The 41,115-nt window shown below is 53.3% G+C and carries 39 protein-coding genes and 1 pseudogene; 13 read left to right on the plus strand and 27 right to left on the minus strand.

Features of this window, described 5'->3' with window-relative positions; genetic code table 11:
• From NT140_10470 to kdpF, 5 genes and pseudogenes are all read right to left on the minus strand, one after another.
• Window positions 1-1,481 (minus strand): DUF4118 domain-containing protein (locus NT140_10470; GenBank protein MCX5832287.1); only part of this gene is annotated, 1,481 nt, incomplete at its 3' end.
• A 57-nt stretch (window positions 1,482-1,538) separates the two neighbouring features.
• A complete protein-coding gene (kdpC, locus tag NT140_10475) occupies window positions 1,539-2,111 on the minus strand; it encodes a potassium-transporting ATPase subunit KdpC (protein MCX5832288.1) in 573 nt (190 codons plus the stop codon).
• An 11-nt stretch (window positions 2,112-2,122) separates the two neighbouring features.
• A complete protein-coding gene (gene kdpB / locus NT140_10480) occupies window positions 2,123-4,189 on the minus strand; it encodes a potassium-transporting ATPase subunit KdpB (GenBank protein ID MCX5832289.1) in 2,067 nt (688 codons plus the stop codon).
• Window positions 4,190-4,208: 19 nt separating this feature from the next.
• Window positions 4,209-5,951, minus strand: a pseudogene (gene kdpA / locus NT140_10485) (potassium-transporting ATPase subunit KdpA).
• Window positions 5,948-6,040, minus strand: coding sequence for a K(+)-transporting ATPase subunit F (kdpF, locus tag NT140_10490; GenBank protein MCX5832290.1), 93 nt, complete (start codon window positions 6,038-6,040; stop codon window positions 5,948-5,950). Before kdpF ends, kdpA begins: the two are co-directional and overlap by 4 nt.
• Window positions 6,041-6,180: 140 nt before the next feature.
• Here kdpF and NT140_10495 point away from each other — a divergent pair, with 140 nt between their 5' ends.
• Complete coding sequence (locus tag NT140_10495) at window positions 6,181-6,357, plus strand: hypothetical protein (GenBank protein MCX5832291.1); 177 nt, start codon at window positions 6,181-6,183, stop codon at window positions 6,355-6,357.
• A 105-nt stretch (window positions 6,358-6,462) separates the two neighbouring features.
• Here NT140_10495 and NT140_10500 read toward each other — a convergent pair whose 3' ends face one another.
• The 5 genes from NT140_10500 to NT140_10520 form a co-directional block, all read right to left on the minus strand.
• On the minus strand, window positions 6,463-6,810 hold the full coding sequence (locus NT140_10500) for a helix-turn-helix transcriptional regulator (protein MCX5832292.1): 348 nt from the start codon (window positions 6,808-6,810) through the stop codon (window positions 6,463-6,465).
• 240 nt (window positions 6,811-7,050) lie between these two features.
• The gene (locus NT140_10505; protein ID MCX5832293.1) at window positions 7,051-7,746 is read right to left on the minus strand and encodes an amino acid ABC transporter permease; all 696 of its coding nucleotides are present in this window, start codon (window positions 7,744-7,746) and stop codon (window positions 7,051-7,053) included.
• A 1-nt stretch (window position 7,747) separates the two neighbouring features.
• Window positions 7,748-8,452: an amino acid ABC transporter permease gene (locus NT140_10510; protein ID MCX5832294.1), complete on the minus strand. Its 705-nt coding sequence runs from the start codon at window positions 8,450-8,452 to the stop codon at window positions 7,748-7,750.
• Window positions 8,453-8,575: 123 nt separating this feature from the next.
• Window positions 8,576-9,409, minus strand: a complete 834-nt coding sequence (locus tag NT140_10515; protein ID MCX5832295.1) for an ABC transporter substrate-binding protein — start codon at window positions 9,407-9,409, stop codon at window positions 8,576-8,578.
• 30 nt (window positions 9,410-9,439) lie between these two features.
• Entirely contained in the window at window positions 9,440-10,174 is a 735-nt protein-coding gene (locus NT140_10520) for an amino acid ABC transporter ATP-binding protein (protein MCX5832296.1), read from the minus strand.
• A 340-nt stretch (window positions 10,175-10,514) separates the two neighbouring features.
• On the opposite strand from NT140_10520, the gene NT140_10525 reads away from it, so the two are divergent.
• The 5 genes from NT140_10525 to glgP are packed head-to-tail and all read left to right on the plus strand — an operon-like array spanning window position 10,515 to window position 19,921.
• Window positions 10,515-11,588 carry a branched-chain amino acid aminotransferase gene (locus NT140_10525; GenBank protein MCX5832297.1) on the plus strand — a complete coding sequence of 358 codons (1,074 nt, stop codon included), beginning with the start codon at window positions 10,515-10,517 and terminating at the stop codon, window positions 11,586-11,588.
• 17 nt (window positions 11,589-11,605) lie between these two features.
• Window positions 11,606-12,292 carry an outer membrane lipoprotein carrier protein LolA gene (locus NT140_10530; GenBank protein ID MCX5832298.1) on the plus strand — a complete coding sequence of 229 codons (687 nt, stop codon included), beginning with the start codon at window positions 11,606-11,608 and terminating at the stop codon, window positions 12,290-12,292.
• 55 nt (window positions 12,293-12,347) lie between these two features.
• The gene (locus NT140_10535; GenBank protein ID MCX5832299.1) at window positions 12,348-14,348 is read left to right on the plus strand and encodes a glycogen debranching enzyme N-terminal domain-containing protein; all 2,001 of its coding nucleotides are present in this window, start codon (window positions 12,348-12,350) and stop codon (window positions 14,346-14,348) included.
• 11 nt (window positions 14,349-14,359) lie between these two features.
• Window positions 14,360-15,562 (plus strand): glycoside hydrolase family 57 protein, encoded by a 1,203-nt coding sequence (locus NT140_10540; GenBank protein MCX5832300.1) that lies wholly within the window; start codon window positions 14,360-14,362, stop codon window positions 15,560-15,562.
• A 15-nt stretch (window positions 15,563-15,577) separates the two neighbouring features.
• The gene (gene glgP, locus NT140_10545) at window positions 15,578-19,921 is read left to right on the plus strand and encodes an alpha-glucan family phosphorylase (protein ID MCX5832301.1); all 4,344 of its coding nucleotides are present in this window, start codon (window positions 15,578-15,580) and stop codon (window positions 19,919-19,921) included.
• A 16-nt stretch (window positions 19,922-19,937) separates the two neighbouring features.
• Here the strand turns inward: glgP and NT140_10550 are convergent, their stop codons facing one another.
• Complete coding sequence (locus tag NT140_10550; GenBank protein ID MCX5832302.1) at window positions 19,938-20,879, minus strand: radical SAM protein; 942 nt, start codon at window positions 20,877-20,879, stop codon at window positions 19,938-19,940.
• Window positions 20,880-21,950 (minus strand): hypothetical protein, encoded by a 1,071-nt coding sequence (locus NT140_10555; protein MCX5832303.1) that lies wholly within the window; start codon window positions 21,948-21,950, stop codon window positions 20,880-20,882.
• 188 nt (window positions 21,951-22,138) lie between these two features.
• Between NT140_10555 and NT140_10560 the strand changes: the two genes are divergently transcribed.
• A complete protein-coding gene (locus NT140_10560; GenBank protein ID MCX5832304.1) occupies window positions 22,139-23,395 on the plus strand; it encodes a glutamate-5-semialdehyde dehydrogenase in 1,257 nt (418 codons plus the stop codon).
• On the plus strand, window positions 23,392-24,036 hold the full coding sequence (gene nadD, locus NT140_10565; protein ID MCX5832305.1) for a nicotinate-nucleotide adenylyltransferase: 645 nt from the start codon (window positions 23,392-23,394) through the stop codon (window positions 24,034-24,036). The genes NT140_10560 and nadD overlap by 4 nt, the downstream gene beginning before the upstream one ends.
• A 13-nt stretch (window positions 24,037-24,049) precedes the next feature.
• On the opposite strand, the gene NT140_10570 is transcribed toward nadD, so the two are convergent.
• The 3 genes from NT140_10570 to NT140_10580 all read right to left on the minus strand — a co-directional run bounded on the left by NT140_10570 (window position 24,050) and on the right by NT140_10580 (window position 26,379).
• A complete protein-coding gene (locus NT140_10570) occupies window positions 24,050-24,946 on the minus strand; it encodes a DMT family transporter (protein ID MCX5832306.1) in 897 nt (298 codons plus the stop codon).
• A 22-nt stretch (window positions 24,947-24,968) separates the two neighbouring features.
• Entirely contained in the window at window positions 24,969-25,910 is a 942-nt protein-coding gene (locus NT140_10575; GenBank protein ID MCX5832307.1) for a fructose-1,6-bisphosphatase, read from the minus strand.
• A gap of 106 nt (window positions 25,911-26,016) precedes the next feature.
• Window positions 26,017-26,379: a hypothetical protein gene (locus NT140_10580; protein ID MCX5832308.1), complete on the minus strand. Its 363-nt coding sequence runs from the start codon at window positions 26,377-26,379 to the stop codon at window positions 26,017-26,019.
• A gap of 194 nt (window positions 26,380-26,573) precedes the next feature.
• On the opposite strand from NT140_10580, the gene queD reads away from it, so the two are divergent.
• The 5 genes from queD to NT140_10605 are packed head-to-tail and all read left to right on the plus strand — an operon-like array spanning window position 26,574 to window position 31,889.
• Window positions 26,574-26,951: a 6-carboxytetrahydropterin synthase QueD gene (gene queD / locus NT140_10585; GenBank protein ID MCX5832309.1), complete on the plus strand. Its 378-nt coding sequence runs from the start codon at window positions 26,574-26,576 to the stop codon at window positions 26,949-26,951.
• Window positions 26,948-27,721, plus strand: a complete 774-nt coding sequence (gene folE2, locus NT140_10590; GenBank protein ID MCX5832310.1) for a GTP cyclohydrolase FolE2 — start codon at window positions 26,948-26,950, stop codon at window positions 27,719-27,721. Before queD ends, folE2 begins: the two co-directional genes overlap by 4 nt.
• The gene (locus NT140_10595) at window positions 27,721-29,787 is read left to right on the plus strand and encodes an NAD(+) synthase (protein ID MCX5832311.1); all 2,067 of its coding nucleotides are present in this window, start codon (window positions 27,721-27,723) and stop codon (window positions 29,785-29,787) included. The genes folE2 and NT140_10595 overlap by 1 nt, the downstream gene beginning before the upstream one ends.
• 12 nt (window positions 29,788-29,799) lie before the next feature.
• Window positions 29,800-30,000 carry a cytoplasmic protein gene (locus NT140_10600; protein MCX5832312.1) on the plus strand — a complete coding sequence of 67 codons (201 nt, stop codon included), beginning with the start codon at window positions 29,800-29,802 and terminating at the stop codon, window positions 29,998-30,000.
• The gene (locus NT140_10605) at window positions 29,997-31,889 is read left to right on the plus strand and encodes a transglycosylase SLT domain-containing protein (GenBank protein MCX5832313.1); all 1,893 of its coding nucleotides are present in this window, start codon (window positions 29,997-29,999) and stop codon (window positions 31,887-31,889) included. Before NT140_10600 ends, NT140_10605 begins: the two co-directional genes overlap by 4 nt.
• Before the next feature lie 26 nt (window positions 31,890-31,915).
• On the opposite strand, the gene NT140_10610 is transcribed toward NT140_10605, so the two are convergent.
• The 12 genes from NT140_10610 to NT140_10665 form a co-directional block, all read right to left on the minus strand.
• Entirely contained in the window at window positions 31,916-32,296 is a 381-nt protein-coding gene (locus tag NT140_10610; GenBank protein ID MCX5832314.1) for a YajD family HNH nuclease, read from the minus strand.
• Window positions 32,297-32,385: 89 nt separating this feature from the next.
• On the minus strand, window positions 32,386-32,793 hold the full coding sequence (locus NT140_10615; protein ID MCX5832315.1) for a hypothetical protein: 408 nt from the start codon (window positions 32,791-32,793) through the stop codon (window positions 32,386-32,388).
• 37 nt (window positions 32,794-32,830) lie between these two features.
• Complete coding sequence (locus NT140_10620) at window positions 32,831-33,205, minus strand: YtxH domain-containing protein (protein ID MCX5832316.1); 375 nt, start codon at window positions 33,203-33,205, stop codon at window positions 32,831-32,833.
• Between the two features lie 30 nt (window positions 33,206-33,235).
• Complete coding sequence (gene metG / locus NT140_10625) at window positions 33,236-35,140, minus strand: methionine--tRNA ligase (protein MCX5832317.1); 1,905 nt, start codon at window positions 35,138-35,140, stop codon at window positions 33,236-33,238.
• A 32-nt stretch (window positions 35,141-35,172) separates the two neighbouring features.
• Complete coding sequence (locus NT140_10630; GenBank protein MCX5832318.1) at window positions 35,173-35,979, minus strand: stage 0 sporulation family protein; 807 nt, start codon at window positions 35,977-35,979, stop codon at window positions 35,173-35,175.
• Window positions 35,980-36,003: 24 nt separating this feature from the next.
• Window positions 36,004-36,975 (minus strand): DNA polymerase III subunit delta', encoded by a 972-nt coding sequence (gene holB / locus NT140_10635; protein MCX5832319.1) that lies wholly within the window; start codon window positions 36,973-36,975, stop codon window positions 36,004-36,006.
• A 30-nt stretch (window positions 36,976-37,005) separates the two neighbouring features.
• Window positions 37,006-37,647, minus strand: a complete 642-nt coding sequence (gene tmk, locus NT140_10640) for a dTMP kinase (GenBank protein ID MCX5832320.1) — start codon at window positions 37,645-37,647, stop codon at window positions 37,006-37,008.
• Window positions 37,648-37,738: 91 nt separating this feature from the next.
• Window positions 37,739-37,918, minus strand: a complete 180-nt coding sequence (locus tag NT140_10645) for a 4Fe-4S binding protein (protein MCX5832321.1) — start codon at window positions 37,916-37,918, stop codon at window positions 37,739-37,741.
• Between the two features lie 58 nt (window positions 37,919-37,976).
• Window positions 37,977-38,198, minus strand: a complete 222-nt coding sequence (locus NT140_10650) for a NifU family protein (GenBank protein ID MCX5832322.1) — start codon at window positions 38,196-38,198, stop codon at window positions 37,977-37,979.
• Window positions 38,199-38,238: 40 nt separating this feature from the next.
• A complete protein-coding gene (locus NT140_10655; protein ID MCX5832323.1) occupies window positions 38,239-38,832 on the minus strand; it encodes a hypothetical protein in 594 nt (197 codons plus the stop codon).
• A 27-nt stretch (window positions 38,833-38,859) separates the two neighbouring features.
• Window positions 38,860-40,593: a 4-hydroxy-3-methylbut-2-enyl diphosphate reductase gene (gene ispH, locus NT140_10660; protein ID MCX5832324.1), complete on the minus strand. Its 1,734-nt coding sequence runs from the start codon at window positions 40,591-40,593 to the stop codon at window positions 38,860-38,862.
• A 21-nt stretch (window positions 40,594-40,614) separates the two neighbouring features.
• A partial coding sequence (locus NT140_10665) for a GGDEF domain-containing protein (GenBank protein ID MCX5832325.1) occupies window positions 40,615-41,115 on the minus strand: 501 nt, incomplete at its 5' end.

Below are 41,115 nucleotides of genomic sequence, written 5' to 3' on the forward strand. Positions count from 1 at the left end.
GTCAGTCGTGAAATTACATAAGCAACAACAAACATGACGCCAAATGTTGCCAGAAAGCGGATATCACTTACGGCAAACGTAAAAAAGGGGGGCACAAAAAAGAAGTCGAAGGCGGCTACGCTCAGCAAGGTGGCAACTAGAGCGGGCCAGCGACTGGTACGCGTCGAGGTGACGACAATGCCCAGGAGATAGATCATTGCCACATCCGTCCTGTCTAGGTAGGGAAAGGTCAGACGCGCCACGACAGTGCTTAATGCAACGGCTCCAATACTCCAGTACCACTCTCGAGATTTGATTTTAGGCGATGAGGTCCTAGTATCCGGCTTAATGGAGTTTTCCGCTGCGTCTCCCGTGATCACATAGATATCTATGCTGCCGCTTCCCCTGATGATTTCGTCCAGCGGCGATCCAAAGAGCCTGTCCTTCCAGCGCGGGTGCATCGGCTTGCCAACAATGATCTTGGTGACATTACGCTGTCTGGCATAGCTAAGCAGCTCTTCGCTTACCTTTTGTCCCGTAAGCGTTGCGGTTTTCGCTCCCAGGTTTTCTGCCAGCCTCATATGGTCAGCCAGCAACTTAAGGTCGTGGTCCGACGGTTTGATCTGGGCAGGTGCTTCTACATGTACGGCAATCCACTCGGCTCGCAGGCCGGCGGCCATCCTGCGGGCCGCGCGAATGAGGCGAATTGAACGGGGGTTGGGGCTGATGCAGACGAGAATTCGCTCCGATGCCGGCCATATTTCTTGAACGCCTTTATCGCGCCGGTAGCATACCATCTGCTCTTCCACCCGCTCGGCGGTGCTCCTCAGGGCCAGCTCTCTCAAAGCGATCAGGTTGCCCTTGCGGAAAAAATTTTCGCTCGCCCTTTCCACCTGGTCGGGGATATAGACCTTGCCTTCTTTTAGACGTTGCAACAGATCCTCCGGCGGCAAGTCAATCAGCTCTATTTCGTCCGCCCGGTACAGGAAGGAGTCAGGGAATGTTTCCCGGACGACAACACCGGTAATTTGTTGTACAATGTCGTTAAGGCTCTCCAAGTGCTGCACATTGACTGTAGTGTAAACCGAAATACCCGTAGCAAGTAGCTCTTGGACATCCTGCCAGCGTTTCTTGTGCCTGGATCCGGGCACATTCGTGTGGGCTAATTCGTCAACGACAATCAGTGAGGGATTGCGGAGCAGGGCGGCATCGAGGTCAAACTCCCGAATTTCCCTGCCTCGATAGGAATGCATCCGACAAGGCAAGATTTCGAGACCCTCAAGAAAAGCCGCTGTCTCCTTTCTGCCATGGCTCTCCGCAATCCCGACAACGATATCAACGCCTTCTTCGCGTTGTTTCTGCGCGGCCGCCAACATCGCGTACGTCTTGCCCACTCCCGGTGCGGCGCCGAAGAATATCTTCAGTTTACCCTGGCTTAGACGCTCCTCCTCGGCCATCGCCTGGTCAAGGAGTTCGTCGGGATCGGGTCGTTTCGGTTCCATGTTGTCTCTATTCTGAAAGAATTACGTGTATATTGACCACGGTGCATTGTAACAAATTCAGCGCAGGGTATCCAGTGCCATATTTAACCGCAGAACATGCACCGTGGATTCACCTAATATTCCAAACTGTCTGTCCTCGATGTGTGCTCTGACAAGTGCTGCGACCTCCTTTTCACGGATACCACGTACCCTGGCCACGCGCGATACCTGGTATAGCGCGGCTGCCGGACTGATGTGCGGATCAAGTCCACTTCCGGAAGATGTTACGAGATCTGCCGGTATTGGCAGCAGATTATGGGGATCGGCAGCGCACAGAATAGCAATCCGTTTGAGCACGACCGTCTTCAGGTCAGGATTTGAAGGACCTAAATTCGAGCCTGTGGATGAAATCCCATTGTAAGGCACAGGCGTCGTTGCCGAAGGCCGTCCCCAGAAATACCTGAATTCCTCAAACGATTGACCGACAAGTTCCGAGGCGATTTTTTGTCCGTTCTTCTCAATAAGACTACCGTTTGCCTGACGTGAGAAGAGCACTTGCGCCACTCCCGTAACTGCAAGGGGATAAATGAGTCCCGTGAGCAGGCTTAGGACAAGAAGAAGTATAACCGCTGAGCGTATCTGTTGCCACATAGTCATTCCTTTTACGTCAAATGAAAAAATGCCAGGAGCATATCTATGGCCTTGATTCCGACAAAGGGGACGATCAGCCCGCCAACGCCATAGATAAGCAGATTGCGGCGGAGAATCCTGGCGGCACTCATCGGTCGGAACCTAACGCCGCGTAGAGCGAGGGGAATCAGGGCCACTATGATCAGGGCATTGAAGATGACCGCCGATAGGATAGCGCTTTGTGGTGTTGAAAGGGCCATGATATTCAGAACCGCCAAACCTGGATATATTCCCAAAAAGGCTGCCGGCAAGATGGCAAAGTATTTGGCCACGTCGTTGGCAATACTGAAGGTGGTGAGCGTACCCCGAGTCATGAGGAGTTGCTTGCCGATCTCAACGATCTCGATCAGTTTTGTGGGGTTGGAGTCAAGGTCAATGAGATTTCCGGCTTCCTTCGCCGCCTGCGTCCCCGTATTCATGGCTACGGCCACATCTGCCTGCGCCAACGCCGGCGCATCATTCGTTCCGTCGCCCGTCATCGCCACAAGATGTCCTTGAGCTTGATAGGTGCGTATCAGATTCAACTTCGCCTCCGGCAGCGCCTGGGCCAGGAAGTCGTCCACACCCGCTTCGGCGGCTACAGCGGCTGCCGTCAGCGGGTTATCACCGGTGATCATGACCGTGCGAATACCCATCCGGCGCAATTCCCCGAAGCGTTCGCGAATGCCGCCCTTCACCACATCGCTCAAGCGCACTACGCCCAAAACCTGCGAATCTTCCACAACAACAAGGGGGGTGCCGCCTCGTATCGCTATGTCTTCGACTATTGAGGTAACCTCATCAGGGTAATAGCCACCCCGATCTTTTAGGTAAGATTCTATCGCCTCGGCAGCTCCTTTGCGAATCTCCCGGTTGCCAAGATCGACACCGCTCATACGGCTCTTGGCCGTAAAGGGAATAAAATGAGCACCCAGTGTTTTAATATCCCGTTCGCGGATACCGTGGGATTTCTTGGATAGGATGACAATGCTGCGCCCCTCCGGTGTTTCATCGGCAAGCGAGGCAAGCTGGGCCGCATCAGCCAGTTTCTGAACGGATATTCCCGGCACTGGCAGAAATTCAGTTGCCTCGCGATTTCCTAATGTTATGGTGCCCGTTTTGTCGAGGAGCAGGACGTCTACATCGCCGGCTGCTTCTACGGCTTTACCGGACATGGCGATGACATTTGCCTGGATCATACGGTCCATTCCGGCGATGCCAATAGCAGAAAGAAGGCCACCGATGGTGGTAGGGATGAGGCATACCAGCAGGGCCACAATGACCGTCATGGTCGCCGGCGAACCCTGTCCTGTGGCCCTAACGCTGTAGATCGAGAAAGGGATCAGGGTTACCGTAGCAAGGAGAAAAATGAGTGTGAGACCGGCGAGTAGAATGCCGAGGGCGATTTCGTTGGGCGTTTTTTGACGTTTGGCCCCCTCCACCATGCTAATCATTTTATCGAGGAACGTTTCCCCAGGATTTGCCGTAATGCGGATGATCAGGGAGTCCGAAAGCACTCTTGTTCCACCCGTGACGGCACTTCTGTCTCCACCACTTTCCCTTATTACCGGAGCACTTTCACCCGTAATGGCGCTTTCGTCTACTGAGGCCACACCCACGACGACCTCTCCGTCTCCGGGAATGGTCTCACCCGCTTCAGCAAGCACCAGGTCCCCTTTTTTGAGCAGCGAACCAGGAACGATTTCTGCTTCAGCATGCCAATCAGCTCTGGAAAGACGCTTTGCCGTCACGTCGCGCCGCGAACCTTTCAGCGACCTGGCCTGTGCCTTCCCTCTTCCTTCTGCCATGGCTTCGGCAAAGTTGGCAAAAAGGACGGTAAACCATAACCAGAGGCTCACGCTGAGAATAAAGGACGCTCGTTCCTCTCCCTGTCCAAAGAGCGATAGAATGAAAAGAATTGTGGTAAAGATGCAGCCGATCTCCACAACGAACATTACTGGATTCTTGATAAGATGAAGGGGATTGAGTTTTAGAAAGGCATCGCAGATAGCCGGCCAGATAAACTTCTTGTCAAAGAGAGAAAATCCTTTTGTTTCCATGTTCCAAATCCTCTATTTTTTATGGAGTCCAGGAAAAATATTCGGCAATCGGTCCCAAAGCAAGGGCGGGAATAAACGTGAGTGCCCCAACAAGAATAATTACGACCAAGAGAAAGAAAACGAATAGCGGCGTATGGGTGGGCAAGGTGCCGGCGCCAACGGGTACATGTCTCTTACGGGCCAGTGATCCTGCTGTTGCCAGCACAGGTATGATAAGCCAGAATCGCCCGATGAGCATGACCATGCCAAGCGCTATATTATAAAAAAGTGTGTTGGCGTTCAATCCGGCAAAGGCGCTGCCGTTATTGTTTGCCGCAGAGGAAAAGGCGTAGAGCACCTCGGAGAATCCATGCGGGCCGGTGTTCGATATTCCGGACAAACCTACCTTTGTCACCACGGCAACGGCTGTACCGACAAGAATAAGGACCGCTGGAATGAGAATAACGAGGGATGCCATCTTTATCTCGTAAGCTTCAATCTTCTTGCCGAGATATTCCGGTGTCCGTCCCACCATAAGTCCCGCCACGAAAACGGTGATGATAACAAACATCAGCATCCCGTACAGGCCCGAGCCGACACCTCCGAAAATAATTTCACCAAGCTGTATTAGCCAGAGAGGAGCCAATCCACCCAGAGGCGTAAATGAATCGTGCATCCCATTGACAGATCCATTGGAGGCGGCCGTCGTGACGACCGCCCAGAGAGCGGAATTCACGATGCCGAATCGCACCTCCTTGCCTTACATGTTGCCGCCGGATTGCAGTTCCCCCGCATTCTGATCTATGTTCATACCGTACAGCGACACATTACCCGTCTGCTCACTGGATAGACAAAGGCCGAGAAGCGGCAAGAGAATTAATATCATAGTAGCCAGCAGCGCCCACCCTTGCTTCCTGTCCCCCACCATCTTGCCAAAGGTAAAACAAAGGGCCGCCGGGATTAGCAAAATTGCCAGCATCTCCAGAAAATTGGACAGCGGTGTCGGATTTTCCAGCGGATGCGATGAGTTAGCGTTAAAAAAGCCGCCGCCGTTAGTCCCCAGCTGCTTGATAGCCACCTGACTGGCGGCGGGCCCCAAGGCGATCCTCTGTTCAGTTACAATATTACTCTTTTCATCCCTTGTCTGTTCCATGAGCGGCACCCTGACGGAACCGTCCAACGTTTGCACGACGCCCTGCGATACGAGGATGAGAGCCATGAATAATGACAACGGCAGGAGGATATAGACCACTGATCTGGTCAAGTCCACCCAGATGTTTCCGATGGTCTGTGCAGAGGTTCTCTTAAGGCCACGGATGAGCGCGACAAGAACGGCCATGCCCGTTCCCGCGGAAACAAAATTTTGGGCGGTAAGGCCCATCATCTGCGTGAAAAAACTCATCGTTGCTTCGCCGCCATAAGCCTGCCAATTCGTATTGGTCACAAAACTTATGGCGGTATTGAAGGCGAGATCGGGAGCAACGGCAGACATGCCCTGCGGATTGAGTGGTAACATTCCCTGGAATCGCTGCAATAAATAAACGGCCAGGCATCCTGCCAGATTGAAAATGAGCAGGCCCCCGGCATAGGTCTTCCAGGACATTTCCCGGTCCGGATCAATGCCACAGCATCGGTAGATCAACCTTTCGAGTGGACCGGCAAATTTGGTTAGAAAAAAAGGTTCGCCTGAGTAGATCTTGGCCATGTAGTGCCCAAGTGGTATTGCCGCTGCAAGAAGGATGATAAAATACAGCGCAACTTGAAGAAATCCCTGGGCGTTCATGAGAATAACTCCGGTCTGAGCAGGGCCGTAAAGAGATAAACGACAAGTCCGATGACAATAATCAAGCCGATAACGTAGAGTGCTGTCATGGTAAATTACCTCAAAATATTATCAGAATCCCTGATAAGCAACCATAGCCTTATTTGCCCGTTTTCCCTGCCTGCACCGGCCAGTCTTCATTATATTCAATGAGAAAATGAAATATTAAAATATACCCGGCAACTTTAACATGTTATATACCATCACCCCGATCGACAAGCGATCCAGCCAGGAAGACATGGCCATCCTCTTTACGGAACCGATGAGTTGTCCGGAGGATGCACTGGCGCTTACACATGCCAATAGTTTTTCTTTTGCGGGTACCGAGCTATTGCCCATCGTTGTTACCCCCTATTTAGTTTTATGATAACAGTTAGTATGTAAAGATAATGTTAAGATCAACGATAGGGACATAAAAATTTTGTAAAGAATCATGCCGAACAATTCAGATGAAAATGTTATTTTTGTTTTGCTATACTTGAGCGACCGGTAGCCCATGCTTTGAAAGAAAATGATTTATATGATCAAGATTGCGAGGGTAGGATTTCTTTTGATGACTCAGCCAGCTTGAAAGTTGATCAGGATCCCTGCCTATCAATTTTCCTAACTCACGTAAGCTCAACCCCTTGATCTTCTTAAAATAGGATAGCCTTCCCAGAACATCTCTTTGACAATCAAACGGTACATAACCTAAAAATCCTATAATCTTCGGCATATGTTTGATTTCCGGTTCATGGCCACTACCTTCCCAATTGTAAACAGTACACTCTGAAACCCCGATCATGTCAGCCACATCCTTTTGGAAAAGCTTTCTATCCATCCTATGCTTTCGAATATGTTCACCAATTTTTTTGGGGCCGGATATCCAGGGTCTGAAACTATTTGACCGGTCTTTTTATAGCTGTTACTTCGGGCACCGTAAATATCAAAGCCCACAAACCCTTTGTGACCCGCAGCTTCGATATCCTCTTAATGAGATCGTATAGTTAACTTTGATTCAAAACAGCCGTCCGTAACCAGGACGTGGCAGTGGGGATTGATTGGGGGCATCTCATTTTTCTTACCGTTTCCAGGCAAGGTTCTTTTCGAGCCATCGGGAAAGACTGGTGAAGGCAAAGCAGATAATAAAATAGATGACGGCGATGAAAAAGAATATCTCGGTAGGATAATTGATCGTCCGGTTGTTAATCTGAGTCGCCACGTGCGTCAATTCGGAAACGCCCACGATAAAGGCCAGGGATGTATCCTTGATCATGGAAACAAACTGATTCACGAAGGAGGGGATCATATTGCGCAGCCCCTGCGGCAGCACGATATAGACCATCGCCTGCCAGGGGTGAAGTCCCGTTGAAAGCGCCGCCTCGGTTTGCTCACGGGGGATACTTTCCACGCCCGCCTTGACGATCTGCGACATATAGGCCGAGGTAAAGAGCGTCAGCGCCATAATGACCGTCCAGCTTTCATTGACGGTATGTCCCAGCAATGCCGGAAGCAGAAAATACATCCAGAATATTACCATTAATAGCGGCATGCCACGAATAATATTAACGATTGTCAGGGAACTATATTTTAGCGCCCGACTATGCGATACACTCATCAGACCAAGCAGCAACCCGCCCAAAAAAGAGAGGAGGCACGCTACCACCGCGAGATACAGGGTAAGGGCAATCCCACCCAGAGGACCATGGGGATACCGTCCGATGAAAAAGTAGGTTAAATTCGTTCCAATAACGGTAAAATCAAAGCCTGTCGGCATATCAGTGAGCCTTCATGGGAGCGAGGAATTTCCTGTTGTAGAGGGTTACCAAACTCGTAATGACCACGGAAAGGACTACGTACACAAGCGTTGCCGCCGTAAATGCTTCAAATCCCTTAAAGGTGTAACTCTCTACCTGGCGTGCCTGGTAGGTAAGCTCCGCAACGCCGATCGTCATTGCCAGGGAAGAGTTCTTGTTCAGGTTGAGAAACTGGTTTATGAGCGGCGGAATGGTTAATCGCACCGCCTGGGGCAAGATGATATACTGCATGGAGCGCAGATACGAAAAGCCGGAGCTTTGCGCCGCCTCCATTTGCTCCTTGGGAATGGAGCGAATGCCGGAGCGAATATCCTCGGCAATAAATGCGGAGGTGTATATGGTTAAAGCAATGACTGCCGCGGAAAATTCAAAATTCAGCGTATTCATCCAGTTGTTCACGGCATCCGGCAATATCTTGTAGGAGCCGAAGTACCAGAAAAATATCTGAACCAGAAGCGGCGTGTTCCGGAAAAATTCCAGATAGCCGTACGCGAACCAGCGGACCGGCCTCACACTGCTCATCCGCATCACCGCAATGAGCAGCCCCAACAAAAAGGAAAAAAAGATGGATATCAGCGAAAGCTGAATCGTGATGTTGAGGCCGGAAACCAGCCACTCAAAATATTTTCCGGAGGTAACTACAGACCAATCGAAGTTATATTTCAGCACGGAACTTTAACTTTGCTCCTCTTCGCCAGCTATTTTAAGAGCAACATCGGGACGAACCGAAGGCCTCAGGGAAACGGGGCGCCCTCAAAGAGGATCACCCCCGGTTTCCCCGTTGCGGATCTACTTCTCCGTTATCCTGTTGCCTTCTGTTATCTTGAAGCTTCCCCTCTTTAGGGCTATAGTAGCGCCGGGACCAAACCACTTATCAAAAATCTTCCTTGCCTCACCGCTTTTCTCCATCTCCAGGAGCGTTTTGTTGACAAAATCAACAAAATTTTTGTCACCCTTGCGCATGCCGAGACCGTATGGCTCGTCTGAAATCTGTATATCCGGTATTTCATACTGATCCTTATTCGGCGCATTGCCCAGCAGGTTTGCCAGAATTGATTCATCGGTGGTCGCAGCAAAAACCTTGCCCTGCTGGAGCGCCAGTAATGCCTGCGGGTAGTCATCAAAGGAGAGGATCGTTGCCTTGGGCAATGCCTTGGACGCATTCTGTTCCGACGTTGATCCCTTTGCGGTTCCGATCCGTTTCCCGTTAAGGTCGGCCAGACTCTTCACCGTTCCCTTTTTTACAATAAATTTCTGCCCCGTAAAAAAGTACGTCAAGCTGAAATCAATCTGCTTGGCCCGTTCAGGGGTGGCCGTCATCGTTGCGGCAATAATGTCAATATTGCCCTCGACCAACTGCGGCATCCGGCTGGCCGAGGTCACCGGTTTCAGTTCAAGCTTCACGCCCAGTTTGTTTGCTATTGCCGCGACAAAATCCACATCATAGCCGATAATCTGACGCGTCTTTTCATCCACGAAGCCAAATCCCGGAGTGGAATCCTTCACTCCCGCCACAAGAACGCCCTTTTTCTTGACCATCTCCAGCGTGTCCGCCGCCAGTAAAGCCCCGCACAGACCGGCAACAATCACCAGAGACATCGCCATAATTGCAACTTTCCTCATATCAAATCCTCCTTAGCAAATTTTGTTGTTTCAGTGCATTGGCGACAGCACTTCCTGCAGGAACTGCTGCGCCCTCTCATGTTTAGGGTTGGTAAAGAATTCTGCCGGACGAGCCTCCTCAAGGATCGCACCGTAATCCATGAAGGCTACATTGTGAGCGACTTCCCTGGCAAATCCCATTTCGTGGGTAACGACGACCATGGTCATCCCCGACCGGGCAAGATCCTGCATGACGGCCAGCACCTCTCCAATCATCTCCGGATCAAGGGCAGAAGTGGGCTCATCAAAAAGCATTATCCTGGGTTTCATGGCAAGGGCACGCGCTATGGCTACCCGCTGCTGCTGACCGCCCGATAACTGTGAAGGGTAAGAATGCACCTTGTCGGCAAGGCCAACCCTTTCCAGGAGGGCCATTGCCTGGTCTTCCGCCGCTTTTTTCCCCGTCTTGCGAATCTTGATGGGGGCAAGCGTGATATTCTTCAAAACGGAGAGATGGGGGTAAAGGTTAAACTGCTGAAAAACGAATCCTATCTCGGCCCGCAGCTTGTTAATATTTGTCTTGGCATCGGACAGGTCCATTCCATCAACGATAAGCGTCCCCTGATCTATAGGCTCAAGCCTGTTTATGGTCCTGATCAAGGTTGATTTTCCGGAACCCGAGGGGCCGCACACTACCAGCACTTCCCCCGGCTCAACGTGCAGGTCCACCCCATTCAGGACATGGAGCTTCGTAAACCATTTGTGAACTCCTTGAAATGTGATCATGCATGACCTCATAAAGGCTCTTTCCAATGATAAAACCGGCGCCAGCAGGATGCAGATATACGACGCACGGAGCTTATACCCTCATTCATCAGAAATAATCAATAGGGATTTGATATTCTTTTTCTCAGGCCTGCAAGTTCGCTCAGCCGTAATAATTGGGTAGAGCCACTCATTTCATACCTTCTTCCCCTGTTCCCGATAGCCAAGAATAATTAGTGGTTGTCCCCAATTATCCCACAGAAGTCTTGATAGAAGGATGATTTAGTGCTAATAAATGCACCGCTCCTCTGTCATGAGTGGCCAGAGGATGGTAAACATCTATTTTAAAGGGGGAATAGCCATGGAAATTAGAATTATCACGGCGGCGCCGGACAAAAAAAAGCCTAAACCGACTGATGAGACAAAACTGGGCTTTGGGAAAATATTCACTGATCACTTCTTCACGATGCCTTATAGCGGCGGCGCCTGGCACGATCCCGTCATCGAACCGTACCGCCCCCTTTCCCTGGCTCCGACTGCCCTGTGTCTGCATTATGCCCAGGAAATCTTTGAAGGTATGAAGGCTTACCGGGGACAGGAGGACGCCATCGCCCTCTTTCGGCCGGCCGAAAACGCAAAGCGGATGAATATGTCGGCCAGGAGGATGTGCATGCCCGAAATTGACCCCGATCTGTTCCTGGCGGCGGTTAAAAAATTAGTGCTGCTGGAAAAGGATTGGATCCCCCGGAGCGAGGGCGCCTCGCTTTACATCCGCCCGACCATGATCGCCACCGAAGCTGCTCTGGGCGTGCATGCCTCCAGTGAATATCTCTTTTTTATTGTTGTCGGACCAGTGGGCGCCTATTACCCGGAGGGTTTTGGTCCCACCAAAATTTACGTCAGCGAAGAATACGTGCGGTCGGTGCGCGGGGCAACGGGATCATGCAAGGCGGCGGGCAACTATGCCGCCAGTCTTTACGCGAGCCGGATCGCCGGTGAAATGGGTTATACCCAGGTGCTGTGGCTGGACGCCCTCGAGCGAAAATATGTGGAAGAAGTGGGCACCAGCAACGCCTTTTTTGTGATTGACGACGAACTGATCACGCCACCCCTGACGGGAGGGGCGATCCTGCCCGGCATTACGCGCGATTCCGTCCTCCAGTTGGCCAGAAGCTGGGGCCTTACGGTTTCCGAACGGCCGCTGGCCATGGACGAGATCCTGGCCGAAGCTGCCCGGGGGCGCCTGCAGGAGGCATTTGCCTCCGGGACGGCGGCCATCGTTTCCCCCATCGGCCATTTCTTCTACAAGGGGCGGGAGCATGTGGTCAATGGCGGCCAGGCCGGCCCGCTGACGGAAAAATTATACAAGGCCCTCCTCGGAATTCAGTATGGCAAAACGGCCGATCCCTTCGGGTGGCGGCTGAAAATATCCTAATAAAGATGAGGCATTCCGTGGTTGGAGCTGATCGTTTATTGCCGTTGGTAGTTGTCCTAGTCGTGGGGGCCCTTTTCTTCACCCTGCCGCAATCAGGGATGGCCCTTTCCCTGGACGAAGTTGTTGCCAACGCTCAGAATGTTTACGAAAATACCGCTGATCTCAAGGCTAATTTTCTCCAGGAACTCACCATGAAGTCCCTCCGTAAAACGAATCGGGAAGAGGGGATTTTTTACTTCAAAAAACCCCGGCAGATGGTCTGGGATTACACCCTGCCCAAAGCGAAAAAAATGGTGGTTAATGCGAAAACGGTGTGGCTTTATATCCCCGCCGACGGCGTTGTTTATGTGCAGAATGCCGCAGAAGTTTTTAAAACACAGGCGATTGTCCGCTTTCTGTCCGGTTGGGGCAAATTGGCGGATGATTTCCATATCACCTTCGCCAGAACCGACGCCCGCACCGATGATGCTGACAAGGACGGCGATTACCAGCTCAAGCTCGTTCCTCACGAACGCGATTTTGGGGTCGCGGAACTTTTTCTCACCTTGGACAAGCAATTTCAAATTTCGAAGGTAAATTTTACCGATAGCTATGGCAATGCGACGCGCCTTGTTTTCCGCGGCATCAAGATCAATAACAATCTGCCGGAAAAGTTTTTCAGCTTCATCCCGCCGGCGGGGACGGAGGTCTATCGCAACCGCTGAATCTTTATTTTGACCAGTAGCGTCGTAACCCAAACGAGGTGTACAAGGAGCAGAGATGAATGACCTTTTGATAGATGACAGTTCCTGCCTTGATCCCCGGGAGGCCCTGGGATGGGAGTGGTTGGAGGTTAATGGCTCCGGCGGGTATGTCTCAAGCAGCGTCATGAATTGCCATACCCGTAAATATCATGGTCTTTTGGTGGCTAATCTTGCTCAACCCGCCGGCCGGCATGTCATGCTTTCCAAATTTGAGGATTCCGTCTGCCTCGGCGCAGAGGAACATTTTTTCTCCTGTCACCAGTATCCCAACTTTTTCTTCCCCCCGGTGCGGCATTGCCTGGGCAAATTCAGTCTCGGCCCGGCCCCCCAATTCACTTATCAGATAGCCGGACAAACAGGCGAAATTATTATTCGCAAGACCGTTATGCTCATGTCGGGCGAGAACTGCGTACTCATCAAGTATGATCTGGAAAATGCCCCGGACGATCTTGTGCTGCGTCTCAAGCCTTTTCTGGCCTGGCGGAATTTCCATGGGCTGGCCAAACAGAATGACCGCTTCGCTGCCGTCACGACGCCCATGAATAATGGCTTTGCTATCACACCCTATCCGGAGATGCCGACTTTATTCATCCGGACGAACGTCAGTTCCCAATTTTTGTCAGCTCCTGACTGGTATAACAATTTCGAGTATCCGGCGGAGCGGGAAAGGGGTTATGGCTGGCAGGAAGACCTTTTCATGCCGGGAGTGCTTTCGGTTGTCGTCCGGAACGGGCAGAGCGTCATCGTGGCCGCTGCGCTGCAGGAAAAGCCTCTGCAACTGCAAAAGAAATGGACATCCGAACTGCAAAGGCGTTCCCGCAATCAGGAGCAAGAGGAAGCTGTCGCCGCCGGTTTTCCGCCGGAAGATCGCGACCATGTCCGGCAACTCCTCCAGGCGGGGCGGCAATTCCTCATTACCAGCCCGGCCGGGCGTCCGGCCATCATCGCCGGCTATCACTGGTTTGGTTCCTGGGGTCGGGACACCCTGATTGCGCTGCCGGGCCTGACTTTTGGCAGTGGACGCGGTCAGGAAGGCGTCGTCTTACTGGCCTCCCTGGGCCAATATGAAAGGGATGGCCTCCTGCCCAATTTCTTTGCGCCGGATGATGAAAACCATGCCTACAATTCGGTAGATGCATCGCTTTGGTTTTTCTGGGCGGCGCAGCAGCAACTCCAGTACACGGGCGACCTGCATCAGGTCGAACACACCCTGTGGCCGGTCATGCAGAGCATTATCAAAAAATTCATGGCCGGATCCGTATATAACATTTACATGGCCGATAACGGCTTGCTGCACGCCGGAGACGCCGTCACGCATCTCACCTGGATGGATGCCAAGATCGGCGGCCGGCCCGTGACGCCCCGCGGGGGGTTTGCCGTGGAGATCAATGCCCTTTGGTACAACGCCCTGTGCTTCGCCGGCCAACTGGCAACTGCTTTTGGTCAGGAGGCGCTCTTCCCGGCCGATCTGCCGGAGCGTATTCGCCTGGCTTTCCAAAATACCTTCTGGATTGCCGATGGCGCCTATCTGGGCGATGTTTATGCGGAAGGCGTCCTGGACCAGGCTGTCCGGCCGAATCAGATTTTTGCCCTTTCCCTGCCTTTTTCCCCCGTAACAGAAGCCCAGGCAGCCGGCGTGCTCAAGAGCGTGCGGGAAAATCTCCTGACGCCCTGCGGACTGAGAACTCTGGCGCCCGACGATCCGGCCTACCAGGGAAGTTACGGAGGCAATGCTGTCCAACGGGACGGCGCCTATCATCAGGGGACCGTCTGGCCCTGGTTGCTGGGCGCTTTCGGGGAAGCCACGCTCAAGTATGCTAAAGACAAGGATAGCGCCAGGGCTTTCTTACGGGAATATCTCCGGAACTTTCTTGGCCGGCACCTCCGGGAGGCCGGACTGGGCAGTGTTTCCGAAATATTTGACGGCGACGCGCCTCATGCACCGCGGGGTTGCATAGCGCAAGCCTGGAGCGTGGGGGAGATTATCCGCCTATACCGTCTTTTACAGGATGCCTGACAGGAGTCGTAATGCCAAGTGTATGCTTATATTTTCAGGTCCATCAACCCTACCGCCTCCGGCCGTTCTCTTTTTTCGACATCGGCAACAACCATGTTTATGACGATGAAGAAAACAATCGCGCCATCCTCAATAAAATTGCCGATAAGTGTTACCTGCCCACCAATGTCGTCCTGCTTGCGCTGATTAAAAAACATCACGGTGCTTTCCGGCTGGCCTTTTCTCTGACCGGGATCGTCCTGGAACAGTTGGAAAAATACCGCCCCGATGCCCTCGCAAGCTTCCAGCGCCTGGCCGAGACCGGTTGCGTCGAATTTTTAAGCGAAACCTATTTTCACTCCCTGGCCTTCATTTTTTCCCCGCGGGAATTCCAGGAACAGGTCTCGCTGCACCGGGACAAAATCCAGTCGCTCTTCGACTATCAACCGGTCACCTTTCGCCATACGGAACTGATCTACAATAACGCCCTGGCCAGCCTGGTGGAAGAAATGGGCTATCAGGCGATCCTGGCGGAAGGGGCCGACAAGATCCTGGGCTGGCGCAGTCCCAACTTCCTCTACCGCCCTGTCGGGTGTACGAAGATAAAATTGCTCTTGAAAAACTACCGTCTTTCTGATGATATCGCCTTTAGATTTTCCGATTCCCAATGGGTCGAGTATCCGCTCCTGGCTGACAAGTTTGCCCATTGGTTGCATCAACTGCCGGCCGGCGGAGAGATTGTTAATCTTTTCATGGATTATGAGACCTTTGGTGAACATCAGTGGCAGGAGACGGGTATCTTTGATTTCCTGCGCGCCTTGCCGCAGGAGATTTTCACCCATGCCGACTTCCGCTTCCAGACGCCGGCCGAGGTCGTGCGGGATCACGAACCCGTGGCCGAGCTGGATGTGCCCGAACTTACTTCCTGGGCGGATACGGAACGGGATTTAACCGCCTGGCTCGGCAATGCCATGCAGCAGGACGCGCTCCGCAATCTCTATGCCCTGGAGGCCCCGGTGCGCCGTCCCAAAAACCAGGCGCTGCGGCAGGCATGGCGTAAGTTGCAGACCTCCGATCACTTCTACTACATGTGCACCAAGTGGCTTGCAGACGGCGACGTACACAAATATTTCAACCCCTACGAGTCTCCCTACGATGCCTACATCAATTACATGAATGTCCTGGATGATTTTTCCGGCCGCTTGCTAACCGGCGGCAGGAAAATAACAGATTAAAAGGAGATATATCCCATGACGGAAGAAAGAATTAGAGCAGCCAGCACTCAGTCTTCAGCACCCAGTCCTCAGCACTCGGTCCTCAGCACTCAGCCCTCCTATCTCTTCGAGGTAAGCTGGGAAGTGTGCAACAAGATCGGCGGCATCTACACGGTGATCACCAGTAAGGCCCGTCAGGCAGGCAATGCCTACGGCGAAAACTACTACTTCCTGGGGCCTGATCTCAAGAACAATCTCGAATTTGAGGAAACAGAGGAGGACTGCTGGACCAAGATGAGGGCGGCCACCGCTATTCGGGACATACCCTGCCGTTTTGGCCGGTGGCGCATCCCCGGCAATCCGAAAGTTATCCTGGTCGGTTTCGGCAAGAAATACGATAAGGAACAACTGCTCTTCCGTCTCTGGGAAAGATATGGCGTGGACTCTATCGCGGGCGGCTGGGATTATGTGGAGCCCGTCATGTTCAGTTATGCCTGCGGGGAAGTGATTGAAATTATATATAATTTATACGTCAAGCCCGAGGGCGCCACGGCCGTGGCTCATTTTCACGAATGGATGTGCGGCGCGGGACTGCTGGCGATCAAGCAGATGGCCCCGGAAGTAGGCACGGTATTTACCACCCATGCCACGATTCTCGGGAGAACCCTGGCCAGTTCCGGGATGGATATTTACACCAACATGGAGAACATCTCACCGCTCCGGGAAGCCAACGCCCATAATATTACCGCCAAGAACTCCATGGAAGCGTCGGCCGCACGGGAAGCCGATTGTTTCACCACAGTCAGCAACATCACCGCTGCCGAGTCGAAAAACTTTTTAGGCCGGGCGCCGGATGTCATCACCCCCAATGGACTGGACATGGAGCATGTCCCCGACCTGGTTGAAAATAGGGCGCCGGCGCTCAAGGCACGGGAAAGGCTGCTTTCGGCCGCCGGCCACTTTTTAAGAAAAGAATTTCCTGATGATACGAAGATTATGTCCATTTCCGGACGCTATGAATTCCATAACAAGGGGATAGACCTGTTTCTTAATGCCCTGGGTCGTCTCGAAAAGAGCATGAAGGATAATGAAACCGTCCTGGCCTACCTGTTCGTTCTCGGCGGTCACAAGGACCTTATCCCCGCTCTCCAGTGCGAGCAGCCCTCGATATACTGCGATTCCACAAGGTATGAGACCGGCGCCCCCCTCCCCATTGCCACGCACCGGCTGGACTACGAGGCGTCAGATCCGATTCTGCAGACATGCAGTCACCTGGGTCTCAAAAACGGGCAGCAAAACAAGGTCTTTGTCATATTTATTCCGGCCTATCTGAATGGACACGATGGTCTTTTGAACATGACCTATTATGAAGCGCTTTCGGGTAGCGATCTGGGTGTTTTCCCCTCCTACTATGAGCCCTGGGGCTATACTCCCTTAGAAAGCGCCGCCTATGCCGTACCTACAATAACCACGGATCAGGCTGGTTTCGGCATCTGGGCGGAGCAGAAGGTTGGCGATAGCAGCGGCGTCATCCTGCTGCGGCGCAAAGGGAAGGATGATAACACTATCGAAGACAAGCTCTACGGCATTTTGCATAATTTTCTGGGCTGGACGGAAGGGGAGCAGTTAGAGAGAAGAAAGATGGCCCGCCAGGCCGCCGAACAGGCTAACTGGCAAGACTTCTTTCTTGCTTACCAGCAGGCTTACGAGGGGGCATTGACCGTTGCCGCGGCGCGCTACACGAAGCTGATGACCAGCGCGGAAAGGGAGGAGAAGGTCCGCGTCTTTGCCGGCACGGTATCCACTCAGCCTCACTTTCGTAGTTTTTTGGCCGTGGCCAATCTACCGGAAAATATTGCCCGGCTGCGGGAGCTGGCCTACAACATCTGGCTGGCCTGGAACCCCCCGGCACTTAACCTGTTCGCCACTTTAGACCCCAAGTTATGGGAGGAAACAGGCAAAAATCCCATCCGGATATTAGAAACGACATCGCCGAAGCGGCTGCTGGAAGCCTCGAAAAGCGGAAGTTACATTGCTCTTTACGACCAGGTAATGGAACACTTCGACCAATATATGGATGAAATCAGAGACGCGGCCGGTCGCCCGGTCACGCTGGAAATGAAAAGCTCGGCGCCCGTCGCCTATTTTTCCACGGAGTACGGCCTGCATGAGACCGTTCCCATTTATTCGGGCGGTTTAGGCACCCTCTCGGGCGATCACATGAAGACGGCCAGCGACCTGAATATACCTCTGGTGGGAGTGGGCCTGCTCTACAAGAATGGTTTTTTCCGGCAGGTCATAGACAGCAACGGGGTGCAACTCGCGGAATATCCGGAAAACGATTTCTCTACCATGGCCGTGCAGTTAGTGCAGGACGATCGAGGCAATGCCGCGCAGATTTCGCTCGAACTGCCCGGACGCATCCTCTTTGCCAACATCTGGGAAATCAAGGTCGGCCGGACTTCTCTTTATCTCTTGAACACCGATGTCCCGGCAAACACCCCCCAGGACAGGCGGATAACCGACCGCCTGTACAGCGGCGACCAGAGGACGCGGATCGAGCAGGAGATTCTGCTCGGCATGGGCGGGGTAAGGTTGCTGAAGAAACTCGGCATCAAACCGAGCGTATATCACATCAACGAGGGCCATTCGGCGTTCCTCATCCTGGAAAGGGTTGCCATCCTGATGGGTGAGGAGGGGCTGGGTTTTGAGGAAGCTTGCGAGGTTGTTCACGGCAGCACCATCTTTACCACCCACACGCCTGTGGAGGCAGGCAACGAACGCTTCCCCAAGGAATTAATCGAGCATTATTTTGCTTCCTTTGTCAAGAAGTGTAATATTTCGTGGTCACAATTATGGGCATTGGGTTGCAAGGAGAGCGGCGATGACAAGAATTTTTTCCTGACGATCCTCGCGCTGAAAATGAGTTTTATGACTAACGCGGTCAGCCGGCTGCATGGACGTATCTCGCGGCATATGTGGCGTGACGTCTGGAAAGGTTTTTACGGCTCCGACGTGCCGATCGGTCACATCACCAACGGCGTCCATATGAAGTCCTACGTTGCCCCGCGGATGAGAGAACTGCTGGATGTCTATCTGGGCGCGGATTGGTGGAGACACATCGCCGATAAGGAAATGTGGCAGCGCATTCAAGAGATTCCGGATGCAGTTTTATGGCGCACCCGCTATGAACTGAAACAGAAAAACTTTGATTTTCTGATCGACAATATTTCCCGGCAATGGTCAAGATACGGCCTTTCCAAAACATGGCGGGAAGATCTCCTGGGCAAGGTCAATCCCGCCGCCATGATCATTGGCTTTGCCAGAAGGTTCGCCCCCTATAAACGTGCTGATTTGATTCTGTCGGATATGGATCGTCTGGCCAATATTTTGAACAATAAGGACCGCCCCGTCCATATCATCATGGCCGGCAAGGCCCATCCCAGCGACGAGATGGGAAAGAGCCTGATAAAGAAGGTCGTTGACGTCTGCAAGGAGGAGCGGTTCCGAGGCAAGATCTTCTTTATCGAAAACTATGATATTCGCGTCGCCCGACATCTGGTGCAGGGCGTTGATGTCTGGCTGAACACGCCGCGGCGGCCCTTTGAGGCGAGCGGCACCAGCGGCCAAAAAGTGGTGATCAACGGCGTGCTGAATCTCAGCGTTTCCGATGGCTGGTGGTGCGAAGGCTATGACGGCACCAATGGGTGGAATATAGGGCCAGTGGTGAGGGAACGCCCGGACAACCGGCAAAATGCCGATGAGGAAGACAGTCAATCCCTCTATTCGCTCCTGGAAAACACGATCGTCCCGCTCTTCTATGACCGCTCCTCCTCAGGCTTGCCCGAAAAGTGGGTAGCCATGATTAAGAGATCAATGCAGACCCTGACCCCGGAATACACTACGGCGCGGATGCTGACCGATTATTACGAGCAGATGTACGTGCCGACCATGAGAAGAGAACAGGTCGTGACGGCGGATTCCTTCAAGCTGGCCCGTGAACTTGCCGCGTGGAAGCTCAAGACCCCCATGCGCTTTTCATCCTTGAAAGTTCTCGATTTCACGATTGACGGGGTACAGGGCGACACAATTGATGTTGGTCAGCCGCTGTTTGTGAAAGCCAGAATAGACCCGGGCAAGATGGATGAACAGGAAATCATTGTGGAACTTATGATTGGCCGGGCCGAGGGCGGTGATTTTATTGAAAGCCCCGCCAGCGTGCCTCTGGAAATAGCCCAGCGGGGCCCGGACGGCATCCTGACCTTTACCGGGCAATACGAAGTCAGCCAGAACGGTATGTATTCTTACGGGATACGCGTGGCGCCGTATCACAAAAACCTGGCCTCCAAATACGAGCTCGGGCTAATGCTATGGGGATGAAGTGATCGGGCTCAGATCAATGTGGACCGAAGGGATCATCCTGGTTAAAATCGGGTGACAGATGACGATCGCTGACCTCTTGGGCGAAGATATTCTCAAAGCCTAGATCCAGGGCGAAGTTTACCACCGCCTCGTATTCCCGGCGGGTTATCCTGCGCCCCAGGATGGCGTGCCGGACCAAAGCGGGAATCGGTGTGTATTGCGACATGATGCTGAGGGATACCCGCAGGGAGATATTTTCCTTGATCAGTCGGAGCGCCGCAAGGCTGTTCTCCTGCCTGCCCGGCAGGATCAGGTGCCGGATCAGCAGACCCCGGCGGGCGATGTTGTCCTCCGTCTCCAGTTCATCCCCCACCTGGCGCACCATTTCCTTGATTGAAGCCAATGCCTGGGCAACGTAATCCTTCACCCCGGAAAAAAGCAAGCCGTCGTCGTCACAACCGTACTTGAAATCCGGCAGATAGATATCCACCATCCCGGCCAGCATTTTAATTACCTCCGGCTCTTCGTATCCGCCGCAATTATATACGAAGGGCAGTTGCAGGCCCTGCTCACGCGCCATCGAGAGCGCTGCCATGATCTGGGGCGTCTGAGGGGTGGGGGTGACGGGTTCAATATTGTGGCAGCCCCTGTCCGCAAGCGACAGCATGATCCGGGCCAGCGCGGCGCTGTCCAGCAATTCTCCCTTTATGTCGTGACTGATCTGATGATTCTGGCAATAGATGCACTTCAGGTTGCAGGATGAGAAGAAGATCGTACCGGCGCCACAGTTCCCCGAAAGCGGCGGCTCTTCGCCATGATGGACAAGGGCGCAGTCCATGACAATCTGATCCCCCAGTCGGCAGAAGCCCTGCTCGCCCCTGGTCCGGTCCACCCGGCAGTGACGGGGGCAAAGTGTGCAACTACTGAACATCCCTTTGAGTTTTACAAGGGCCTCGTGATGGTCTGGCGTCGCCATTCAGTCTAACTTCTCCACTACATCCCGGATTTTTCCGCTGACCACCAATTCCAGAAACTCCTCCCCCAGCGGTGCAGCCAGGGCTGTTACCTGTAGCCAGTTGGCCATCCTCTGCCCGGGATCGTTGAGATAGGTAAGATAATCCACGCGATCAGGGATACGTGCGCCGGGCAGTTGCGCCACAAATTCCGCAGTGGGATGGACCATCAGGACGTTGTTCAATATCCTGGCGGCCGGCTTGCGGCTCGTTAGTCTTTTGTCTAACCAGCCCGGAATGATCCGCTCCGAGTGGTGGAAAAAAAGGGTCACCCCTCCCGTCTGCCTCGCGTACCGGTGCGTCAGATGATAATCGAGCAAACCACCATCGCGATAAAGGCCCGCAGGCGCCCCGTAAATGTCCCGCACCCCGGCGACAACTAAGGGAATAGCGGCGGAGGCCAGCAGGGCATGGCGGAAGTTGATCTCGCTCAGGGCTGTAAACCGGCCCCGGAATCCCTTCTCAAAGCAGAAATCGGGCGGTTTGGCGCCCGTGTAAAACACCATCCGCTCCGCAAAACCAGCAAGATAGGAACGATCGAGGTAGTTCGCCACGAAGCATATCCCCAACCCCAGCCACTGGACCAATGGTACGTCGGAGGCGAGCAGATGCTTCGTCCGCACCGTGATGACGGCCAGACGATACTGCTTGCAGCTCAAGGCGAAGGGCAGGGCGTCTGCGGGCAGATAGGCATTGATAACGTCGCCGAGGGCATTAAAAACCTGTCCCGGCGAATCCTTGCGGTGGTAAGGCATGGCGATATAGGCATCCATCAGACGGCGATAGCTGGTTTCCGCTTCCGGCTGGAGCCAGGCGGCCAGACGCCAGGCGCCAGCCGAAGAACCGACAAGCAGCAGGGCTTGTTTGTTCCCCAGCAGTCCGCTTTTTAACAGGGCCAGATCAAAACCGCTCGCCACTAACCAGCGCGGACCTCCGGCCGGCGCAAAATAGGCGCTAACCATATCCGGATGAAAGCCGCCGTCTTTTATCAGTTCATAGGCTTCTTTGCCGGCCTTGATGCGCAGATTATTCATGCGGGGAGACCTTCCCGGTCATTGCGAGGCGACTGCGCGCCGTGGCAATCTCTTTGATAATAAATGGTTCCCGAAATGGCCTTGACACAACCGGCCCCCTTTTGTAGACTAACCGATATATGATAGCGGGGTTCATATACAGACATGATGATATTTGTCAATGCTCCCGGTTAAAGAAAGGATGCCAAATGGATATTAAGCTGCAGGTAAGAGGAATTGCCCAAAACGCCCGATTGGCATCCTTGGCCCTGGCGCGCTGCCCTACTGATCAAAAGAATCGGGCGCTGACGGAAATGGCCGCGGAGCTGATCCGACAGGGGGACTATCTGCAGCAGGAAAACGGGAAAGATATGGCCTATGCCAGACAGGCAGGCCTTGCGGCGGCCATGTTAGACAGGCTGATGCTCAAGGGAAGCACGATCAGCGACATGGCCGGTGGTCTGGAAGAGGTCGCGGCGCTGCCGGACCCCGTGGGCAAGGTAACTTCCATGTGGCGTCGTCCGAACGGGCTGCTCGTGGGGAGGATGCGGATCCCGCTGGGGGTAATCGGCATCATCTACGAATCCCGTCCGAATGTTACGGCCGACGCCGCCGCCCTGTGTCTGAAGTCGGGCAATGCCGTCATCCTGAGAGGTGGTTCCGAGGCGATCCATTCCAATCTGGCGATTGCCGGCATTTTGCGGGGCGTGCTGAAAAAGCTGGCCCTGCCCGAGGAGGCCATTCAGCTCATCCCCATCACGGACCGGGAAGCCGTCTATGAGATGTTGCAGTTAGAGGAATACATTGATGTCATCATCCCCCGGGGCGGGGAAGAACTGATCCGGGCCGTCGTGGCCCAGTCTAAGATCCCGGTCATCAAACATTACAAGGGAGTCTGCCATGTCTTTGTGGACGCCGACGCCGACCTCGCCATGGCCGAAAATATCTGCCTGAATGCCAAGACCCAGCGTCCCGGCGTCTGCAATGCCCTGGAGACGCTTTTGGTCCATCAGGACATAGCGGCGCAATTTCTGCCGGGTATGGCGATCAAACTGCAGCAGGCCGGCGTTACGCTGCGCGGCTGCGAGCAGGCCCGAAAGCTTACGCCCGGCATGGAAGCGGCGACAGAAGACGACTGGTATCGTGAGTACCTCGACCTCATCCTGGCCGTCCGCGTTGTGCCCGACCTCGATGCGGCCATGGCCCATATTGACAAATACGGCTCCCTCCACACCGAGGCCATCGTCACTAAGGATTATCACAATGCCCAACGCTTCCTGAACGAGGTGAACTCCTCCACGGTGCTCGTGAACGCCTCGACCCGCTTCAGCGACGGATTTGAACTGGGCTTGGGGGCCGAGATCGGGATCAGCACGACGAAACTGCATGCCTTCGGCCCCATGGGGTTGGAGGAACTGACTACCACCAAATTCATCATCTACGGCGACGGGCAGGTACGGGTATGAAGCTGGGCATTCTGGGCGGCACCTTCGATCCCATCCATTTGGGCCATTTGCGATGCGCCGAGGAGGTCAGGGAATTATTCGCCCTGGACCGGATATTGTTTATCCCAAGCTCCCAACCGCCTCACAAGGATTATCCGGCAGTGACCCCTTTTGCCCAGCGGGCGGAGATGGTCCAGTTGGCCATTGCCGGGCAACCGGTTTTTTCCTGTTCCGATCTGGAAAATAAACGGGCCGGGCTGTCCTACTCCGTCATAACGGTAGAAGAGCTGCTCGCCTCCCAACCCCAGGCGACGCTTTATTTTATCCTGGGTCAGGATGCCTTCCAGACCATCCAGACCTGGAAGGACTGGGAACGGCTGCTCACTTTGTGCCACGTGGTTGTCATGACCAGGGCTGGCTGGAAAAATGAAGGCCTGACGGAGATCCTGCCCCCTGACCACGCCGGCCGGTTCCGCTATAACGCCGCCCTGGACGGATATCAAGGCCCCACCGGCAAGGCCATCTTTTTTCGCCAGGTCTCTTTTCTGGAGGTATCTTCTTCGGATATCAGAAGCCGGATCAAGGCCGGGAAATCCGTCCGATATCTCGTGCCGGAAGCAGTGCTTGCCTACCTTGCCGAGGCCGGTTGCTACCGGCAATAATCCTGGGAGTTTATTACTGCTGCCCCCTGCTGTTCACATAGATGCCGACGCATACTAATGACATGCCAATCACCAAGCCCACCGTGACCGGTTCAGCCAGAAAGATCGCCCCGGAAGCAACGCCGAAAATTGGCGTCAGGAAGGAAAAAACCGCGAGCTGGGAAACGGGATAGGTATGAATCAGTTTGAACCACACCAGATAGGAAGCGAAGGCGACAATAACCGACTGATAGCCGAGCGCGGCCAGGACAGGTCCGTTGATGCCGTGGATCCAGGTCGGTTCCAGGACATAGGCGCAGAGAAGGAGGATAGGAATGGAAAAGACGAGCTGGTAGAGGAAGGTATGAATCGGCTGGACCTTGCCGGCCAGATATTTTTTGATGTAAATTGTCGTCGCACCCCACAGCACTGCGGCTATTATCTGCAGCGCATCCCCAAAAAGCATGGATGGGGTCCAAGTAGCCGGTTTACCCCAGAGCAGGACGCAGGCCGCCCCGGCGAAGGCGAGGACCAATCCTGTTATATTGAGGGCATTCAAGCGCTCCCGCAGAAATAGCCAGGCGCCGATGGCCACCACGAACGGCGAAAGATTAAGCAGGATACTGGCGCGGGCGGCATGGGTATAGCGCAGGCCGAAATAGATGCAGGCAAACTCGATCCCAAAAAGGAGCCCTACCACGCATCCGTGCCAGAGACGGATGTCCCGGTGGAAAAGCGGCTCCTTGATGGCCAGGCAGTAGAGGATGCCCAGAAAAGAGGCAATCGCTGAACGGAGAAAGGACATGAAGACAGGCGAGATGCCACCGCTGGCGAACTTGATCGCCGAATAGTTGCAACCCCACAGAAATGTGAGCAGAACCATGAAGAGAATGCCGCTGAGATCTATGCGGTCCTTGGGCGTACTATGCATGCTGGACTTCCCTCCCCCGTAATTAGTTACCCGTTAGAAATCCTCGCGCCTGTTCCACCTCTACACGGCTGCCGATGTAGATCGGCGAGCGCTGGTCCAGATCCGTTACCGTCAATGACAGGATATCCTCCCGGCCATTCGTGGCCATACCGCCCGCCTGTTCGATGATGAAGGCCATGGGCTGAAGTTCGAAAAGGAGCCGCAATTTCCCCTGCGGTTCATTTTTTAAGGCGGGGTAAGTGAAAATACCCCCTCTTTTGATCAGCAACTGATTGATGTCCGGTACAAATCCACCGCTATAGCGGAGCTTGTAGCCGGCTGCCTCCAGCGCTTCCAGAAATTTACAATGCTCCGGAGTGCAGTCCCTTCTCAATCCGCCCGGGCTGTAAATGGAGCCTCGATCATTTAAGGTTATGTTCTCCTGAGAAAGGACATACTCGCCTTCCCTGTTCAGCACAAATTCATGGGCCCCCTTGGCCGTCGCATACACCATCGTGATCAGCGGGCCGTAGGTAATGTAGAGCGCCGCCACCATGGATTTTCGGCCCTGGCCTAAAACCGCCTCCTGGTGGATGCCGATAATGGTGCCGATGGACAGATTGGCATCCACGAGCGAAGAACCGTCCAGGGGATCGGCGGTAATGAAATATTTTTCATTCCCCTGGCCGATGGTGACAACGGTTTCCTGCTCTTCGGAGGCGTATTCCCGGACAGACCCGGAAAACTGGAGTTGATTTTTTAGAATTTCATCGGCGCCGCGGTCCAGGGCTAATTGGTCCTCTCCGTAAATGTTTTGAAACCCCGCCAGCTTGCGGTTGGATTCGTGAATCTTGGCGGATATATATTTCCCCGTCACGGCAATCTGCCAGATCAGGCGGCGCAATTCCATCTCTACGCCGTCCATCCACATGTGGCGTCGTAAGTCCACGGCAAATTTGGTGTAATCAGATATGCCTTCCCCCATAGCTATTCCTTTCCTATCTTTGTAGGGGCGGGTTTGAAATCCGCCCCTACAAATTTATGGGCTATCCCGATGCAATTGCAATTAATTGATTCATGATTCTCTACACTTAATGATCTGCCCGCTCCTCTGCATTGGCAAGGCTTCTTTTCCCTATCCGATAGGCGTCAACCACGGAAAAAATCCAGCAGGCGACAAGAAACAGCAGAATGGTCGTATTATCAGTGAAAATATTGCCGGAGGTTGTCTCGGCAAGACGGGAGATTGCGTTGGCATCAATCACCGTCCCAGCGCCCTGCATTACTTTTAAACTATCTAGGGCAACAACGGTCGCTCTGACAATGACTATAGTCAATCCCAGCAGTATGAGCAGTAGCAGCAGTAGACCACGCCCGTATCGCTTGAGATAAAACTGCCCTGATCCGGGAAAAACAAGCGCCGATAACAAGGCAGCTTTAATGGCTTTATTCATTTTAGCCCCCAACGCCTAACATCTCTGATACATCTATCACCGCTCGGGCAAAGATGTCAATCGCTACCTTGCGGAAATTCGGGGAATATAACCTATATCAAGATAATAAAGTGTTACGTCCCTTTATTTCAATAATTAAGTATACTGTCCCCGGAACTCGTGATATAAGACACACTCTAACTCAGGAGAAAATAATGTACGAAATAACTATTACCCGATCCTTTTCCGCCGCCCATATGTTGAAGGGTATCGGCGGCAAGTGCGAAGGGTTGCATGGACATAATTTTATTGTGGAAGTGACCCTGGCCGCCTCGACTTTGAGCAAGGAAGGATTGCTCTTGGACTTTCGCATCCTCAAGGAGTGGACCGACGAGATACTTGATTCTCTGGATCACAAATATCTGAACGAGCTGCCCTATTTTCAAAATGTTAATCCTTCGGCGGAAAATCTGGCCCGTTTCCTTCACGACCGGATTGACGAAAAGGCCGCCGCGCAGAACATAGCTGTGCCCTGTGTTACCGTCTGGGAATCCGAAAATGCGAGGGCCTCCTACCGCGGTAAATTGTCATGATAGATATGCAAAATCAGCAAGACTACCGTCGTATAGATATTCAAAAGGTCGGCGTGAAGGGGATTAAATATCCCATTACTGTCCTGGACCGCGTCCAGGGAGTCCAGCAGGTTAATGCCGCCATCAATATGTACGTCAACTTGCCCCATCACTTCAAGGGAACCCACATGAGCCGCTTTGTGGAAATCCTCAATGAATACCATGGTGAGGTCAACATTAAAACCCTGCAGCTCATCCTGGAAAAGCTCCGGGAAAAGCTCCGGGCCGAGTCGGCGCACATAGAAATCAGCTTCTCTTACTTTGTGAAAAAAACGGCGCCTGTTTCCCGCGCCAAAAGCCTGATGGAATACGAGTGCCGGTTTTGGGGACAAAACCGGGGTAATAAAACGGATATTATGGTGGGCGTGGTGGTGCCCGTCACCACCGTCTGCCCCTGTTCCAAAGAAATCAGCAACGCCGGCGCCCACAACCAGCGGAGCATGGTGGATGTGAAGGTAAAATTCAAAAAATTTTTCTGGATAGAAGACGTCATTACGCTGGTAGAAAATTCGGCCAGCGGCGAGGTTTATTCCCTTTTGAAACGGGTAGATGAAAAATACGTGACGGAAAAAGGCTATGAAAACCCCATGTTCGTCGAGGATGTGGTCCGTAACGTGGCCGAGCGGCTGAATGCCATTGACAATTTCACCTGGTACAGCGTGGAGGCGGAAAACTTTGAAAGCATCCACAACCACAGCGCCTATGCCTATGTGGAGAAGGAGGCAACCTGATGGAATCCATTCCCAATAAGGAATTTTTTAATCTTTATCACCAGGGATTTATCCGGGCCGCCCTGTGCATCCCCGCAGTAAAGGTCGCCGATCCCTTTTTCAATGCCGATAGCATCCTGCAGTTAGCGCGGACGGCGGCCGACCGGCAGGCAATCCTCGCCATCTTTCCTGAACTCAGTCTGTCAGCTTACTCAAATGAAGATCTGTTTCACCAGGATGCGCTGCTGCAGGGCGTTCTCCAGGCGCTGGCCAGGATCATTGACGTCTCCAAAGAACTTAATCTTATCCTGGTCGTGGGGGCGCCTCTACAGGTTGATTTTCGCCTCTTTAACTGCGGGGTGCTCCTCTACCGCGGACGAATCCTCGGGGTAGCCGTCAAATCCTACCTCCCCAACTACCGGGAATTCTACGAGGGGCGGCAATTCAGCCCGGCTGCAGAAGCACTCTCGCCGACCATACACCTCTGCGGGCAGGAGGCGCCCTTCGGCGCCGACATCATCTTTACCGTAAAGAATCTGCCGCATTGCCGTTTTTTTATCGAGATGTGCGAGGACGTCTGGGTTCCCATCCCGCCCTCCAGCTACGCCGCTCTGGCGGGGGCTACCGTCATCGGCAACCTTTCGGCCTCCAATATAATCATCGGGAAGGCGGAATATCGTCACCAACTGGCGGCTACCCAGTCCGGGCGCTGTCTGGCAGCTTATCTATATACCGCCGCCGGTCCCGGAGAATCTACCACCGACCTGGCCTGGGACGGTCACGCCCTGATCTATGAAAACGGCCGGCTCCTGGGAGAATCGGCCCGTTTTCAGCAACAACCCCAGCTAATCTGCGCCGATATAAATCTGGACAGCCTGGCGCAGGACAGAATGCGCATGACTTCCTTTGGACAAAGCGCCCTGCATCACAAGGACCGCCTGACCGCCTTCCGACATGTCGCTTTCGACGTTAATCTGCCGGAGGGGAAAATTCTCCTCGAGCGACAATACCCGCGTTTCCCGTACATACCGGCTGATCCGGCCAAACGCGACCAACGCTGCTACGAGGCCTACAACATCCAGGTGCAGGGTTTGTCCCAGCGTCTGAAATCAGCGGGAATCAGCAATGTCGTCCTCGGCATCTCGGGCGGTCTGGATTCCACGCAGGCGCTGATCGTGGCCGCCCGCACCATGGACTTGCTGAATCTGCCCCGTGTCAACATCAAGGCCTACACGATGCCGGGCTTTGCCACCACCGATAAAACCTACCAGAATGCGCTCAAATTGATGGCGGCATTAGGGGTTTCGGCCCATGAGATAGATATCAAACCCAGCTCGCGGCAAATGCTGCAAGACATCGGTCATCCCTTTGCGGCAGGGGAAAAACTCTACGATATTACCTTTGAAAACGTCCAGGCCGGAGAGCGCACCTCGCACCTGTTTCGCCTGGCCAATCTCCAGAAGGCACTGGTCGTCGGCACGGGAGACCTGAGCGAACTGGCCCTGGGTTGGTGCACTTACGGGGTAGGAGACCATATGTCTCACTACAACGTCAATGTCAGCGTCCCCAAGACGCTCATCCAGCATCTGATCCGCTGGGTGGCGGGCACAAATCAGTTCACCCCGGAAATATCGGCGATCCTGGTTGATATTCTGCAGACCGAAATTAGCCCGGAGCTTGTTCCTGGCCAGGAAAACGATGCGCCCTCGCAAAAAACGGAAGAAATAGTGGGGCCTTACGAACTGCAGGATTTTCATAATTTCTATATAACCCGATACGGATTTCTGCCGACCAAGGTGGCCTTCATGGCCTACTGTGCCTGGCGGGACAAGGCGCTGGGCCGGTGGCCCGATGTGCCGGAAGAGAAGAGACACGCCTATTCGATAGCGGAAATCAAGCAATGGCTTCACGTATATTTGCTGCGCTTTTTCCAGTACAGCCAGTTCAAGCGTTCCTGTGTTCCCAACGGCCCCAAGGTTGGCTCGGGCGGTTCCCTCTCGCCGCGCGGCGATTACCGGGCGCCCAGCGACAGCGACGCCACGGTCTGGCTGGAAAACGCACGGGGGATTCCGGACAGCGAAAGTTAGGGGAAACCAGTCATGGTGAGAGAAACATACCGCGATTTTGATGCCACGGAACTTTTTTGCCCTCGCTGCCAAAGATCTGTCCGGGTTAGAAAAAAGCTGCTCCTCATTATCCCGGACGGGGAAAAGTATGACTACACCTGCATGGCCTGCGGCACGTCGGTGGGCGACAAATTTGTCCACAATAATAGCGATGCGGGCCTGCTAATCCGATGAAAAAGATTTACATGAAAATTGCGTCTGTCATCATTCTTTTCCTTCTCCTGACGACTAACACCACTACCTCCGCCTTTGCCGCCTCTACCCGCGAAATATACGCTGACGGCAGAAAATTCATGAGGGAGGGAAAATGGCAAAAGGCAATCGAAATCGTCAAGCCGCTGGAAAACGATTACCAGTTACTGGCCGATTATGTGCTTTTGGATCTGGCCACCTGTTATGAAAAGTCCGGTGATAGCGAAAGGGCCTTGAATGCCCTCCGGAAAATAGTCAAAATTTACAAAACCTCTCCCCTTTACCGCAAGTCATACCAAAAGATTCTGGACCTGGGCAAAAGCGGCGACATCACTGCTCTTTTTGCCGATTACGATCTTTACCTGAAAGAATTTCCCCAGGACAGCAAAGTAGCGTGGGACAAGGCCGGCCTGCTGGAAAAGAGCGGCCGGAGTGATGAAGCCCGCGCCCTGCGGAAAGAAATCTTTTTTTCCGGCAGCGATTATAGCATGAACGCCTACGAAGCGCTTAAAAAGGCTGATTTTCAGCCTTCCGCCGCAGATATCAAAAAAGTCCTCGTAAGCCTCCTGGAAAATAATAATTACGCCCAAGTCGTCAGTTTAACGGAGGGTATCAATTTCAAGGACGATGAAGGCAAGTATCTGCTGGCCCGGGCCTATTTCCGTCTGCGCCGCTATAGTGAAGCCATCAAGACACTTGCCGGTGTATCATCAAAAGAAGGGAAATATCTTCTGGCCCAAAGTCTCGTCCGGGCCAAAGAAAATGAAGCATTTTACAAACTCATCGCTGAGCTGGCCGGGGAAGGCAGGCAAGATCTATTCAGCCTGCACATTCTGGCCGCCGAGATGAAGAGAAGAGCAGGTGATCACACGAGCGCCGGCGCTATGCTGCAATCCATGCTGGGCCTCTATCCCGAAAAAAAAGAGGAAATTACCTGGTCACAGGCCTGGCTGAATATCAGGCAAAAACGCTACCCTGATGCGGAAAAAATTCTTGCCAGCCTGGCAGCGTCTGATTCCAATAAGCGTGACAAGTTTCTTTTCTGGCTGGCCAAGGTGAAGAAATATCAAGGTCAAAACGGGGATGCTATCTTTGCGCAGATTAAGGACAAAAACAGCTATTACTGGTTTCAATCGGGCATCAGCAGGCCCAGACCGCCATCGGGCCGAGATGGCGCCGATCTGAAAAAGGATGGCGCTTCCCAGCTTCCTGAAGAGATGAACAGAAAATTTCTGCGGATAACTACTCTCCACGGCCTGGAAATGAGTACGGAAGCCCGGACGGAAGCCCGCCTGATGATGAGTTCGGTTACGGAGCCATACATTTCCGCTTTTGCCCAACTGCTGCTAACCATAGAAGACTATCTTTCTCTGGTCCGGCTGGGCGGGCGGCACAATTACCCCTTGCTGAAATACCCGCTCGCCTTCGGGGATATCGTGGCCAAGTGCGCTCAGGCACAAGAAATTGACCCTTTTCTTATTATGGCCATAATGAGAGAGGAAAGCCATTTCCAGCGGGATGTCGTATCCTCCGCCGGTGCGCTCGGCATCATGCAGCTCCTGCCGGCTACGGCGCGCAGCATGGCCAATATCAAACATAATGAGGAACTATTCGATCCGGAAAAAAATATCAGGCTGGGGACAAATTATTTCGCCAAGCTGCTGGTGCAGTTCAAGTTATCGCAATACGCCATTGCCGCCTACAATGCGGGACCGCACAACGTGGAAAAATGGCTCGCCATGGGTTATCAGGATGAAGAGGAGTTTACGGAAGATATTCCCTTCGGTGAGACAAAAAGCTATGTTTTCCGCATCATGCAAACCCGCGGCATTATGAAAGCTCTTTACAAAAAAGAGCCGATAAGTGATTAAACAGGTTGGGTAAATTTCGTTCTCAATTAAGGGCGTGATTTCGCCTTATCCGCCAGGGCTTTTTTCAGCTTCTCGGCCAGCGTGTTTCCCACCTGCTGTTCCTGGTCCTGATAGACGAGGCTGCTCTCCCGACCACCGCCGCCGGCGCCTTCAATGTAATCGCCAAGTATTCCGCGGCTGTGCGCATCTTCATGGCAGTATACGCAGAGCGGTTCCCAGTTGCTGCCGTCCGGCGGGTTGTTGAGATGATTGCCGTCCTTGTGGTGCACCGTCAGCAGTTGACGATTATCGTTTTCAAACTCCCGGCCGCAACGCGCACAGATCAAACCATATATCGCCAGAGCCTTTTCACGATAGGTCGCGGCGGCGGGTAGCTTCGACTGCGCCTGCTTTATCTCCCGCACCACTTCTTCCGCCGATTTGGCATTCTGACTCACGTCCTTCGTTACGGTAGAGTGGACACGCCCCAGCCTGCTTCCATAACTGACCTTGTTCACTATTTCCCTTCCCCTTGCCGATTCTCACCTTGCTGCAGGAAAACGCTCAGGAAAACCCCGATCCCTTTCAGCAAGCCGCGCGCCGTTCTCAGCGTCTCCATAAGCGGGACCTTGACGCCCTGCAGCAAAGTTACCTCCAGGTCATTTACCAGCCCCAGAAAGGCGCGCACCTTCCGGCTCAGCACGACAAACTCCTCTGCCTCATGCCTGATCATATCAGTGGCACTGTGTATATTGGCAGTGATTTCCTGCATATTGGCCAAGATCTCCGGCAGGGTTTTATTGAACTCTTCCAGGGCCGTGGCCATGTTTTTTGCCGTCCGCCACATCTGCCAGAGGAACAGAATCAGTAAAAGGATAACTACAAAGAACGCCACGCTCCAAATCACGGCTTTGGTTTCTACCATAGGGCACGCCTGCTCCTAACTAATTAACATACTGATATTAAGATGTTTTTTCCTCTTTAAAGGCTTCCACGCCGGCATCAAGGGCCCTTTTAAAACGGGTTTTACCATCCTGAAAGGCCTCCTTGCCCCGCTCCGCCATTTCCACCGCCTCTCCTTCCAGGTGTTCAACCGTTTCCTTCGCCGTTGCTTCCAGATCATGGAGCCGTTTCAGGGCGGATTCATAGGTTTTCTTGCTTTTCTCCAAGGCTTTTTCGTAGTCCTCCTTAGCCTTGGTTATCAATTCTTCCGTCTTACGGGCGATATCTTCGCGTGTTTCCTTGCCGCTTTTGGGCGCGTAAAGTATCCCCAAGATTGCACCGGCCACGCCCCCGATCAACAAACCCTTAAAAAATTCACCACTTTTGTCTGACATAGTCCTTACCTCCTTGTTTAACTGCCTTGTTTAACTGACTTTTGCCCCCGGCAGGGGCTTGCCGTCCACAGAGAGCAGCGCCAGGCCGTCCGCGGTACCGGTAGCCAGCAGCATCCCCTGCGATTCAATTCCCATGAGTTTGGCCGGCTTCAGATTGGCCACAACTACGACGGTCTTGCCGACGAGGTCAGCGGGCAGGTAGTCCTTGCCGATCCCCGCGACAATCGTTCTTTCTTCCCCCAGATCAATCTTCAATTTGACCAGTTTTTGAGAATTGGGCACCCTCTCGGCGGCTATGATCGTGGCCGTCCGGAGATCAACTTTTCCCCATTCTTCAAAATCAATAAGCGGCTTGACGGGAGGTATCTCCACCTTAGCTGCGGCGGTGGGGCTTTCCTCGGCGAGGGCGGGAACGCGCGGGAACAGGTTGCCTCCCTGCTTGATTTTCTGCCCGACCATCAGGCCTCCCCAACTGCGGATGCTCTGAAAATCTTCACGAGCCTGATCCTCGATGCCCAGTTGCGCCATGATCTTGCCGGCGGAATCAGGCATAAACGGTAAGATGAGGACGGCAATGATCCGCAGGGCCTCCAGCAGATCGTACATAACCGCATCCAGCCTGGCCTTTTGGGCAGGATCTTTGGCCAGAACCCACGGCTCGACGGCAACGATGTGCTTGTTCACGCAACCGATGAATTCCCAGATGGCTATCAGCGCTTTATGGGGCGCCAGTTCCGCGAAAGAGGCTTCTACCTCGGAATTGACTTTTTGCAGGGCCGCAACCAGGGTTTCATCTCCCGCAACTGACTGACCGGGCGCGGGAACTTGGCCATTGCCGTACTTCAAGGCCATGGTCATGGTTCTGCTCACGAGATTGCCCAGGTCGTTCGCCAGATCGGAATTGATACGCTGAATGAAGGCCGCTTCGCTGAAACTTGAATCCAGGCCAAACACCATATCCCGGAGCAGAAAATACCGAAAGGAATCTAAACCGTATTTGTCTTTCAGCGTCAGGGGGTTGACGACATTGCCCACCGTCTTGGACATCTTGCTCTGATCAACATTCCAATAGCCATGGACATTCAGGCGCCGGTAGGGTTCGATGCCGGCCGCCTTCAGAATGGTTGGCCAGTAGATGCCATGGGGTTTCAGAATGTCTTTGGCGATCAGATGCTCGGCTACGGGCCAGAAGGTTTTGAAATTATCGCCTTCGGGATAGCCGACGCCCGTGATGTAATTGATCAGGGCGTCAAACCATACGTAAGTCACATACTTGTCATCAAAGGGCAGATCAATGCCCCAGGTCAGCCGCGACTTGGGCCGGGAGATGCAGAGATCCTCCAGCGGTTCCCGCAGGAAGGCCAGGGCCTCATTCCGGTAGCGCTCCGGCCGGATAAAATCGGGATGATCAGTAATGTGCCCGACCAGCCAATCCTGATATTTGCTCATACGGAAGAAGTAATTGCTTTCCTTGCGATACTCGGGTGCGGTCTGATGATCGGGACAGTGACCGGCGATGAGTTCCTTTTCCATATAAAACCGCTCACAACCTACGCAATAGTAGCCTTCATAACTTCCGAAGTAAATGTCGCCGGCGTCATAGACCTTCTGCAAAATCGCCTGCACCGTCTTTATGTGACGCGCCTCGGTGGTTCTGATAAAATCATCATTGCTGATGCTTAACTCGGGCCAAAGATTACGGAACTGTCCGCTGATCATGTCGGCGTACGCCTGCGGGGTTACTCCGGCTTTAGCTGCGGCGGCCACGATTTTGTCGCCGTGCTCATCCGTTCCCGTCAAGAAAAAGGTACGATATCCGGACAGGCGATGATACCGGGCCAGCACATCCGCCACAATGGTCGTATAGGCATGGCCGATGTGCGGCGAGGCGTTGACGTAATAGATAGGGGTAGAAATATAAAAGGCTTTTTCCATAACCAGCTCGTTTTAGGGGGCTCGCCGTCATCTCACCGGCCGCCAGATTCAAGATCCTTTATGTTCAGGGTGATTTCCTTGCCATTTTCCAGGGCCACGGCAATCTCGCCGCGCAAGACATTTTGTCTGAGCACCTTGGCGTTGCCTTGGGCAGTGTGCACCGTTTTCCCGCACTTGGGCATGCCTTTTCTCATCTCCACATAACCTTCATATTCAAAAGCCAGGCAACACATCAGGCGACCGCACAGACCGGAAATCTTTTCCGGATTCAAGGAGAGGCTCTGCTCCTTGGCCATCTTGATCGAAACCCGGTCAATATTGGGCAGGGAACTGGCGCAACATACCTCGCGACCGCACATGCCGAGACCTTTAACGAGCTTCGTTTCCTGCCGGGCGCCGATTTGCCTGAGTTCGATCCGGGCCTTGAATTTCTGCACCAGATCCCTTACCAGCTCCCGAAAATCAACCCTGTTTTCCGCCGTAAAATAAAACACCATCTTGCTTTTATCAAAGGCGCACTCCAGGGTGATCAGCTTCATGGGCAGCGCCCGGGCGATGATCCGTTCCCGGCAATACTGGCGGGCCTCTTTTTCCAGACATTGGTTTTCTTCCCGGATGCGCAAGTCGCCCTCAGTGGCCTTACGGATGATATATTTAAGATTAACGGGTAACTGGTCAACCTCGACTGTTGAAAGCTCTGTCGCCACCCTGCCTATGGACAAGCCCTGATCCGTATTGATAACCACCTGATCGTTCTTTTGCAGAGGCAAGTCACCGGCGCCGAAAGTGTATATCTTCCCCTCCGGTCGAAACTTTACCCCGACTATTTGTTTCGCCAAGTAAATCTCCTTTTCCGTCAATCCCTATCTAAGTTTAAACATCATCACTTCCAAAGTCAATGTCTTATCCGCGTTTTGCTCGACCGCCGAGAACGCCCGACCGATGGCTTTGATATTGCTGATCAGGTCCGTGAGCGGCAGGCGATCGGACAGGGCCTTGATCATCTCCCCCTGATCCTGATTGATCAGCGCCTCCACTGTGCCCGTTTCCCTGTAAACCATGGCGTCCCGATAGCAGGTGCACAAAATAACCAGCCGCTCCATGACCTCTTCCCGAGTTTGCCCGAAACGGTTTAAACTGGACAGGCGCAACAGGGGATCATGCATCAGCCCGGCGGCCGCCAACTCGATTATTTCCTTACGCATATCCAGATAGGAACTACTGTGCATCTCGAGTGCCCGGGCGATACTGCCACCGGCAGAGCTGGCCAGCAGGCGGGAAGCGGGGACGTCTAAAGAGAGGCGCCGCTGTAAAAAACGGGCCACTTTTTCTTCCGGGAGGGGATTAAACCTGATCTGCTGACACCGGGAAAGTATCGTGGCGGGCAACTGGAAAGGAAGCGCGGAAATCAGGATGATGATATTTGCTGCCGGGGGTTCTTCCAGTATCTTCAACAGGGCATTGGCCGCCACATCGTTCATCTTCTCGGCATTATCTATGATACAGACCCGCTTTTTCCCCTCCCAGGGTTTAAACTTCATGCGTTCCTGCAGGTTGCGGATCGCCTCGATTTTAATAAACTGGCCGTCAGCCTCCACTGCCATAATGTCCAGATGATTATTGTGGTCCGCCTTCACGCATGAGGAGCAGACATCGCAGGAATCATACTTATCGGCGAGACAGTTAATGGTCTTGGCAAGAGTCCCGGCCGTTGTCCTTTTACCGATGCCCTCCAGACCGTAAAAGAGGAACGCGTGGGGGATGCGGCCCTGGGCCAGAGAGCTCTGCAACTGCTCAATCTGCCTTTCGTGACCGAAGATATCCTGGAAAGACATTAATTGGTTCCTCTGGTAATAAGCTGGCAGTTATCTTTTTATGAAGGCCAAAAGTTCACGACACACATCTGTACTTACGGCCGCTATTTCGCGGGCCGCGTTGATGATCCGGTATCTCGCCGGATGCTCCGCCGCCAGGGCCAGATAGCCATCCCGGACGCGCTGGTGGAAGCTCAGAGCCTCTCTTTCGAAACGATCCTCCCGGTTGTTGCCCTGGAGCCGGGCAATTCGACCCAGCGCCCGCTGGAGACCTTCCTCAACCGGCATGTCCAGGAGGATAGTCAGGGCAGGGGTCAGGGAAGCCGACGAAAAATTGTGCAGGTCCTTGATTACCGTGCGATCCAAACCGCGCCCGTAACCCTGATAGGCTAAAGTGGCGTCAATGAACCGATCACAGAGCACCCATTTCCCCTGCTCCAGGGCGGGCCTGATTACATCCTGGACATGCTGCACCCGGGCAGCCACAAAAAGGAGCAGTTCGGCACGCGGAGAAATAGCGTAAGGGCCGATGTTTAAAAGCATTTCCCGGATTTTTTCCCCCAACGGCGTACCACCCGGCTCATCAGTGGCCAGGCAGCTAACGCCTTGCGCGGCAAGGTATTCGCCCGCCATTCTCACTTGGGTGGTTTTACCGCAACCTTCAATCCCTTCAAAGGCAATAAATCGGTTCATGCGGTTCCCGGAATGATATCACAAAAAAACAGGGGGAAACACCGGCCTTTACAGGCAAGCGGTTCCCCCCTTTGGTTCGACAATGAAAAATTTATTTCTCTTCCCCGGCGACAATAGCCTCGACGGGACATTGCTCGGCACAGGTTCCGCAATCCGTACAAAGCTTCGCATCAATGGTGTATTTATCATCTCCTTCGCTGATCGCCTCCACCGGGCACTCGTCCTGACAAGAACCGCAAGCGATGCACTCATCTGTAATCACGTAAGCCATTTTCTCTCTCCTTTATAATTATTTTAACCAAGTTGAGACGGACGGCAGCCCGTCTCAACTATACAGAAACAACCTCTTTTACCTGGGGGACTTCCTGCTTCAAATGTTTTTCAATCCCCATCTTCAGGGTCATCTGCGACATCGGGCAACCCCCGCAGGCGCCCAGCAGCTTAACCTTTACTACACCATCATCAGTGATATCAACCAGTTCCACATCCCCGCCATCCATCTGCAGGTTGGGCCTGATCTTATTAATCGCCTTTTGCACTGCTTCTTTCATCACATCACCTCCGTCTTATCAAGACTTTCATTACTTCCCCTCAACGGGGCATAGCCCTCAACATTTGCCTTACCACGTCCCTGGCTACACTGCGCAGTTCCGGTTTCATAATCACATATTTCTCCGCCAGATCATGCCCGGCCTTCCAGATCACCACCCCCGTGGCGGCATTGATCAGCTTCATGCTCAGGCCGACCTTGGCCACATTCTTGTCGGCCTCCTGGGTATAATACCAGTAATCCACATTAATCAATAAAAAAGCATCAACACCGGCCAGCTCACCTATTTTTTTGCTCAGGTCGCTATCGGAAAAATTTACTGCCTTCAGCTTGGCCAGATAAGCAGTTGTTGTCTTACGCAGGGGTTCATTTTCCTGGAGCAGGCGCTGCATCATCTGATATGAGAAAAAGCTCTTAAATTGCCTCTCATCTGACAATTCACCGGCAATAATCCGGTCCAGCACTTCCCTTGATTCCTCAACACCCACCACATCCAGCGCCAGCAGAGCTAATGTCTGCGGGTGAAAGCCCTCAGCCTCCGGAGCAATCTGGGAAAAGCGGACGCCGCCACAGCCGCCCAGCATCAAAATCAGCAGCATGCCCAGAGAAAAAACCCGATATTTAGGTATCGCCAAAATATCTCCAGTCAATCTTTGCCGGCGTCAGACACGATTAATGGCCAGCCACGACAAGGCGCTCACCCCCGCAAGGATGTAGTTGGTCTCTAAAAGCCCCCATATCTCCATGCTGGAAAGTGCCGCCCTTCTATCACAAAGTTTAAAACATATCAACACATAAAATAGACAAATAATCAGCGCTATACTCACCGATGCCGACCATCCGGCGGGGTAGGCAGACGCGAGCAGAATAAATAATAAAACCCAGACAACCTTCAATATCCGCTGCGATGTTTTACTGCCCACCAGGACCGGAATCGTCTCCCGCCCCAGCAAGCGGTCATTTTGCATTTCGATGATATCCGATAAAATGGAACGGATGAAAACCATGGCAAAAGTAAAAACAAAGGCCACCGCCAAGCCGGGGCGGAAAGTAAACCCCGCGCCCACGACTGGCAGCACTACGGTCACCATCGCCCAGGCCAGGGCCATTGACACATTTTTTGAGCCCGGCAGTTCCTTCAAGCTTCGAAAACGCCATCGGGACGGCAAGAAACGGGCATTATAAAGGACACCGGACAGGGAAATGACAAAAAGCAAAAGGAATTGTCCCGCCCCCTGGGCCAGGGCTAAGAGCAGGGCGGCTATTAATGTTGCAACAGCCAGAAAAATATAAAGGGCTTCGTGTTGCCGGTAATTTTCTTCCCGGAAGGAACCGCTGATATTTGTTTTATGGTCCGTAAATCTGTTCAAAACATGCATCGCATAAACGTAAAGGGAGGCTATCAAAAAATTGCTGAACCGCACCTCCAGCTCCTGCATAATGGCGCCGGCCAGATAAAGGCACCCGGCGCCCAACGCCGCATAGATGTCCGTACGCACTAAAAAAAGCCATATATTAAACAGACCTGGCGATTTTTCCCCCCGCTGGCCCTGAAGATTGGTAATGTCATTTACTACCCGGTCAATGATCCAGTTCGGCGTCGAAGCCCCTGCTGAAACCCCGATACTGCCATAGAGACCCAGGGGGTGGTCTTTCAGGCCTTCCGCCGTTTCAATGTAAAAGGTCGGTTTCCCCTGCTGCTCCGCCATCTCGGCCAGCCGTTTGGTATTGGCGCTGTTGACGCCCCCGACAATAACCATGGCATCCATCCGGGCCGCCAGATTTTTAACCTCCTTTTGTCTCTTTTCCGTGGAGTCGCAGATGGTGTCAAAGACCAGCGCCCGGGGAGATTTCCTTTTGATGATTTGCGCTATTTCCTGATAAAGCTCCTGATCTTGCGTTGTCTGAGCGACAATGCCTAAGTGCTCTGCAGGGGGCAAGCGCTGCGCTTGCTCCTTAGTGCCTATTACCAGGCCCCGGCCAGCGCTGTAACCGAGCAAGGCCGTTACCTCCGGATGACCCTCGTCGCCCACAATCACAATCGTATAACCGAGGGCTACCTGCTTCTTGATAATGGCCTGGACGCGCGCCACCTTCGGGCAGGTGGCGTCCACGATCTTGACGCCTTTAGCCATAATCTGGCGCCGTTCCTCAGGCGATACGCCATGGGTGCGGATGACCAGCGTTGTTTCGCTGCCGGCGGGAATTTCCTCGAGGCTGGCGATGGGCAGGATGCCCCGTTTTTCAAGCAGCGCGACCGTCTGAGGATTATGGATCAGGGGACCGTAGGTATAGATTGGCCCCGGGCCGGCCTGCCGCGCGGTGTCCAGCACCAGGTCAACCGCCCGCCGGACACCCATGCAAAAACCAGCAGTTTCCGCCAGTTTCACGCCCATCTACTGATCCTTTTTATTGAATTATGCACTATAATATCTATATCCATTCCTGCCTGTCTGCTTAACGCTATACATCGCAATATCTGCATTCTTTACAAGGGTGTCTATATCCTCGCCATGGTCAGGGTAGACGGCTATGCCGATACTCATCGTGACAGACATGGTATGATTATTAATTGTAATATTGGTCTGGAAATCTTCCATTATCTTTTCTGTAATGGTATTAACATCTTCTGTCTGCTTAAGGTCGGCAAAAATCAACATAAACTCATCACCGCCCATGCGTGCGACTGTGTCACCTTTTCGTATCTGCAAGGTGAGTTTTTCTGCAACAGCCTGTAATAACAGATCCCCGCTACTATGGCCAAATGTGTCGTTCACATCTTTGAACTTGTCAAGGTCAAGCATCATCACGGCAACCTTCTCGTTAAAGCGTTCAGCGTGGGCCATTGCCATAACAAGACGGTCATTAAAGAGTGAACGGTTGGGCAGGCCAGTCAGGGCATCATGGAACGCCATGTG

The organism is Deltaproteobacteria bacterium, from assembly GCA_026388415.1.
Lineage (GTDB): Bacteria > Desulfobacterota > Syntrophia > Syntrophales > JACQWR01 > JAPLJV01.

Coding starts and splice junctions, on each gene's coding strand:
- kdpC (MCX5832288.1), bottom strand. CDS start 2,111: ATGTGGCAACAGATACGCTCAGCGGTTATACTTCTTCTTGTCCTAAGC.
- kdpB (MCX5832289.1), bottom strand. CDS start 4,189: ATGGAAACAAAAGGATTTTCTCTCTTTGACAAGAAGTTTATCTGGCCG.
- kdpF (MCX5832290.1), bottom strand. CDS start 6,040: ATGACAGCACTCTACGTTATCGGCTTGATTATTGTCATCGGACTTGTC.
- NT140_10495 (MCX5832291.1), top strand. CDS start 6,181: ATGTTATATACCATCACCCCGATCGACAAGCGATCCAGCCAGGAAGAC.
- NT140_10500 (MCX5832292.1), bottom strand. CDS start 6,810: ATGGATAGAAAGCTTTTCCAAAAGGATGTGGCTGACATGATCGGGGTT.
- NT140_10505 (MCX5832293.1), bottom strand. CDS start 7,746: ATGCCGACAGGCTTTGATTTTACCGTTATTGGAACGAATTTAACCTAC.
- NT140_10515 (MCX5832295.1), bottom strand. CDS start 9,409: ATGAGGAAAGTTGCAATTATGGCGATGTCTCTGGTGATTGTTGCCGGT.
- NT140_10520 (MCX5832296.1), bottom strand. CDS start 10,174: ATGATCACATTTCAAGGAGTTCACAAATGGTTTACGAAGCTCCATGTC.
- NT140_10525 (MCX5832297.1), top strand. CDS start 10,515: ATGGAAATTAGAATTATCACGGCGGCGCCGGACAAAAAAAAGCCTAAA.
- NT140_10535 (MCX5832299.1), top strand. CDS start 12,348: ATGAATGACCTTTTGATAGATGACAGTTCCTGCCTTGATCCCCGGGAG.
- NT140_10540 (MCX5832300.1), top strand. CDS start 14,360: ATGCCAAGTGTATGCTTATATTTTCAGGTCCATCAACCCTACCGCCTC.
- glgP (MCX5832301.1), top strand. CDS start 15,578: ATGACGGAAGAAAGAATTAGAGCAGCCAGCACTCAGTCTTCAGCACCC.
- NT140_10550 (MCX5832302.1), bottom strand. CDS start 20,879: ATGGCGACGCCAGACCATCACGAGGCCCTTGTAAAACTCAAAGGGATG.
- NT140_10555 (MCX5832303.1), bottom strand. CDS start 21,950: ATGAATAATCTGCGCATCAAGGCCGGCAAAGAAGCCTATGAACTGATA.
- NT140_10560 (MCX5832304.1), top strand. CDS start 22,139: ATGGATATTAAGCTGCAGGTAAGAGGAATTGCCCAAAACGCCCGATTG.
- nadD (MCX5832305.1), top strand. CDS start 23,392: ATGAAGCTGGGCATTCTGGGCGGCACCTTCGATCCCATCCATTTGGGC.
- NT140_10570 (MCX5832306.1), bottom strand. CDS start 24,946: ATGCATAGTACGCCCAAGGACCGCATAGATCTCAGCGGCATTCTCTTC.
- NT140_10575 (MCX5832307.1), bottom strand. CDS start 25,910: ATGGGGGAAGGCATATCTGATTACACCAAATTTGCCGTGGACTTACGA.
- NT140_10580 (MCX5832308.1), bottom strand. CDS start 26,379: ATGAATAAAGCCATTAAAGCTGCCTTGTTATCGGCGCTTGTTTTTCCC.
- queD (MCX5832309.1), top strand. CDS start 26,574: ATGTACGAAATAACTATTACCCGATCCTTTTCCGCCGCCCATATGTTG.
- folE2 (MCX5832310.1), top strand. CDS start 26,948: ATGATAGATATGCAAAATCAGCAAGACTACCGTCGTATAGATATTCAA.
- NT140_10595 (MCX5832311.1), top strand. CDS start 27,721: ATGGAATCCATTCCCAATAAGGAATTTTTTAATCTTTATCACCAGGGA.
- NT140_10600 (MCX5832312.1), top strand. CDS start 29,800: ATGGTGAGAGAAACATACCGCGATTTTGATGCCACGGAACTTTTTTGC.
- NT140_10605 (MCX5832313.1), top strand. CDS start 29,997: ATGAAAAAGATTTACATGAAAATTGCGTCTGTCATCATTCTTTTCCTT.
- NT140_10615 (MCX5832315.1), bottom strand. CDS start 32,793: ATGGTAGAAACCAAAGCCGTGATTTGGAGCGTGGCGTTCTTTGTAGTT.
- NT140_10620 (MCX5832316.1), bottom strand. CDS start 33,205: ATGTCAGACAAAAGTGGTGAATTTTTTAAGGGTTTGTTGATCGGGGGC.
- metG (MCX5832317.1), bottom strand. CDS start 35,140: ATGGAAAAAGCCTTTTATATTTCTACCCCTATCTATTACGTCAACGCC.
- holB (MCX5832319.1), bottom strand. CDS start 36,975: ATGTCTTTCCAGGATATCTTCGGTCACGAAAGGCAGATTGAGCAGTTG.
- tmk (MCX5832320.1), bottom strand. CDS start 37,647: ATGAACCGATTTATTGCCTTTGAAGGGATTGAAGGTTGCGGTAAAACC.
- NT140_10645 (MCX5832321.1), bottom strand. CDS start 37,918: ATGGCTTACGTGATTACAGATGAGTGCATCGCTTGCGGTTCTTGTCAG.
- NT140_10650 (MCX5832322.1), bottom strand. CDS start 38,198: ATGAAAGAAGCAGTGCAAAAGGCGATTAATAAGATCAGGCCCAACCTG.
- ispH (MCX5832324.1), bottom strand. CDS start 40,593: ATGGGCGTGAAACTGGCGGAAACTGCTGGTTTTTGCATGGGTGTCCGG.